The organism is Microlunatus spumicola (genome assembly GCF_039536445.1).
GTDB classification, from domain to species: domain Bacteria; phylum Actinomycetota; class Actinomycetes; order Propionibacteriales; family Propionibacteriaceae; genus Microlunatus; species Microlunatus spumicola.
On the sequence record NZ_BAAAYR010000001.1, the window covers coordinates 528,200 to 585,219 of the forward strand.

General features: G+C 73.8%; 52 protein-coding genes and 1 tRNA gene (1 of these 53 cut by a window edge). 31 read left to right on the forward strand and 22 right to left on the reverse strand.

Going from position 1 to position 57,020, the window contains the following annotated elements; all coding sequences use genetic code 11:
- A protein-coding gene (locus tag ABD665_RS02400; protein ID WP_204912407.1) for an SDR family NAD(P)-dependent oxidoreductase crosses the window boundary here: on the forward strand, positions 1-1,403 show its 3' portion. Its footprint begins 4 nt before the window's first position; the window shows 1,403 of its 1,407 coding nt (coding positions 5-1,407); its start codon lies beyond the left edge, outside the window; it ends in the stop codon at positions 1,401-1,403.
- A 51-nt stretch (positions 1,404-1,454) separates the two neighbouring features.
- Here the strand turns inward: ABD665_RS02400 and ABD665_RS02405 are convergent, their stop codons facing one another.
- Positions 1,455-1,940, reverse strand: a complete 486-nt coding sequence (locus ABD665_RS02405) for a DUF2231 domain-containing protein (RefSeq protein WP_204912406.1) — start codon at positions 1,938-1,940, stop codon at positions 1,455-1,457.
- A gap of 273 nt (positions 1,941-2,213) precedes the next feature.
- Between ABD665_RS02405 and ABD665_RS02410 the strand changes: the two genes are divergently transcribed.
- A complete protein-coding gene (locus tag ABD665_RS02410) occupies positions 2,214-3,560 on the forward strand; it encodes a cation:dicarboxylate symporter family transporter (RefSeq protein ID WP_204912405.1) in 1,347 nt (448 codons plus the stop codon).
- 101 nt (positions 3,561-3,661) lie between these two features.
- Here ABD665_RS02410 and ABD665_RS02415 read toward each other — a convergent pair whose 3' ends face one another.
- Positions 3,662-5,653 (reverse strand): glycoside hydrolase family 15 protein, encoded by a 1,992-nt coding sequence (locus ABD665_RS02415; protein WP_204912404.1) that lies wholly within the window; start codon positions 5,651-5,653, stop codon positions 3,662-3,664.
- 329 nt (positions 5,654-5,982) lie between these two features.
- On the opposite strand from ABD665_RS02415, the gene ABD665_RS02420 reads away from it, so the two are divergent.
- The gene (locus ABD665_RS02420; protein WP_204912403.1) at positions 5,983-6,975 is read left to right on the forward strand and encodes an alcohol dehydrogenase catalytic domain-containing protein; all 993 of its coding nucleotides are present in this window, start codon (positions 5,983-5,985) and stop codon (positions 6,973-6,975) included.
- Here ABD665_RS02420 and ABD665_RS02425 read toward each other — a convergent pair.
- The 5 genes from ABD665_RS02425 to ABD665_RS02445 form a co-directional block, all read right to left on the reverse strand.
- Complete coding sequence (locus ABD665_RS02425; protein ID WP_204912402.1) at positions 6,953-7,381, reverse strand: hypothetical protein; 429 nt, start codon at positions 7,379-7,381, stop codon at positions 6,953-6,955. The two genes, ABD665_RS02420 and ABD665_RS02425, sit on opposite strands and share 23 nt — an antisense overlap.
- Positions 7,382-7,562: 181 nt before the next feature.
- A complete protein-coding gene (locus tag ABD665_RS02430; protein WP_204912401.1) occupies positions 7,563-8,129 on the reverse strand; it encodes an NAD(P)H-dependent oxidoreductase in 567 nt (188 codons plus the stop codon).
- 36 nt (positions 8,130-8,165) lie between these two features.
- Positions 8,166-8,660 (reverse strand): hypothetical protein, encoded by a 495-nt coding sequence (locus tag ABD665_RS02435; protein WP_204912400.1) that lies wholly within the window; start codon positions 8,658-8,660, stop codon positions 8,166-8,168.
- Positions 8,657-9,859 carry a molybdopterin-dependent oxidoreductase gene (locus tag ABD665_RS02440; RefSeq protein ID WP_204912399.1) on the reverse strand — a complete coding sequence of 401 codons (1,203 nt, stop codon included), beginning with the start codon at positions 9,857-9,859 and terminating at the stop codon, positions 8,657-8,659. The genes ABD665_RS02435 and ABD665_RS02440 overlap by 4 nt, the downstream gene beginning before the upstream one ends.
- Before the next feature lie 11 nt (positions 9,860-9,870).
- Positions 9,871-10,293: a BLUF domain-containing protein gene (locus tag ABD665_RS02445; RefSeq protein WP_204912398.1), complete on the reverse strand. Its 423-nt coding sequence runs from the start codon at positions 10,291-10,293 to the stop codon at positions 9,871-9,873.
- Between the two features lie 144 nt (positions 10,294-10,437).
- Here ABD665_RS02445 and ABD665_RS02450 point away from each other — a divergent pair, with 144 nt between their 5' ends.
- The 5 genes from ABD665_RS02450 to ABD665_RS02470 all read left to right on the forward strand — a co-directional run bounded on the left by ABD665_RS02450 (position 10,438) and on the right by ABD665_RS02470 (position 17,656).
- Positions 10,438-12,105 (forward strand): cation:proton antiporter domain-containing protein, encoded by a 1,668-nt coding sequence (locus tag ABD665_RS02450; protein WP_204912397.1) that lies wholly within the window; start codon positions 10,438-10,440, stop codon positions 12,103-12,105.
- A gap of 144 nt (positions 12,106-12,249) precedes the next feature.
- Entirely contained in the window at positions 12,250-13,149 is a 900-nt protein-coding gene (locus ABD665_RS02455) for a DUF5996 family protein (RefSeq protein ID WP_204912396.1), read from the forward strand.
- A gap of 60 nt (positions 13,150-13,209) precedes the next feature.
- Positions 13,210-16,269 (forward strand): FtsX-like permease family protein, encoded by a 3,060-nt coding sequence (locus ABD665_RS02460; RefSeq protein WP_204912395.1) that lies wholly within the window; start codon positions 13,210-13,212, stop codon positions 16,267-16,269.
- Entirely contained in the window at positions 16,266-16,988 is a 723-nt protein-coding gene (locus ABD665_RS02465) for an ATP-binding cassette domain-containing protein (RefSeq protein ID WP_204912393.1), read from the forward strand. Before ABD665_RS02460 ends, ABD665_RS02465 begins: the two co-directional genes overlap by 4 nt.
- Entirely contained in the window at positions 16,985-17,656 is a 672-nt protein-coding gene (locus ABD665_RS02470; protein WP_204912392.1) for an ATP-binding cassette domain-containing protein, read from the forward strand. Before ABD665_RS02465 ends, ABD665_RS02470 begins: the two co-directional genes overlap by 4 nt.
- A gap of 185 nt (positions 17,657-17,841) precedes the next feature.
- Here ABD665_RS02470 and ABD665_RS02475 read toward each other — a convergent pair whose 3' ends face one another.
- The 4 genes from ABD665_RS02475 to ABD665_RS02490 are packed head-to-tail and all read right to left on the reverse strand — an operon-like array spanning position 17,842 to position 22,178.
- Complete coding sequence (locus ABD665_RS02475) at positions 17,842-18,909, reverse strand: family 43 glycosylhydrolase (RefSeq protein WP_204912391.1); 1,068 nt, start codon at positions 18,907-18,909, stop codon at positions 17,842-17,844.
- Positions 18,906-19,826: a carbohydrate ABC transporter permease gene (locus tag ABD665_RS02480; RefSeq protein ID WP_344740927.1), complete on the reverse strand. Its 921-nt coding sequence runs from the start codon at positions 19,824-19,826 to the stop codon at positions 18,906-18,908. Before ABD665_RS02480 ends, ABD665_RS02475 begins: the two co-directional genes overlap by 4 nt.
- Positions 19,823-20,791, reverse strand: a complete 969-nt coding sequence (locus ABD665_RS02485) for an ABC transporter permease subunit (protein ID WP_204912390.1) — start codon at positions 20,789-20,791, stop codon at positions 19,823-19,825. Before ABD665_RS02485 ends, ABD665_RS02480 begins: the two co-directional genes overlap by 4 nt.
- Before the next feature lie 25 nt (positions 20,792-20,816).
- A complete protein-coding gene (locus ABD665_RS02490; RefSeq protein WP_204912389.1) occupies positions 20,817-22,178 on the reverse strand; it encodes an extracellular solute-binding protein in 1,362 nt (453 codons plus the stop codon).
- 133 nt (positions 22,179-22,311) lie between these two features.
- Here ABD665_RS02490 and ABD665_RS02495 point away from each other — a divergent pair, with 133 nt between their 5' ends.
- The 3 genes from ABD665_RS02495 to ABD665_RS02505 all read left to right on the forward strand — a co-directional run bounded on the left by ABD665_RS02495 (position 22,312) and on the right by ABD665_RS02505 (position 26,826).
- Positions 22,312-23,343, forward strand: coding sequence for a substrate-binding domain-containing protein (locus tag ABD665_RS02495; RefSeq protein ID WP_204912388.1), 1,032 nt, complete (start codon positions 22,312-22,314; stop codon positions 23,341-23,343).
- A 137-nt stretch (positions 23,344-23,480) separates the two neighbouring features.
- A complete protein-coding gene (locus tag ABD665_RS02500) occupies positions 23,481-25,766 on the forward strand; it encodes a family 43 glycosylhydrolase (RefSeq protein WP_204912386.1) in 2,286 nt (761 codons plus the stop codon).
- 103 nt (positions 25,767-25,869) lie between these two features.
- The gene (locus ABD665_RS02505; protein WP_204912385.1) at positions 25,870-26,826 is read left to right on the forward strand and encodes a family 43 glycosylhydrolase; all 957 of its coding nucleotides are present in this window, start codon (positions 25,870-25,872) and stop codon (positions 26,824-26,826) included.
- 172 nt (positions 26,827-26,998) lie between these two features.
- Here ABD665_RS02505 and ABD665_RS02510 read toward each other — a convergent pair whose 3' ends face one another.
- Entirely contained in the window at positions 26,999-27,697 is a 699-nt protein-coding gene (locus ABD665_RS02510) for an SDR family oxidoreductase (RefSeq protein WP_204912384.1), read from the reverse strand.
- A gap of 111 nt (positions 27,698-27,808) precedes the next feature.
- Between ABD665_RS02510 and ABD665_RS02515 the strand changes: the two genes are divergently transcribed.
- Complete coding sequence (locus ABD665_RS02515; RefSeq protein WP_204912383.1) at positions 27,809-28,264, forward strand: winged helix-turn-helix transcriptional regulator; 456 nt, start codon at positions 27,809-27,811, stop codon at positions 28,262-28,264.
- 208 nt (positions 28,265-28,472) lie between these two features.
- Here ABD665_RS02515 and ABD665_RS02520 read toward each other — a convergent pair whose 3' ends face one another.
- Positions 28,473-29,156, reverse strand: a complete 684-nt coding sequence (locus ABD665_RS02520; protein ID WP_204912382.1) for an SDR family NAD(P)-dependent oxidoreductase — start codon at positions 29,154-29,156, stop codon at positions 28,473-28,475.
- 101 nt (positions 29,157-29,257) lie between these two features.
- Between ABD665_RS02520 and ABD665_RS02525 the strand changes: the two genes are divergently transcribed.
- Complete coding sequence (locus ABD665_RS02525; protein ID WP_204912381.1) at positions 29,258-30,148, forward strand: MmyB family transcriptional regulator; 891 nt, start codon at positions 29,258-29,260, stop codon at positions 30,146-30,148.
- Here ABD665_RS02525 and ABD665_RS02530 read toward each other — a convergent pair.
- From ABD665_RS02530 to ABD665_RS02540, 3 genes are all read right to left on the reverse strand, one after another.
- Positions 30,124-31,413, reverse strand: coding sequence for an LGFP repeat-containing protein (locus tag ABD665_RS02530; RefSeq protein ID WP_204912379.1), 1,290 nt, complete (start codon positions 31,411-31,413; stop codon positions 30,124-30,126). The two genes, ABD665_RS02525 and ABD665_RS02530, sit on opposite strands and share 25 nt — an antisense overlap.
- Positions 31,414-31,483: 70 nt before the next feature.
- Entirely contained in the window at positions 31,484-32,803 is a 1,320-nt protein-coding gene (locus ABD665_RS02535) for a hypothetical protein (RefSeq protein WP_204912377.1), read from the reverse strand.
- 58 nt (positions 32,804-32,861) lie between these two features.
- The gene (locus ABD665_RS02540) at positions 32,862-34,214 is read right to left on the reverse strand and encodes a hypothetical protein (protein ID WP_204912376.1); all 1,353 of its coding nucleotides are present in this window, start codon (positions 34,212-34,214) and stop codon (positions 32,862-32,864) included.
- A 153-nt stretch (positions 34,215-34,367) separates the two neighbouring features.
- Here ABD665_RS02540 and ABD665_RS02545 point away from each other — a divergent pair, with 153 nt between their 5' ends.
- The 4 genes from ABD665_RS02545 to ABD665_RS02560 all read left to right on the forward strand — a co-directional run bounded on the left by ABD665_RS02545 (position 34,368) and on the right by ABD665_RS02560 (position 36,872).
- Entirely contained in the window at positions 34,368-34,754 is a 387-nt protein-coding gene (locus ABD665_RS02545) for a nuclear transport factor 2 family protein (RefSeq protein WP_204912375.1), read from the forward strand.
- A gap of 126 nt (positions 34,755-34,880) precedes the next feature.
- Entirely contained in the window at positions 34,881-36,176 is a 1,296-nt protein-coding gene (locus tag ABD665_RS02550; protein WP_204912374.1) for a low temperature requirement protein A, read from the forward strand.
- Positions 36,177-36,466: 290 nt separating this feature from the next.
- A tRNA-Pro gene (locus tag ABD665_RS02555) sits at positions 36,467-36,540 on the forward strand.
- A gap of 185 nt (positions 36,541-36,725) precedes the next feature.
- The gene (locus ABD665_RS02560; RefSeq protein ID WP_204912373.1) at positions 36,726-36,872 is read left to right on the forward strand and encodes a hypothetical protein; all 147 of its coding nucleotides are present in this window, start codon (positions 36,726-36,728) and stop codon (positions 36,870-36,872) included.
- A gap of 27 nt (positions 36,873-36,899) precedes the next feature.
- Here the strand turns inward: ABD665_RS02560 and ABD665_RS02565 are convergent, their stop codons facing one another.
- On the reverse strand, positions 36,900-37,829 hold the full coding sequence (locus ABD665_RS02565) for an SDR family NAD(P)-dependent oxidoreductase (RefSeq protein WP_204912372.1): 930 nt from the start codon (positions 37,827-37,829) through the stop codon (positions 36,900-36,902).
- Positions 37,830-38,028: 199 nt separating this feature from the next.
- Here ABD665_RS02565 and ABD665_RS02570 point away from each other — a divergent pair, with 199 nt between their 5' ends.
- Positions 38,029-40,824, forward strand: a complete 2,796-nt coding sequence (locus tag ABD665_RS02570; RefSeq protein ID WP_204912371.1) for an AAA family ATPase — start codon at positions 38,029-38,031, stop codon at positions 40,822-40,824.
- Between the two features lie 4 nt (positions 40,825-40,828).
- Here the strand turns inward: ABD665_RS02570 and ABD665_RS02575 are convergent, their stop codons facing one another.
- Complete coding sequence (locus ABD665_RS02575; protein ID WP_204912370.1) at positions 40,829-41,578, reverse strand: SDR family oxidoreductase; 750 nt, start codon at positions 41,576-41,578, stop codon at positions 40,829-40,831.
- Positions 41,579-41,837: 259 nt separating this feature from the next.
- Here ABD665_RS02575 and ABD665_RS02580 point away from each other — a divergent pair, with 259 nt between their 5' ends.
- The 7 genes from ABD665_RS02580 (at position 41,838) to ABD665_RS02610 (ending at position 49,144) form a co-directional block, all read left to right on the forward strand.
- A complete protein-coding gene (locus tag ABD665_RS02580) occupies positions 41,838-42,224 on the forward strand; it encodes a response regulator (protein ID WP_204912369.1) in 387 nt (128 codons plus the stop codon).
- Complete coding sequence (locus tag ABD665_RS02585; protein WP_425562100.1) at positions 42,217-42,897, forward strand: response regulator transcription factor; 681 nt, start codon at positions 42,217-42,219, stop codon at positions 42,895-42,897. The genes ABD665_RS02580 and ABD665_RS02585 overlap by 8 nt, the downstream gene beginning before the upstream one ends.
- Complete coding sequence (locus ABD665_RS02590; RefSeq protein ID WP_204912368.1) at positions 42,894-43,601, forward strand: histidine kinase; 708 nt, start codon at positions 42,894-42,896, stop codon at positions 43,599-43,601. The genes ABD665_RS02585 and ABD665_RS02590 overlap by 4 nt, the downstream gene beginning before the upstream one ends.
- Positions 43,594-46,245, forward strand: a complete 2,652-nt coding sequence (locus ABD665_RS02595; protein ID WP_204912366.1) for a GAF domain-containing protein — start codon at positions 43,594-43,596, stop codon at positions 46,243-46,245. Before ABD665_RS02590 ends, ABD665_RS02595 begins: the two co-directional genes overlap by 8 nt.
- Positions 46,246-46,468: 223 nt before the next feature.
- Entirely contained in the window at positions 46,469-47,185 is a 717-nt protein-coding gene (locus tag ABD665_RS02600) for an alpha/beta fold hydrolase (protein ID WP_204912365.1), read from the forward strand.
- A 48-nt stretch (positions 47,186-47,233) separates the two neighbouring features.
- The gene (locus ABD665_RS02605) at positions 47,234-48,253 is read left to right on the forward strand and encodes an alpha/beta fold hydrolase (RefSeq protein ID WP_204912363.1); all 1,020 of its coding nucleotides are present in this window, start codon (positions 47,234-47,236) and stop codon (positions 48,251-48,253) included.
- Positions 48,254-48,322: 69 nt separating this feature from the next.
- Positions 48,323-49,144, forward strand: a complete 822-nt coding sequence (locus ABD665_RS02610; protein WP_204912362.1) for an alpha/beta fold hydrolase — start codon at positions 48,323-48,325, stop codon at positions 49,142-49,144.
- Between the two features lie 46 nt (positions 49,145-49,190).
- Here the strand turns inward: ABD665_RS02610 and ABD665_RS02615 are convergent, their stop codons facing one another.
- Entirely contained in the window at positions 49,191-49,886 is a 696-nt protein-coding gene (locus ABD665_RS02615) for a LuxR C-terminal-related transcriptional regulator (protein ID WP_204912361.1), read from the reverse strand.
- A gap of 158 nt (positions 49,887-50,044) precedes the next feature.
- On the opposite strand from ABD665_RS02615, the gene ABD665_RS02620 reads away from it, so the two are divergent.
- From ABD665_RS02620 to ABD665_RS02640, 5 genes are all read left to right on the forward strand, one after another.
- Positions 50,045-50,992: a LysR family transcriptional regulator gene (locus ABD665_RS02620; RefSeq protein ID WP_204912360.1), complete on the forward strand. Its 948-nt coding sequence runs from the start codon at positions 50,045-50,047 to the stop codon at positions 50,990-50,992.
- 135 nt (positions 50,993-51,127) lie between these two features.
- Positions 51,128-51,985, forward strand: coding sequence for an alpha/beta fold hydrolase (locus ABD665_RS02625; protein WP_204912359.1), 858 nt, complete (start codon positions 51,128-51,130; stop codon positions 51,983-51,985).
- On the forward strand, positions 51,982-52,920 hold the full coding sequence (locus ABD665_RS02630; protein ID WP_204912358.1) for an alpha/beta fold hydrolase: 939 nt from the start codon (positions 51,982-51,984) through the stop codon (positions 52,918-52,920). The genes ABD665_RS02625 and ABD665_RS02630 overlap by 4 nt, the downstream gene beginning before the upstream one ends.
- A complete protein-coding gene (locus ABD665_RS02635; protein WP_204912357.1) occupies positions 52,917-53,300 on the forward strand; it encodes a cupin domain-containing protein in 384 nt (127 codons plus the stop codon). The genes ABD665_RS02630 and ABD665_RS02635 overlap by 4 nt, the downstream gene beginning before the upstream one ends.
- Entirely contained in the window at positions 53,300-54,289 is a 990-nt protein-coding gene (locus ABD665_RS02640; protein ID WP_204912355.1) for an SLAC1 family transporter, read from the forward strand. Before ABD665_RS02635 ends, ABD665_RS02640 begins: the two co-directional genes overlap by 1 nt.
- A 16-nt stretch (positions 54,290-54,305) precedes the next feature.
- Here the strand turns inward: ABD665_RS02640 and ABD665_RS02645 are convergent, their stop codons facing one another.
- On the reverse strand, positions 54,306-54,764 hold the full coding sequence (locus ABD665_RS02645; protein ID WP_204912354.1) for a MarR family transcriptional regulator: 459 nt from the start codon (positions 54,762-54,764) through the stop codon (positions 54,306-54,308).
- Positions 54,765-54,826: 62 nt separating this feature from the next.
- Between ABD665_RS02645 and ABD665_RS02650 the strand changes: the two genes are divergently transcribed.
- A complete protein-coding gene (locus tag ABD665_RS02650; protein ID WP_204912353.1) occupies positions 54,827-55,195 on the forward strand; it encodes a VOC family protein in 369 nt (122 codons plus the stop codon).
- An 84-nt stretch (positions 55,196-55,279) separates the two neighbouring features.
- Here the strand turns inward: ABD665_RS02650 and ABD665_RS02655 are convergent, their stop codons facing one another.
- Both ABD665_RS02655 and ABD665_RS02660 read right to left on the reverse strand, forming a co-directional pair.
- Positions 55,280-56,488: an IS30 family transposase gene (locus ABD665_RS02655; protein WP_204912352.1), complete on the reverse strand. Its 1,209-nt coding sequence runs from the start codon at positions 56,486-56,488 to the stop codon at positions 55,280-55,282.
- A gap of 135 nt (positions 56,489-56,623) precedes the next feature.
- Entirely contained in the window at positions 56,624-57,016 is a 393-nt protein-coding gene (locus ABD665_RS02660; protein ID WP_204912351.1) for a hypothetical protein, read from the reverse strand.
- Positions 57,017-57,020 lie beyond the last annotated feature (4 nt).

The following is a 57,020-nucleotide window of genomic DNA, read 5'->3' on the forward strand; positions in this document are numbered from 1 at the left end:
ACAAACTGCGGAACGTGGCCGTCGTGCTCGCCGGCGGGACCGGCACGCGCGTCGGCCTGAACATCCCCAAGCAGCTCATCAAGATCGCCGGCAAGCCGATCATCGAGCACACGATCGCCACCATGCAGGCCTCGCCGCTGGTCGACGAGATCCTCGTGATGATGACGCCGGGCTACCTCGACGAGATCCGCGCGATCGTCCGGTCGGGCGGCTACGACAAGGTCAGCCAGATCCTGGAGGGCGCCGGCACCCGGAACGACACCACGGCCGCCGCGCTCGCCGCGCTGGGCGACACCGAGTGCAACGTCCTCCTGCACGACGCGGTCCGCCCGCTGGTCTCGCAGACGATCATCGCGGCGAACGTCGAGGCGCTGCAGACCCACCTCGCCGTCGACACGGCCATCCCGTCGGCCGACACGGTGATCTCGGTCGACCCCGAGCACGGCAACATCGCCGACGTCCTCCCCCGCCACCTGCTCCGCCGCGGGCAGACCCCGCAGAGCTTCCGGCTCTCGACCATCCGGCAGGCGTACGCGAACGCCGCGCTCGACCCGAACTTCAGCGCGACGGACGACTGCACGGTCGTCCTGCGCTACCTGCCCGAGGTGCCCGTGGCGGTCGTGCCCGGCCACGAGCGGAACATGAAGGTCACCGAGCCGATCGACGTCTACATCGCCGACAAGCTCTTCCAGCTCACCACCGCCGACCAGCCCGCCCCGCTGGACGACGCGTCCTACCGGGCCGCGCTCGCCGGCCGCACCATGGTCGTGTTCGGCGGCTCGTACGGGATCGGCGGCGACATCGCGACGCTGGCCGCCTCGTACGGGGCGACGGTCCACACGTTCTCGCGGTCCACGACGGGCACCCACGTGGAGCGTCGGGCCGACATCGTCGAGGCCGCGCGGAAGGTGCTCGAGGAGACCGGCCGGATCGACTTCGTGGTGAACACGGCGGGCGTGCTGCCACGCGGGGAGCTCACCGAGCTGACCGAGGAGACGATCTACGCCTCCACCGACGTCAACTACCTCGCGCCCGTCTTCGTCGCGCAGGAGTTCTACCCCCACCTGGCCGAGACGCGGGGCTCGCTGCTCCTCTTCACCTCGTCCTCCTACACCCGCGGGCGGTCGGGCTACTCGCTCTACTCCTCGGCCAAGGCGGCGGTGGTCAACCTGACCCAGGCCCTCGCCGACGAGTGGGCGGGCTCGGTGCGGGTGAACTGCATCAACCCGGAGCGCACCGGCACGCCGATGCGCACCAAGGCCTTCGGCGAGGAGCCGGCAGGGACGTTGCTCTCCTCGGAGGAGGTCGCCCGCCAGTCGCTCGACGTCCTGCTGTCGGCCCAGACCGGCCACGTCGTCGACATCCGGCGCGAGGACGGCCCGACCGCGCTCGCCAACGGCTAGCAGCGCCGGGACGGGTCGACCGCGAGGCACACCTCGCGGAGCTCCGGGTCGTCAGTAGGTCTGGGTGCCCGTCGGGTTCCACACGGCGCGCGAGCCCGCGTCGCCCACGCGGAAGCACCAGACCAGCACGAGCACGCCGACCACCACGAGCAGGGCCGGCAGCACCCGGTCGACCACCCGCACGACGCCGGCCCCGCCCCGGCCGACGACGAGCGCGCTGAGCACGGCGAGGACCCCGTACGCGGCGAGCACGACGAGCAGCTGGGTGGCGAGCATGGAGTGCCGGGCGATCAGCGGCCCGATGGTCGGGGTGCCCGGCGTGATGCCGAGACTCCGCTGCAGCCCCTCCCCGCTCTCCTTGGCCACGACCGCCGCGGCGAAGGCGCCGACCGCGACGACGCCGAGCGGCCAGCGCGCCCACGCCCGGAGGCGCGGGACCGCGAAGAGGAAGCCGAGCAGCGCCGCGAGGGGCGCGCCCACCACGACGGCGTGGACGACGAGCGGGTGCAGCGGCATGTCGCCGATCGAGTCGAACATCGCTACCTCCTGCTGCCCGGGGTCCGGGGCCGACGACGGTCGTCACAGTTTCAACGACCAGCGCGGGACAGAAGTTCGGTCGGAGTGCGACCGGCCTCACACAGAATCTGCGCGTACGCACGGGAATGTGAGGTCGCGACGAGCGGTTCGTGCGTAGGTGCTGACCTCGGGATGGGGGCGGCGGGTCATCGACCTGTGCCGCCTGGAGCTGGCGGACCGACGCCTCGCGTCGCCTGACCCCCACCCCCGTCCGAACGTCCTGAGGTCTCTCCCGTGTCTTCTGCTCCGTCCACCACCGCCGCACCCGCGCGGCGCCTCCGCCTGCCCTTCTGGGCGCAGGTCCTCCTCGGTCTGGCCGTCGGCCTCGCGCTGGGCTTCGTCGCCCGCGAGGGCCAGGTCGGCTGGCTCACCACCACCCTGAAGACGGTCGGCAGCACCTTCGTGCAGCTGCTGCAGGTCGTCGTCGTCCCCCTCGTGCTGACGGCGATCATCGTCAGCATCGCCAACCTGCGGCAGGTCGCCAACGCCGCACGGCTCGCGGTGCAGACCCTCGTCTGGTTCGCGATCACCGCGCTCGTCGCCGTGACCATCGGCATCGTCATCGGGCTGGTCACCAACCCGGGCTCCAGCGCCACGATCAGCACCGCCGGCGCCGAGGCGCCGTCCCGCTCCGGCTCGTGGCTCGACTTCCTCACCTCGATCGTCCCCGCGAACATCCTCGGGCTGGGCTCGTCGAGCAGCGGGCTCTCGTTCAACGTCCTCCAGCTGGTCGTGCTCGGCATCGTCATCGGTGCCGCGGCGCTGTCGGTCGGCGAGCCCGCCGAGCCGTTCCTCGGCGTGGTGCGGGGCGCCCTGGCGATCTTCCAGAAGATCACCTGGTGGGTCATCCGGCTCGCGCCGATCGGCACCGCGGGCCTCATCGGCCGCGCCGTCGCGCAGTACGGCTGGGACCTCGTCGCCCCGCTCGCCGTGTTCACCGTCGACGTCTACGTCGGCTGCCTCATCGTGCTGTTCGTCGTCTACCCGCTGCTGGCCCGGGCGCACGGCCTCAAGCCGTCGCGCTTCTTCGCCGGCGCCTGGCCGGCCATCCAGTTCGCGTTCGTCTCCCGCAGCTCGGTCGGCACGCTCCCGCTGACCCAGCGGGTCGTGACCAAGAACCTGGGCGTCTCGGAGGACTACGCGTCCTTCGCCGTCCCGATCGGGGCGACGACCAAGATGGACGGCTGCGCCGCCATCTACCCGGCGCTCGCCGCCATCACCGTCGCCCAGCTGTTCGGGGTGCCGCTGGGCGTGACCGACTACCTGCTGATCGCCTTCGTCTCCGTGGTCGGCTCGGCCGCGACCGCCGGCATCACCGGGGCGGTCGTCATGCTGACCCTGACGCTGTCGACGCTGGGCCTGCCGCTCGAGGGCGTCGGCCTGCTGCTCGCCATCGACCCGATCCTCGACATGATCCGGACCGCGACCAACGTCGCCGGCCAGGCCCTCGTCCCGACGATCGTGGCCAAGCGGAACGGCCTGCTCGACCTCGACGTCTACAACGGCGCCACGGTCTCCTCGATCGACGAGGAGTCCGGACCCCGGCAGGTCCAGGAGCCGGCCCTGGCGCACAGCGCCTGACCGGTCCCCCAGGACCCGGGCAGCACCACCCGCACCACCACCGGCTCCGTCCGGACGAGGCCGCCAGCCTCGTCCCGGCGGAGCCGGTGCCGTACCCGGGCTCAGGGCTGGGGCACGTCCTCGCCCGACGACACGTCGCGCGCGTCGGGCACGTCGACCGAGCCCGCCCACGCGCCGGACGCGATCTGCTGGTGGTCGGCCTCGAGCTTGATCACGTGCAGCACGGCGTTGATCAGCGCCAGGTGCGTGAACGCCTGGGGGAAGTTCCCGAGGTGCTGCCCGGAGTGCGCGTCGATCTCCTCGGCGTAGAGGTCGAGCGGCCCGGCGAACGACAGCAGCCGCGCGCACAGCTTGCGGGCCCGGTCGTACTCGCCGATCTCGCAGAGCGCCGACACCAGCCAGAAGGAGCAGATCGTGAAGCTGCCCTCCTCGCCGCTGAAGCCGTCGTCGGTCTCGGACACCTTGTAGCGCAGGACCAGGCCGTTCACCGTCAGCTCGTCGGCGACGGCCAGGACGGTCTTGCGGATGATCGGGTCGTCCGGCGGCAGGAAGCGCACCAGCGGGGCCAGCAGCGCGGACGCGTCCAGCGCCTTCGTGCCGTAGTGCTGGGTGAGGACCCCGCGCTCGTCGACCCCGTTCGCGAGGATGTCGTCCTTGATCTCCTGCGCGGCGAGCTCCCACTCGGCGGCCTTGCCGTCCTCCCCCGTCATCCGGGCGATCTTGGCCCCGCGGTCCACCGCGACCCAGCACATGATCTTGGACGAGGTGAAGTGCTGCAGCTCGCCGCGCACCTCCCAGATGCCGGCGTCGGGCTCCCGCCAGTACTTGAGGGCCTCGGTGACCTGGGCGTCGAGGATGCCCCAGATGCGGCTGTCCAGGTGGTCGGCCGCCTTGAAGTGCAGGTAGACCGAGTCGAGCAGCGCGCCCCAGACGTCGTGCTGGCGCTGCGCGTACGCGGCGTTGCCGATCCGCACGGGGCGTGAGTTCGCGTAGCCCGGCAGCCAGTCGAGCTCGACCTCGGTCAGCTTCTTCTCGCCGCCGATGCCGTACATGATCTGGATGTCCTGCTCGTCGGTCACGAGGTCGGCGATGAACGAGAAGAAGTCGATGGCCTCCCAGTCGAAGCCGAGCGAGTAGAGCCCCCACAGCGCGAAGGTCGCGTCGCGGATCCAGGTGAAGCGGTAGTCGTAGTTGCGGTTGCCGCCCGGCGTCTCCGGCAGCGACGTCGTGCCGGCCGCGGCGATCGCGCCCGTCGGGGCGTACGTGAGCCCCTTGAGCGTCAGCGCCGAGCGCTGCAGGTAGCCACGCCACGGGTGGTCCGGGAAACGGCCGCGGGCCAGCCAGTGCTGCCAGTGGTGCGCGGTCCAGACCTGCTTGTCGTACGCCTCCTGGTAGGTCCGCACGGGCACCGCACCGCCCCAGGACAGGCAGACGAAGCGGGTGTCGCCCTGCTTGAGCAGCGTGCGGGTGCTGGCCTGCCCGCCCTCGAACCCGATCCGCATGTCGCTGGTCAGGCTGACGGTGACGTCGCCGTCGTCGCAGCTCGCCGTGCCGGCGTGGTAGCCGGGGCCGGTGTACTCCCAGCGCGCGTGGTTCTTGCCGTAGCCGAACACCGGCTCGCAGTCCATCGTCGTCTGCACCTCGCCGGAGACGCAGCGGATGGTGCGCACGAGCATGTGCTCGGCCTCGTAGTCGTTGGGCGTGCGGCGGTAGGTCTTGGAGCGGTCGTCCTCGTGGTGCCAGGGGCCGATGATCAACGCGTCGCGGACGATGATCCAGCCGGTCGGGGTGCCCCAGCTCGTCTCGATGATCATCGTGCCGGGCAGGTAGCGCATCTCGGCCGGGACGAGCACGTCCTCCGGCGCGATCCGGAACGCGCCCGCCTCCCGTCCGAGGATGCGGCCGAACACGCTGGCGGAGTCGAAGCGCGGCACGCACATCCACTCGATCGCCCCGTTGGGCGAGAGCAGGGCGGAGACCTCGCCGTCGCTGAGGAAGCCGTAGTCCCCGATGGGCGTCGAGCGGACCGCGCTGCCCGGGCTGCTCAGCTGCTGGGTCGTGCTCTTGCGCCGGGTCGCGCTCTTCTTCGCCATGGGACGAAGCATCGCCCGTCCATGATCAGGTGACAAGCGTCGCGGCCGCCGGGCGAGGGGGTGAGACCGGCCGGCCCTGCGCGGTGCTGACGGGCAGGGCCGGTCCGGGCGTGGGAAGAGTCAACGGCTGCCCGCTCGGGGGGTCGGGTAGCCGCTGACTCTCGACCCCTCCATCGCCGCACGCGGGCGGGACGTTACCGGTTCCCGGCGGATCTTTCCGGCCCGTCCGCCGGCAGCGCCGCCCGGGTGCGGGCGGGCCGCTCCCGGCCGTGGGGCAGGCTCGCGCACGGACGACGACGAGGGCACGGACGAGGACGAGGAGGGGCGGCGTGCGCGCGGTCTGGTACGAGCGGCAGGGTCCGGCGGACGAGGTGCTGCAGGTCGGTGAGCTGCCCGACCCGGAGCCCGGGCCGGGCGAGGTGCGGGTGCGCCTGAACCTCTCCGGGATCAGCCCCGGGGACACGAAGAAGCGACGCGGCTGGCTAGGGTCGAGCATGCCCTTCCCCCGGGTGGTCCCGCACAGCGACGGGGCCGGGGTCGTCGACGCGGTCGGGGACGGGGTCGACCCGGGTCGGGTCGGGGCCCGGGTGTGGGTCTACAACGCGCAGTCCTACCGCCCGTACGGCACCGCCGCCGGGTTCACGGTGGTGCCGACCGCCACGGCGGTGGCGCTGCCGCCCGCGGTGACCGACGAGGTCGGCGCCTGCCTGGGCATCCCCGGCGTCACGGCGCACCGCGCGGTCTTCGCCGACGGTCCCGTCCGCGGCCGCACGGTGCTGGTGCACGGCGCCCTGGGGGCGGTCAGCTCGCTGGCGGCGCAGCTGGCCGTCCGCGACGGGGCGACGGTCGTGTCGACGGTGCGCCGCGCCGGCGACCTGGCGGCGCTGCCGGCCCGCCTGCGGGACCGTGCGGTCGCCCTGGACGGGCCCGACCCGGTCGCGGCGGTGCGGGCCCTCGCGCCCGACGGTGTGGACCGGGTGGTGGAGGTCGCGTTCTCCGACAACGTCGACCTCGACGCCGCCGTCGTGCGCAACGGCGCCGTGATCGCCGCGTACGCGACCCGCGCGGACCGGCCGTCCTTCGACTTCTGGCCGATGCTCTTCGACAACGTCACGATCCGGCTGCTCGGCAGCGACGACTTCCCCGAGGACGCCAAGCGTCAGGCCGCGGCCGACCTGACCGCCGCGGCCGCCGAGGGGGCGCTCGAGATCCGGGTCGCCGACCCCTTCCCGCTCGCACGGGCCGCCGCGGCGCACGACCAGGTGGACGCCGACAACCGGCGCCGGGTGCTGCTCGACGTCAGCGGGGCTGCGGGACGCTGAGCCGGACCGGCCCCATCGAGACGTTGTCCTCGGAGGTCCAGCTGACGATGACCTGCAGGCCGGCGTCGTAGCGGCTGAACCAGACGCTCATCGTCTCCCCCGGGGCGAGCGTCGGCAGCAGCTCGGACGTCGCGGTCTCGACCTGGCCGGCGACCTTCTGCGGCGGCCACTGCTCGAGGCCGTCCACGAACGGCATCAGGCGGACCAGGGAGCCGGTGCCGTCACCCACGTTGAGGAGCGACCACGTCTGCCCGTCGAGGTGCTCCAGCCGGAACGCCGCCGCCGTCACGATCTCGTCGGGCACGGCCGACCGCTTCCGGCGGTCGTTCAGCAGCGCGAGCTGGCCCCCGGCGAACCCGAGACCGGCCGACAGCACCGCACCCACGAGGTAGATCCCCCACTCCACGCACGCCCCCTTCGCCCCAGCAGCCGAATCTTCTTACCGGGCAGGGATCCGGATGCTGAGAACCACCTACGAACTTGCCGAGAAGCCCCGGCGGGCCGCCGGTGCCCGGGCATGGCAGAGCCGACGCGGCAGACCGACCCCAGGAGGGACGGTCGGCCGCGCCGGCCGGGTGCGGCAGGGGTCAGGCGTTCAGCCGGCGGCTGATGCTGATCGTGCGGGTGACGAGGTGGTCGAGCGCGGTGTTGGTGACGTCGCCGACGGGGATGTCGTTGGCCGCACCGGTGACGTGGCTGACGCCGTACGGGTTGCCGTCGACGAACTTCGAGCCGTCGGTGTAGCCCGGGGTCACGAGGATGCCGCCGAAGTGGATGACGGTGTTGTAGAGCGCGAGGAGCGTCGTCTCCTGGCCGCCGTGCAGGGTCTGGCTGGAGGTGAAGCCGGCGTAGACCTTGTCCGCGAGCTGGCCGGTGGCCCACTGGGCGCCGAGGCCGTCGAGGAAGACCTTGAGGCGGCCGGCGATGTTGCCGTAGCGGGTCGGCGAGCCGAGCAGGACCACGTCGGCCCAGACGATGTCGTCGGCGGTCGGGCGCGCGGGCTCGCCCTCGGCGACCTCGTCGTTGTCGCGACCCACGGAGCGCAGCCGCACCTCGGCGCCCTGCGCCTCGGCGGACTGGGCCAGACGAGCGGCCATCGTGGCGACGGTCCCGGTCTGGGAGTAGTAGACGATGGTGACCTTGGTGGTCGGCACGGGGATCTCCTCGAAGTAGTTGAGGGCTCAACCATATCAGGAGTCGCCGCTCTGCGCTGCCCCCTCGGCACTCTCCGCCGATCGCCGCTCCTCCGACCGCCCGTCCGCGGCCACGCGCACCGCGTACAGGACGAGCGTGACGACCGCGACCAGGCCCAGCAGGACGGTGAGGTTGAGCCCGTAGCGCTGCAGCAGGATCGCCTTCTCCGGCGGCTGGCTGCCCTCGAGGTAGATCATCGGCAGCGCCACCACGGTGATCATCGAGCCGGCCACCAGCGCGAGCTGGACGAACCCCCGCCCGCGCGCCGGGACGAACCGCCGCAGCCCGGCGCCGACGGCCAGGACGAGCGGCGACAGCAGCCCGTCGTGGACCACGAGCGCCCCGACCATCCACAGCCCGAGCAGGACGAGGTCGGGCCAGGCCACGACCACGAACAGCTGCGCCACCCCGTACGCCAGCAGCGCCAGACCCGCGACGGCGAAGGCGCGCCGGGCCAGCAGCACCCGGTCGAGCGGCTGCCCGGCGCTCACGAGACGACCACTCGGGAGAGCCACTTCGTGTTGAGCACGCCGGCCCGGTTCGGGGCGATCAGCCGCAGCGGGTAGCCGTGGTCGAGGTCGAGGCGCTCGCCGTTCAGGTGCGTCGCCAGCAGCGCGGCGCCGAGCTGGGGGCCCGTGATCACCGACTGGTTGTAGGCGCCGAGCGGCTCGAAGGAGAAGACCTGGACCGACGAGCCCTCGTCTCCCCCGGCCCGGCGGACGAGGTCGAGCAGGCTGAGCCCGCGCCAGGCCGCGCCGACGCTCCAGCCCTCGACGCAGCTGATCGGGAACCGCGCCTCCTGCGTCGCCGCGGGCTCGAGGTCGTCCAGCGTGAGCCGGAACGACGTGGCCCCCTCGACCTGCAGGACCCAGCCCGGCGCCGTCGCGAGGGCGGTCACCTCGGCCTGCTCCGCGGTGCGGTTCACGGGGACCAGCTGGGGGCCCCGCCGCCACTGGCGGATCGCCAGCAGCCCGACGGGCTCCAGCGGCGTCACCGTCTGGCCGGCCGCGGCGAGGACGACCACGCCGACCCCGGCTCCGGTGGCGGCGAGCACGCCGCGCCGCGAGATCGCCGGCGTCGCGGGGGCCGGCACGTCGCCCGCGTTGCTGTGCGAGGCGGGGTTGTCCTCCCACGGGACCTCCGTCAGCACGTCCGCCTCCGCCACGTCGGCGCGCAGGCCGTAGAGGATGTCGGGCAGCTTGACCGCCACGTGCAGCAGGACGGAGCCCATGACCACGTACGCGAGGTAGTGGTGGGTGTCGACGAAGTACCAGCGGAAGGGGTACCAGTCGAGGGCGTTGGCGTAGCCCGTCGCGAGCTGCACGAGCGTGGCGGCGACGAGCACGGCGACCGACGCGCGCTCGAGCAGGTGCAGCACGGACCGGACGGGCGGGAAGCGCCACAGGTTCGGGTAGACCGACCACAGCTTGACCAGCACGAGCGGCAGGCAGGCGGTCCCGGTGAGGACGTGCACGCCCTGGGTCACGCGGTAGATCCACACCGGTGCCGCGGGCCAGGGCAGCCAGGAGAGCGGGTGGTACTGCAGCTCGCTGACCAGGCCGGTCGCGAAGCAGACCGCGATCGCGATGCCGAGCACCCGGCCCAGCCGAGCGGTGACCGCGGTCGACCGGAGCGGGCTGGAGAAGTGCGGCCACCAGGGGGGCCGCGCGGCGGTCGTCCTCGCGGGCACGGCGCCCTCCGTCAGCTCGGGCGGAACATCGACAGGAAGTCGTTCAGCGCGGCGGCGTGCTCGTGGTGGCTCTCGTCGTCGTCGGGCTCCAGCGCCTCGCCGAGGAGGCGGTTGTAGCCGCTCTCGGCGACGGGGTGCTCGGCCAGCTCCCGGAACCCCATCGTCCACTCGGCGAACCGCCGGTGCTGGGCGTGGTGGCCCCACATCAGGTCGATGTCCTGGTGCCGGCGGTCCCGGACGATGCTGGCGAAGAGGGAGCGCACGACGGGCTCGTCGCCCTCGAGGAACTGCATGAACGCGCAGTCGCGGTAGAGCAGCAGACCGGTCACGCCGTGCTCCGCGTTCCAGGTCCGGCTCCAGTCCAGGACCGCCACGAGCTCGTCCTGGGTCCAGTCGTGGTCGGTCGTGCTCGAGTAGACCAGCGAGAAGACCACACCGAAGGGTAGGCGGCGTCCCGCAACCGCGGGGCCGATCCACCCGCACCCCTCCGGGCGGGCCCCGCACACCTGCCGGGCACTTCACCGGACACGTGGCCGGGGACGCCCCGGGCGACGTACGCGGCTGCGAGGCTGGGCCCCGTGACCGAGCTGCTCGTCGTGCTGGTGGCCGCGCTGGTGGTGATCGCGGCCGCGACGGTGGCCGGGCCGCGGCTCGGGATCGCCGCGCCGCTGGTGCTGGTCGCCGTCGGGGTCGGCGCGAGCCTCCTGCCGGTCTTCGCGTCGGTGCGGATCGATCCCGAGTGGATCCTCGAGGGCGTCCTGCCGCCGTTGCTCTACTCCTCCGCCGTCTCCATGCCGGCGATGAACTTCCGGCGCGAGTTCGGGGCGATCAGCGGGCTCTCGGTGGTCCTGGTCGTCGGCAGCGCCCTGCTGCTCGGGCTCTTCTTCTCCCTCGTGATCCCCGGCCTGGGGTTCGCCTGGGGCGTCGCCCTCGGCGCGATCGTCAGCCCGACCGACGCGGTCGCGACGTCCATCGTCAAGCAGACGTCGGTGTCGCGGCGGGTGGTGGCCATGCTCGACGGCGAGAGCCTGCTCAACGACGCGACCGCGCTGGTCCTGCTGCGCACCGCGACCGCCGCGACCGCGATGGCCTTCTCGTTCTGGGGCGCGCTCGGCAGCTTCGCGTACGCGGTCGCCGTCGCGGCGGTCGTGGGCTGGGCGGCCGGCGCGCTGAACCTGTTCGTCCGCCGCCGGATCACCGACCCGACCGTCAACACGGTCATCTCCTTCGTGGTGCCGTTCGCCGCCTCGGTTCCCGCCGAGCTGCTCGGCGCCTCCGGCCTCGTCGCCGCCGTCGTGGCCGGCCTGGTCACCGGGGTCCTCGCGCCGCGGATGCTCTCCCCGCAGAACCGGCTCTCCGACACCCAGAACTGGCGCACGGTCGAGCTCGTCCTCGAGGGAGCCGTCTTCCTCACGATGGGGCTGCAGATCAAGGGCATCGTCGGCGACGTGGAGCGCGACCACGCGGGCGTCCTGCCGGCCCTGCTCGTGGCCGTCGGTGCGCTGGTGCTGACCGTCCTCGTACGGACGGCGTACGTGGCCCCGCTGCTCGCCGTCCTGCACGCGCGCGGGCGCCGGATCGGCCCGATGCGCACCCGCATGCAGCAGATGCAGGAGCGGCTGGCCACGCCCGAAGGCCGGCAGGAGACGTTCCGGGAGGCGAACCCGCGCTCGCGGCGGACGGCGTCGGAACGCACGCTCGACCGCTTCGCCTTCCGCGTCACCCAGGCCGTGGCCGACCTCGAGTACTTCCGGAAGGCACCGCTCGGCTGGCGCGAGGGCACCGCCGTCGTCTGGGCGGGCATGCGGGGCGCGGTCACCGTCGCGGCCGCGCAGACCCTGTCGGAGGAGACGCCGCAGCGCTCGGTCCTGGTCCTCGTCGCCTTCGCCGTCGCGGCCCTGTCCCTGGTCGTGCAGGGCGGCACCATCGGTCCCCTGCTCCGCCGCATCGCGCCGCGGGTCGACGAGGCGGCGGCCGCCGAGCAGACCGCGGCCGAGCAGGGCCGGATCGTCGACCTCCTCCGCACCGCGACCGAGACCGTCGACGCCCCTCCGGAGCCTGCGCGGACGCAGGACGGCTTCATCGTCGCGAAGGCCCACCGCCTCGCGGTGATCACGGCCCAGCGCTCGGCCCTGCTCGACGCCCGCGACCACGGGACCTTCGACGCCGACCTCCTGGCCCGAGCGCTGGAGAACCTCGACGCCTCCCAGATCGCCATCGAGATGCGCGGGAGCCTCGCAGTCTGACCTCTCTCCTCCCCCCGGACCGCGCGAGTGGCGCCAACGGGCACGCGTTCCCCGCGTGTCGCGCGCCCGGTGGCGCCACTCGCGCAGGGGCAGGGGTCGGCGGGCTCGAGGGGAGGCAGGCGGCCCGTCTGACAGGGTGGTCGCATGGCCGCCGAGCGAGGAACGAGGTGGCCGGCGCTCCCGGTCGCCGACTGGCAGGACACCCGGGACACGCTGCAGCTGTGGTCGCAGGTCGTGGGCAAGACCAAGCTCGCCCTCGCGCCCCCGCTGAACCACTGGTGGGGCGTCACGTTCCACCTGAGCGCCACGGGCCTGACGACCGGGCTGATGCCGACGGCGGCCGGCGGCCTGGAGGTCGCGTTCGACTTCTGCGCGCACCGCCTCCGGCTGACGACGACCGACGGGCAGCAGCGCGAGCTGCGCCTCGAGCCCCGCACCGTCGCCGACTTCTACGCCGAGTACCGCGCGCACCTCGCCGACCTCGGCGTGACCGTCCCCATCGACCCGCTCCCGGTGGAGCTGCCCGAGGTGGTCGCGTTCGACCAGGACACGGTGCACGCGTCGTACGACGCCGGGGCCGTCAACGCCTTCTGGCGCTCGACCGTCTCCGCGGCGGCCGTGATGGCGCGGTTCCGCGGGGAGTTCCGCGGCAAGGCCAGCAACGTGCACTTCTTCTGGGGCGCCTTCGACCTCGCCGTCACGCGCTTCTCCGGACGGGGCGCCCCGGCGCACCCCGGCGGCATCCCGAACTGCCCCGACTGGGTCATGCGTGACGCGTACGACGCGGAGCTCTCGAGCTGCGGCTACTGGCCCGGCGGGCGCGACGAGGGCCTCTTCTACGCGTACGCCTACCCCGAGCCGGACGGGTTCCGGGAGCGGGCCCTCACCACCCCCGGCGCGGCGTTCGACCCCGACCTCGGCGAGTTCGTGCTCCCCTACCGGACGGTGCGCGAGGCGGCGGACCCCGAGGAGACGCTGCTCGGCTTCCTCCGCGAGACCGCCGCGGCCGCCGCGGAGCTCGCGGACTGGCCGCCGACCGCCTGACCCCTGCGCGTGTCGGCCACGTTGCCCGGCGGACCTGGAGGACGTCCTTAGGATCGCCGGGTGCGGCGCGACCTGGCTCTGGTGCTCCAGGGGCTGTGGTTCCGGCGGTGGGTGTCGCTCGCCGTCCTGGTCGTGGCCTCGCTCGTCGTCGGCGCCGCGGCGACCGGGCCGCTGTTCCTGCGCGCGGCCTCGGAGTCGGTCCTGCGCGACACCCTCGGGCAGTCGACGACGTCGGGCCGCGGGGTCTCGGACAGCTACCAGGGTCCGCGGACCGACGGGCCCGTGCAGCGGGTCACGACGCAGGAGGAGACCAAGCTCGCGGAACGCCCGGTCCTCGCCCGGCTCCTCGGGTCACCGGTCGCCGCGCTCGAGACCACGGTCAGCATCGGACCACCCGGACCGCTGGCCGAGAGGGTCCTGCTGGCCTGGCGCGACGGGGCCTGCGACCACGTCCGGATGGTCACCGGGACCTGCGCCCGGCAGCCCGGCGAGGTCATGGTCAGCGCCTCGACCTCCGCGCTCGAGCAGTGGCCGGCGGGGCTGCGGCTCCGGCTCGGCAGCCAGCAGGTCACCGTCGCCGGCACCTACGTGCCGCTCGACGTCTCCGGCGACTTCTGGGCCGGCCACCCCTACTTCATCGCCTACGCCGGCCCCGACGGACCCGCGTACGCCGGTCCGGACGCGTCGGGCCTGGACGCGGTCCTCGGGCCGCGGGAGACCGTCGAGGCGCAGGGTCCGGACGCGAGCTACGTCGCGTCGGTCGACCGCCAGCTCGACCTGGACCGGATCCGCGTGACCGACGTGCCGGCGCTCGAGCAGGAGCTGGCGACCTGGTCCACGCTCGACGCGAGCGGGGTGGAGGGCCAGACCGCGGGGGCCGTGGTGCTGCAGCAGGCCGCCGCGGTCATCGCGGCGCTGCGCCTGCCCGTCACGGTCGTCGAGGCGCAGCTCCTGGTGCTGTGCTGGCTCGTGCTGTTCCTCGTGGTCGCGAACGCCGCCGAGGCCCGCGGGCCCGAGGTCGCGCTGGCCAAGCTGCGCGGGGTCGGCCCGGGCGCGACCGTCGCCTTCGGCCTGCTCGACACGCTGCTGCTGGTGGTGCTGGCCGTCCCGCTGGGGGTCCTGCTCGCGTGGGCCTGGACGACCGGCCTGGCCCGGACGCAGCTCGCGCCGGGCGTCCCCGTCGTGCTGACCGCGGCGACCGGCTGGGCCGCGCTCGGGGCCGGGGCGGGCGCAGCCGCGGCGGCGGTGCTGGCGACGGCGCGGACGCTGCGCCGACCGGTCGTGGAGCAGTGGCGGCGCGCCACCCGACGGGTCGCCGCACGCTCCTGGCTGGTCGACGCCGCGGTCGCGGTCGTCGCGGTCGTCGGCCTCGTCGCGCTGCTCCGCCCGGGCGGTGCCGGCACCCAGGGTCCGCTGGCGCTCGTCGCCCCGAGCCTCGTCATCCTGCTGGTCGCCCTCGTCGGGTCGCGCGTCCTGCCGGGGCTGTGCCGGGCGGCGTACGGGCCGACCCGCCGGCAGGGCCGGGTCGCGGCGCTGCTCGCGGTGCGGCAGCTGGGCCGTCGCCCCGGGACGCTGCGGCTCGCGCTGCTGCTGACCGTCGCGTTCGGGCTCGTCGTCTTCGGCGTCGACGCCTGGTCCGTCGCCCGCTCGAACGCGCACGACCGCGCCTGGACCGAGGTCGGAGCCGCCGAGGTCCTGTCGGTCAGCGTGCCGCCCGGGGAGGACCTCGGCGACGTGGTCGACCGGCTCGACCCCACGGGCGACCAGCTGGCGGCCGTCAGCACCGCGACCGACTTCACCCGCCTCCCCTCGATCCTGCTGATGGGCGTGCAGCCCGACCGCTTCACCCGCATCGCCTTCTGGCGACCCGACCTCGGACCGGCCCCGCTCGCCGAGCTGGCCGGACGCCTCGAGGTCCCCTCCGCTCCGCCCGTGCTGCTGACCGGCGACCGCGTCCGGGTGGCGGTCGACGTCCCCGCGATGGCGGCGCGCGAGGTCCCGCTCCTCGTGGCCGACGTCGTCCAGCCCAGCGCGCTGGGCGGCACCAGCCCGGTCGTGCTCGGGCCGGTGGGTCCCGGCCGGCGGACGCTCGAGGCGGAGCTGCCGTGCCAGGACAAGACCTGCCGCCTCGCCGGGCTGGAGCTGCGGCGTTCCGGGGTCTCCCTCACGACGTTCCGGGGACGGGTCGACCTGACCGGGATGCAGGTCCACGGCGCCGACGGCTGGCGGGAGCAGGACGCGTTCACCCACCCGGACGGCTGGCGGGGCGTCAGCGCCGGGGCCGGCACGGCCACCTCCGGACCGGACGGCACGGTGCTCGAGGTCGACTCCGGGCTCACCGACGGCCCGACCTGGGAGGTCGCGGACCACCCGGTCGCGCTGCCCGCCCTGGTGAGCGACGGCGTGCCCGAGGAGGGACGTGTCCGCAGCGCCGGCTTCGGCCCCCGCGCGCTCGCGCTCGAGCCCGTCGGCGTGACCGCCGCGCTCCCGGCCGGCGGCAGCCGCGGCATCGTCGTGGACCGCACCACCGCCCTGCGGGCCGCGCAGGGTTCCGTCTCGCGCCGCGTCGAGACCGTCTGGGTCAGCGCCGACGCGGCGGCGGACGCGCCCCGCCGCATCGAGGCCGCGGGGCTGACGGTCCTGTCGACCACATCGGCCGACGAGCTCGCGGCGGTCTACGGCCGGCAGGGCCCGGCGCTCGCGCTGCTGCTGTTCCTGGCGGGGTCCGGCCTGGCCGCGCTGCTCGCCGGCGGCGGGGCCGCGCTCACGCTGCACCTCAACGGCCGACGCCGCACGTACGAGCTCGCCGCCATGGTCGCGCTGGGTCTGCGGCGCCGCACGCTGCTCGCCTCGCTCTGGCTCGAGCAGGGGCTGCTGGTGCTCTTCGGGGTCGTCGTGGGCACCGCCGCGGGGATCGGCGCGGCGCGGCTGGCCCTGCCCGCGATCCCCGAGTTCTCGGACAGCCCGACCGCCCCGCCGCTGCTCTACGACCTGCACCTCGGCCCGGTGCTGCTCAGCGTCGGGGTCGCCACCCTCGTGCTCGTCCTGACGATCGCCGTCAGCTCGGCCGGCCTGGTGCGCTCGGCCTACGTCGACCAGCTGCGGGAGGCACCGGCGTGAGCACCTCCGAGCCGCTCGTGCGCTGCGAGGCCGTCACGCACGTCTACCGCGACGACACCGGGGCCGAGGTCACCGCCCTCGACGGGGTCGACCTCACCGTCCACGCCGGCGAGGCCGTCGCGCTCGTCGGTCCGTCGGGCGCCGGGAAGTCGACGCTGCTGACCCTGCTGGCCGGCCTGGTCCGCCCGACGTCCGGCCACGTGGTCGTCGCCGGCCACGACCTGGGCACCCTGTCGGAGCGGGCGCTGCTGCGCGTCCGCGCGACCTCGCTCGGGGTCGTCCTGCAGTCGCCCGGGCGCAACCTCCTCCCGTACGCCAGCGCCCGGCGCAACGTCGCCTTCGCCCAGCGACCCGCCCGCGGGTCGGCCTCGGGAGGCACGGACGAGGTGGACGAGCTGCTGGACGCGGTCGGTCTGCTGCCCCGCGCCGGCACCGCCGCCCGCCACCTGTCCGGGGGGCAGCAGCAGCGGCTCGCCCTCGCCGTCGCCCTCGCCGGGAACCCGCCGCTGCTCCTGGCCGACGAACCCACCAGCCAGCTCGACCGCACGACCGGCGAGACCGTCCTGGCGCTGATGCTCCAGGTGCGCGAGCGGCGCGGCACCGCCCTGGTCGTCGTCACGCACGACGCGGAGGTCAGCCGGCGCCTCGACGTGGAGCACACGATCCTCGACGGTCGCCTGACCACGTCCGCCCGGGCAGGGTCCGGGGGTGCCGCGTGACCGAGGACGGCCGGACGGTCCTCGAGGCCCGCGGGATCCGGGTGTCCCGGGGCGGCACCGAGGTGCTGCGGGGCGTGGATCTCGCCCTGCACGCCGGCGAACGGCTCGCGCTCACCGGTCCCTCCGGCTCGGGCAAGACGGTGCTGCTCAGCATCCTGGCGGGCCTCGCGGCCCCCTCCTCGGGCGCGGTCCTGCTGGACGGGCGCCCGCTCGACGCCCACGGACCCGACCTGCGCGCCCGGATGGGCCTGGTCTTCCAGGGCTACGGGCTCGTCGCGCTGCTCACCGCCGCGGAGAACGTGGAGCTCCCGCTGCTCGCCGCCCGCGTACGCCCGTCCGAGGCCCGCGACCGCGCGCAGGAGGCGCTGGCGACCGTGGGCCTGGCCGACCGCGCCGAGCACCTGGTCGAGGAGCTGTCGGGCGGGCAGCAGCAGCGCGCCGCCGTCGCCCGCGCGCTCGTCGTCCGGCCCGACGTGCTCCTGGCCGATGAACCGACGGCCGAGCAGGACGCCGGCCACCGGGCGTCGACCCTCCACGCCATCCTGGACGCCGCCTCGACCGGCAGCGCCGTCCTGCTGGCTACCCACGATCCCGTCGTCGCCGCCCGCTGCGACCGCGTCGTCCACCTCGAGGCCGGGCTCCTGCGCGAGAGCACGCACGGGTGCTGACACCCCAGGGCCAGAACGCCCCCCGCGCTTGGCAAAAGGGCCAGAACGCCCCCTGAGCCTGCTGACGAGCCAGAACGCCCCCTGAGCCTGTCGAAGGGCCTCGCAGAGGTCGGCTTCCCTGGCGTTCAGAGGGGAGATTGCCAACCCCTTCGGGGCCCTTCACAGGCTCAGGGGGCGTTGCGGGCTCAGGACCCCGGGTCGCCCGAGGGCAGGGGGACGTCCGCGGTGGACGGGGTGCCGAGCTGCGGCGTGCCGTCCGGGGCGAAGGTGATCGGCTGCGCGTAGACCTCACGGTCGGCGCCGCAGCTGCCGGCCGGGTCCGTCACCGCGTGGTAGACGATCCAGGTCTGGGTGCCGTCGGGCGAGGTGAAGAAGTTGTTGTGCCCGGTCCCGTAGAGGCCGCTGCCCTCGGCCGGGGCGAAGACCGGTTCCGGGGACTTGGTCCAGGACGCCGGGTCGAGCAGGTCGGCCGACGCGTCGGCCGTGAGCATCCCGAGCGCGTACTCCGGCGTCCAGCACCCGGAACCCGAGTAGGTGAGGTAGACCCTGCCGTCGCGCACGAGCGCGGCGGGACCCTCGTTCACCAGCACGCCCACCGTGCCGGCGTGCGTCTCCCAGGCCAGCTCCGGCCGCGAGATCCGGACGGCCTTGCCCGCGACCGTCGTCGGGGTCGCGAGGCGGGCGATATAGAGGTCCTGCTCGCCGTTCTCGTCGCCGGGCCAGCCCGACCAGACCGTGTACGTGGCGTCGCCGACCGCGAACACGGTGGCGTCGATCGCCCAGCGGTCGCCGGGCAGCTTCAGCTGGCCCTCGAAGGCGTACGGCCCGGTGATCGTGTCGGCCGACAGCACGTACGTGCGGTGGTTGGCGTTGTCGCCGTCGTCGGCCGCGACGTAGACGTACCAGCGCCCGTCGATCTGGTGGACCTCCGGCGCCCACCACTCGCAGCACGGGGCGCCGTCGTTCCCGCCGGTGAAGATCTTCTGCTCCGGCGCCGTGGAGAGGCTGGCCAGCGACGTCGCGCTGCGCATCACCAGGGTGCTGCCGTCGCCGGCGGCGGCCGACATGATCTGGTGGTACTGCCCGTCGGCGAAGACCACGAACGGGTCCGCGCCCTGGCCGAGCACGGGGTTGGCGAGCATCGTCTCTCCTGACGTCTCGGTGGTGGGGGCGGCCGGCCCGCCGCCGCCTGCGCAGGCGGCGACGAGCAGCAGCACGCCGAGGAGGGTGGCCGTCCAGCCTGGACGGGTCACCCCTTGAGGCCGCTGCGCGCGACGCCCTCGACGATGTTCCGCTGGGCCAGGATGAAGAGCACGATCGCCGGCACGCTGGCGATCGCCGCGCCCGCCATGACCACGGGGTAGTTGATCGTGAACGCGCCCTGCAGGATCGACAGGCCCGCCGGGAGGGTGAGCGTCCCCGGGCTGAACAGCACGAACACCGGCCAGAGGAAGTCGTTGTAGTTGGTGAGGAACGACAGCACCAGCAGCGTCGAGATCCCCGGCTTCGACAGCGGCAGCACGATCCGGAAGAACGTCTGCCAGCGGTTCGCGCCGTCGATCTCGGCCGCCTCCTCGAGCTCCATCGGCAGGCTCGAGAAGAACTGCCGCAGGAAGAACACCCCGAACGCGCCGCCCGCGCTGGGCAGGATGACCGCCCAGAGCGTGTCCAGCCACCCGAGCGAGTTGACGATCAGGTAGTTCGGGATGAGGAAGACGAAGCCCGGCACGAAAAGCGTCGCGATGGTCAGACCGAAGATCAGCCGCTTGCCCGGGAAGTCGAGCCGCGCCAGCGCGTACGCGGCGAGCGCGGCGGTCGCCGTGACGATCACCGAGTTCGCGACCCCGGCCAGCAGGCTGTTGACGAACCACCGGATCACCGGGGTCTGGCTGCTCGTGTCCAGCAGCGGCCGGTACCCGTCGGCCGTGGCCGGGTTCGGGAACAGCTGCGGCGGGATCGCCGTCGCCCCGTCGGGGGTCTTGAACGAGGTCAGGAACATCCACAGCAGCGGGCCGACGAACACGGCGGTGAGCAGCACCAGCAGGACCACGAACGTGACCCGGCTCAGCGGCGAGCTGCGCGGACCGTGGCCCGGGTGCGTCGGCTCGAGGCTGTCGGTGGAGGTGGAGCCGGCCGTCAGCGGTGCGGCGGCGCGGGCTGCGGTGCTCACGATGCGTCCTGTCGTTCGCGGAAGACACGGAAGACGACCAGGCTGATGATCAGCAGGAAGATCGCCAGGATGTAGCTCATGGCGGCGGCCGCGCCCATCCGGAAGCTGCTGAGCCCCTCGGTCGCGATGTAGCCGATGATCGTCCGGGTCGACGTCCCCGGCGCGCCCTTGGTCAGCAGCAGCTGCTGGCCGAACATGTTGGCCGACGCGAGGATCGTCGTGGTGATCACGAAGACCAGCACGGGTCGCAGCCCGGGCAGGGTCACGTTCCAGAACTGCTGGCCCCGGCTGGCGCCGTCCATCTCGGCCGCCTCGTAGAGCTCGCGGGGGATGTCCGTGAGCCCGGCGAGGTAGATCGTCGCGTTGAAGCCGAGCGTCCACCACACCGTCATCCCGACCAGGCTGACCCACACCCACGGCAGGTCCGTGGTCCAGGGGATGCTGCGGCCCAGGAAGTAGTTCACGACGCCGACGTTCGGGTCGAGGATGTAGCGGAACAGCAGCCCGATGACGGCCACGCCGAGCACGTACGGCAGGAAGAACACGGCACGGAAGAAGGTCCGTCCCGGGAACTTGCGGTTCAGCAGGACCGCGATGCCGAGCGGCAGGACGACCAGGCACGGGACGCTCAGACCGGTGAAGATGCCGGTCGCGCCCATGCTCTGCCAGAAGTCGCCGAAGTCGCGCGAGCCCGGGGTGAAGAGGGAGACGTAGTTGTCGAGCCCCACCCACGGCTTGTAGGGCAGCACGAAGTCGTAGTCGTGCAGGCTGATCCAGATCCCGTACACCGCCGGCGCGATGATGAACCCGAGGAACAGGACCAGGTACGGCGCCAGGAACAGGTACGCCGTCAACGGGCGCGAGCGCCGACCCGCGCCGGCCGGGGCGCTACGGCGCGACCGCCGGCGGGCGGCGACGGGGGAAACCGCCGCCGGCCCGACCTGGGTCTCGGCTGTGACCGCCATCAGTGCCCCCCGTCAGCGGTGGGCACTACGCGCCGTACTTCTTGAGGTTGTCCTGCAGGATCGACGTCGCCTTCTTGGCGCTGTCGCTCAGCGCCTGCTGCGGCGTCGCCTTGCCCAGGACCGCGTTGTTGACCGCGTTGTAGAGCTCGGTCAGCGCGTCGCCGATGCCCGCGACCGCCGGCGGGAAGTGCACGTACTGCGCCTCGGGGGCGAGCGAGTACTCCTCCTTGAGCGCCTTGAACTCGGGGCTCTCCGCCACGCTGAGCTTGGCCGGGATCTTGCCGCTGGTCGCCCACTCGGCCGACTTCTGACTGACCCAGTTGATGAAGTAGCGGGTGGCGTCGACCTTGTTCTGGTCGGGCTTGGTCTGGCGCAGCTGCACGAACTGGTGGCTGTTGCCCCACACGCCCGGCTGCGAACCGATCTGCGGGACCGGCCCGACGCCCCACTCGATCTTGTCCTGGGCCTTGAGGTCGTTGATCTGCCAGATGCCGTTCCAGTTGAACGCGTTCTTGCTGTTCTTGAAGGCGATGTAGTCGGCGTCCTGCCCGACGTTCTTGGGGCTGTAACCCTTGTCGATCATGGACGTCAGCCACGTCAGCGCGTCGACGGCCTCGGGCGAGTCGAACGTCGCCCTGGTGACGCCCTGGTCGAAGGCGTCGCCGCCGAACTGCCACAGCAGCGACATATACGTGAAGGCCCCGGTGAACTGGAAGGGCGAGACCCAGAAGCCCTGCGTGCCCTTGCCCTTGAGCTCGCCCAGCACGCCCTCGTACTCGTCGCGGGTGGTCGGCGCCTTCTCGGCGTCCAGCCCCGCCTTGCTGAGCACGTCCTTGTTCCAGTAGAGCGCCAGCGGGTGGATGTCCAGCGGGATGCCGAAGCGCTGGCCCTTGTACGTGCCGCCCTGCCAGACGGCGCTCGAGAAGTCCGACTCCTGCAGGTTCAGCGCCGCCGCGACCTGATCGATCGGCGTGATGATGTTGCGCGCCGCGTTCGTCGGGATGTCGTCGATGTGCATGCAGGCGACGTCCGGGCCCTTGCCGGTGCTGACCGCGGCCGGCAGCTTCGTGAAGAAGTCCGCCCACTGGTAGATGTTCATCTCGACCTTGACGTTGGTCGCCTGCGCGTTGAACTCGCTCACGATCTTCTTGATCACGTCACCGTCGCCGCCGGTGAAGCCGTTCCAGAACGCGAGGGTCACGGCGGGCCCGGCGTAGCTGGCGCCGCCGGAACCGGTGTCGGGCGCCGCGGGCTGCCCCGGCGCGTTGCCCCCTCCCCCGCAGGCGGCCAGCGCGAGGCCGGCACCGCCGAGGACGAGGAAGCGGCGGCGGCTGAAGCCGGCCGCGATGGCCGAGAGGGCGGGGTCGACCCGGGTGGTTGTCGTCATCGAGAACCTGTCTTTCTGGAGGCGTGCCTTCGGACTATCCGGTTTCCAGCGCTGTAAACGCTGCGTCGACTGTAGCCGGATCAACTTCGTCTGACGAGGGGGCGGCGCTGCGACGCGCTGCTAGCGTTCGATCGTGCCCACCACGAGACCCGCAGCCAGGCTCGAGGACGTGGCCCGGCTCGCCGGGGTGTCGGCCAAGACGGTCTCCAACGTGGTCAACGACTACGTGCACGTCCGTCCTGCTACCCGCCTGAAGGTCCAGGACGCGATCGAGCTCCTCGGCTACCGACCGAACGTGGTCGCCCGCAACCTCAAGAACGGCCGCTCCGGGGTGATCGCGCTCGCGGTGCCCGAGCTGGACGCGCCCTACTTCGCCGAGCTCGCCCACCACGTCGTGCAGGCCGCGATGGAGCGCGGCTGGACCGTGCTGGTCGACGAGACCGGACAGATCCAGGACGGTGCCGTCCGCGCCCGCGAGCGCAGCGTCGTCGCCGGGATCCGGGAGCACCTCATCGACGGCGTGATCCTCAACCCGCTGGCCCTGGACGACGCGGACGTCGAGCGCTACGGCTCCGTGCCGCTGGTGCTGCTCGGAGAGCGCCTGGGCTCCCGGCTCGCCGACCACGTGGCGATCGACAACGAGGCCGCAGCCGCGGCCGCGACGCGGCACCTGGTCGGCACCGGGCGCCGTCGGATCGCCGTGGTGGGCGCCCAGCCGCCGCCCTTCGGCCACAGCGCCCGGCTACGGCTGCGCGGCTACCGCGACGCGCTCGTCGAGGCCGGCATCCGCTACGACCCGGCCCTCGTGGTCCCGGTGCTCGACTGGCGCCGCCAGCCGGGCCACGACGCCGTCGCGACGCTGCTCGCCCTGCCCGAGCCGCCCGACGCCGTCTTCTGCTTCAACGACCTGCTCGCGCTGGGCGTGCTCCGGGGCCTGGCCGACGCCAGCCTCCGGGTGCCCGAGGACGTGGCCGTCGTCGGCTTCGACGACATCGAGGAGAGCCGGTTCTCGGTGCCGTCGCTCACCACCGTCTCCCCGGACAAGCGCGCGATCGCCCGGCACGCCGTCGAGCACCTCGCCCGCCGGCTCGAGCCCGGCACCTGGACCCCCGAGGAGGTCCGGGTCGGCTGGACCCTCGAGGTCCGCGGCTCCACCGGCGGCTGACCCCGCCACGACCCGTGTCGCAGGGGCCTTGGGGTGGGGGCGCCGTTTACAGCGCTGTAAGTCCGGGTTATAACGGTGCAGGACCGCGACGAGGCACTCCCGCCGTGACGGCGGTCCTCCCCTGGACGGAGACCGCGATGAAGCGTCTGACCCGAGCCACGGCCGTGCCGGCCGCGGCCCTCACCCTCCTGGTCGCCGGAGGCGCCTCCCCGGCGTTCGCCGCACCGCCGCGCGTGGAGCGCGCCACGTACGCGAACCCGGTGTCGAAGGCCTTCGCCGACACCTTCGCCGACCCCTCGGTGATCCGGGGCAAGGACGGCTGGTGGTACGCCTTCGGCACCTCGGACCCGCTGCGCGAGGGCGACGACGTGACCAGGCCTGCGCAGGTCCCGATCGCCCGCTCCCACGACCTGGCGACCTGGAGCTACGTCGGCGACGCGTTCAGCAGCAGCAACCGCCCGACCTGGGCCGCCGACGGCGCGGCCCTGTGGGCGCCCGACATCCGCTACGTCGACGGGCAGTACCGGCTCTACTACGTGGTCACCCAGACGACCGTCACGGCCGGGCCGAACGACAACGCCGTCGGCATGGCGACCGCGCCGACCCCGGCCGGCCCGTGGACCGACTCGGGCTCGCCCGTCGTCGCACCGCGACCGGGCACGAGCGGCAAGGCCGACGACTTCCTGTGGACCTACGACCCGAGCGTCGTGACCGAAGGCGGCCGCCAGCAGCTCTTCTACGGCTCCTACTACGGCGGCATCTTCGTCCAGGAGCTCGCGGCCGACGGCCGGACGACGGTCGGCAGGCCGACCCAGGTCGCGATCGACAACAAGTTCGAGGGCGCGTACGCCGTGAAGCACGACGGCTGGTGGTACCTCTTCGCCTCCACGGCGAACTGCTGCGCCGGACCCACCACGGGCTACTCGGTGCAGGTCGGGCGCTCGAAGAAGATCACCGGTCCGTACGTCGACGCCCAGGGCGTGCCGCTGACCGCGTCGCGCGCGGGTGGGACGCCGGTGCTCAACCAGAACGGCAACCGCTGGGTCGGCGCGGGCCACAACGCGGTCACGACCGACCTCGCCGGCCGCGACTGGATCGTCTACCACGCCATCGACCGCGGAGACCCCTACCTGAACGGCACCGAGGGCATCAACGAGCGCCCGATGCTGGTCGACCGGCTCGACTGGGTGAAGGGCTGGCCGGTGGTGCGCGCCGGCAAGGGTCCGAGCACCGGCGAGCAGCAGGGCCCGGCGACCGGCGGTCGGTTCGCGACGACCTTCGACTCCGGCGTGCCCGCACGCTGGCGCGAGGACGGCGCGTGGACCGAGCGGTCCGAGCAGCAGGCCGGCGGGTTCGTCTCGTCGGCGGGCGCGGGATCGCTGCTCAGCTCCAAGGTCGGCACGTCGGCGCGGGTCGAGGCCGACCTGCGCTCGGGCGGGGCGGCGTACGGGCTGAGCCTGCGGGCCGGTTCGTCGACGGTCCGCGCCCAGGTCGACCCCACGGCCGGCACGTTGCGGCTGACCCAGCAGCGTCCCGGGCACAAGGACCCGACGACGGACGTGGACCTGCCCGACGGGTTCAGCGCGGACGCGTGGCACTCGGTGGTGCTGCAGGTCCGGGACGGCGAGGCCACTGCCAGCCTCACGAACGCGCGCCTCGGTGACCCCGTCGCGAACCTGGACCTGGACCTGCGCGGCAGCACCAGGACCGTCGAGCAGGCGGGCGCCGTGGCGCAGGGTGCCGGGGTGGACGTCGACAACCTGAGCGCGCTGCCGGTGGCGAAGCCGGTCTCGAGGCTCGCGCCGACGCCGGTCCCCGACCGGCTCGACAAGAAGGCCAGCGACACGTTCTCCGGCTCGAGCCTGGGCTCGGGCTGGTCGTGGGTCCGCAAGGACGCGGCCGCGACGGTGGACGACGGCGTTCTGCGCTGGCCGACCGAGGCCGCCGACCTCACCGGCACCAGCAACAGCGCCGGCGTGCTGCTGCGCTCGCCGGGTTCCGGGGACTGGACGGCCGAGACGAAGCTGACCATCGACCTGGGCACCGACGACGTGCGCAACTACCAGCAGGCGGGCCTCGTCGCGTACGTCGACGACGACCAGTTCGTCCGGCTGAGCCACGTGGCGATCTTCGACACGCGTCAGACCGAGTTCGGCCACGAGACCCCGTACGCGGGTGGGCTCTCCTACGGCGGCACGATCGTCGGCCCGCCGGCGGCGACCACGTGGTTGCGGATCACGCACCGCCTGGACCCGGAGAACGGCGAGCACGAGCTGCGCGCCTGGACCAGCCGGGACGGCAGGACGTGGGTCAAGGGCGGGGTCTGGACGCTGCCCGCCGGTGCCGACGTCAAGGTGGGCCTGGTGTCGCACGGCGGCGCGGGGGCGACCGCGAAGTTCTCGTACTTCCGGGTCTACCGCTGACCGGTGCGGGAGGCCGGGCGCACCGCCCGGCCTCCTGCCCCACGGCACGCCGGACGTGTTCCCATCGTTCGGCTATCGACATCATCGACACCAAGGAGGGCCCGTGACCTCGCTCCGCACGGCGCGACGCACCTACCGCAACCCGGTCCACGACGGGTACTTCGCCGACCCGTTCGCGCTCCGGCTCGACGACCGCTACGTCGCGTACGGGACGGGCGCCTCGGTCGGCGGCCGCCTCTTCGAGGTGCTCGAGTCCGACGACCTCGCGAGCTGGACCTCGGTCGGGGGCGCCCTGGAACCCCTCGACCCGGCGCTCGGCGGGGACTACTGGGCCCCCGAGGTCGCGCAGGCCGAGGGCCGCTTCTGGATGTACTACTCGGTCGGGCACGGTGACGCCGGCCACCACCTGCGGGTGGCGGTGGCGGACGAGGCGGCAGGTCCGTTCGTGGACCTCGGGCTCGACCTGACGCCGGACGAGCGGTTCGCGATCGACCCGCACCCGTTCCGCGACGTCGACGGCCGCTGGTACCTCTACTTCGCCCGCGACGTCCTCGACGGACCGCGCGTCGGCACCCAGCTCGCCGTGGCCCCACTGACCGGGATGACGTCGCTGGGCGACGTGACGACCGTGCTCGAGCCGAGCGCGGACTGGCAGATCTACGAGCGCGACCGCCTCATGTACGGCGCTCGGCACGACTGGCACACCCTCGAGGGGCCGTCGGTCCGTCTGCACGAGGGCCGCTACTACTGCTTCTACTCCGGCGGCTCCTGGCAGACCGCCGGCTACGCCGTCGCCTGGGCGAGCGCGCCCTCGCCGCTCGGCCCCTGGACCGAACCCGCGGACGGCGCGGGCCGCCTCCTGGGCGCGGTCCCCGACCACGTCCGCGGCCCCGGCCACAACAGCGTCGTGACCACGTTCGGCGGGACGGACATGATCGTCTACCACGCCTGGGACGAGACCCTCAGCGCCCGCCAGCTCTGCATCGACCCGATCCGCTGGACCCCCGACGGCCCCACCACCCCCGGCCCCACCTGGCAGGACCAGCCCCTGCCCGCCTGACCGGTTCCGCGGCTGCCGCGTCCTCGGTGCCGTCCCAGGGGTCACAGGACTTTCACGTAAACGTGAAACTCCCGTACTGACCACGGCAGATCTGCCGTGGTCAGTACCGGTCTTTCACGTTTACGTGAAAGTCCCACCACTGATCAGGTGGGTGATCAGGTGAGCGTCGGGGTCAGGCGAGCGACGGGTAGAGGGCCTCGACGGGGCTGCTCAGCGCGGCGCGGACGTCGCGGCTGACCTGGTCGGCGAGCACCTCGTGGTGCCCCGCCTCGACGGCGTCCCAAATCAGCCCGACGATGTCGGCCGGGTCGGACTTCTCGACGTCGAGCTCGGCGATCATCGGGGTGTCGGTGTAGCCGAGGTGCGCGCCGACGACCTGGGTGCCCTGGGGCGCGAGCTCGACGCGGAGGGAGTTGGTGATCGACCAGAAGGCCGCCTTGGACGCGGAGTAGCCGCCCGCGAGGGCGAGCCAGCTGAGGGCCGAGTGCACGTCGACGAGCGCGCCGCCGCCGTTGCGCGCGAGGACCGGGGCGAACGCCTTGGCGACGCGCAGCGGACCGAAGACGTTCGTCGCGAACACCCGCTCGACGTCGGCGACGTCGGACTCGAGCAGCTGGTTGGTCCCGCTGACCCCGGCGTTGTTGACCACGACGCTGACGTCGCCGGCCGCCTCGGCCGCCGCCGCCACGCTGGCCGGGTCGGTGACGTCGAGCGCCAGCGGCACGATGCGGGGGTCGTCCCACGTACGCGGCGAACGCGCCGTCGCGTAGACCTTGGCGGCGCCGCGTACGAGCGCCTGGTGGACGAACTCGGCACCGAGGCCGCCGTTCGCGCCGGTGACGAGGACGGTGGCGCCCTGGATGCTGGTCATGTCGTGCTCCTGTCGTCGGCGGGCGCGTCTGCCGCGGTGCCGCCGTAGTTGAGTTCAGGAATCGAACCTAGCACGCAGGGTTCAACTCCCGAACTCAGGTACGCTGAACCCATGCTCGGCATCCTCGGCGGCGACGAACGCTGCCCCATCGCGCGCGGCCTCGACGTGCTCGGCGAGAAGTGGACGCTCATGGTCGTCCGCGACGCGCTGCTGGGGTCCACGCGCTTCAGCCAGTTCCAGCAGTCGCTCGGCATCCCCCGCGAGGTCCTCACCGCGCGGCTCGCCTCCCTCGTCGAGGGCGGCGTCCTCGAACGCTCCTCCTACAAGCCCGAGGGCGGTCGCGCCCGCGACGAGTACCGGCTCACCGAGGCCGGACGGGACCTCGCCGTCGTCCTGCTCGCCCTCGGCGGCTGGGCCGACCGGCACCGCCCGTCCGAGCTCCGCTCCGACCTGGCGTTCGTCGATGACCACGGCGACCCGGTCGAGGTCGCCGTGGTCGCGTCCGGCTCCGACCGCGTCGTCCCCCTCGACCGGGTCACCGCACGCCTCGACCGCCCCGCCGCCTGACGGCTCCCCCGGGGTACGCGCTCTCTTCGCCGCTTGCGCAAAGCCCCAGGCGCCTCAGGTCTTTCACGTTTACGTGAAAGACCCGTACTCACCACGGCAGATCTGCCGTGGTCAGTACCGGGGTTTCACGTTTACGTGAAACTCCCGTGACGCACGAGACGCGCACGCAGGTCCCCGCCACGGAGTCCGCCACGGGTCCCCGGAACCCTCACCACCCCAGCACGCCGGCGGCCTCCTGGAACGTCCCCGTCGGGCCGTCGGCGCCGATGGCGGCCCAGCGGGCGATGACGGCCGCGCCGACCTCGACGGGCTGGCCCGTGCTGTGGTCGACGTCGCCGAGCTCGGTGGCGGTGTAGCCGGGCTCGACGGCGTTGATCTTGACTTCGGGGATGGCCCGCGCGTACTGGACGGTGAGCATCGAGACGGCGGCCTTGCTGGCGCCGTAGACGATCGCAGCCACGGACGAGGCGGGTCGGGCCGGGTCGTGGTTGGCGGTGAACGAGCCGAGCGCGCTCGAGACGTTGACGATCACGGGGTTCGCGGAACGTCGCAGCAGCGGCAGCGCGGCCTCGGTGACGCGGACGATGCCGACGGCGTTGGTGTCGAAGACGGCGAGCGCGTCGGGACCGTTCAGCGCGTACATCGCGATGCCGGCGTTGTTGACGAGCACGTCGAGGCCGCCCTCGGCCTCGAGCCGCGCGAACGCCCGGGCGACGGAGGCGTCGTCGGTCACGTCGAGCTGGACGGTACGGGCACCGAGCTCCTCGGCGACCCGGCGGCCCCGGACCTCGTCCCGGGCGCCGACGTAGACGGTGTGCCCGGCGGCGACGAGCTGGCGGGCGGTCTCGAGGCCGAGGCCACGGGTGGCGCCGGTGATCAGTGTGGTGGTCATGGAGCCAGGCTGCGACGCTCGCCGGCCGTCGACCAGGCGTCTGGTTGTCGTAGGACTCGCAGGGCCAGGACAGCACCCGCGCGCGGGTGCACCCTGGTGGCGTGGGGTCCTCGGAGTTCGGTCGCCTGGTGCGGCGCTGGCGCGACCGGACGACGCCCGAGACCGTCGGGGTCCCGGCCGGCCGGCGCCGTCGGGCCACCGGCCTGCGCCGGGAGGAGCTCGCCGGCCTGGCCGGCGTCTCGGCCGACTACCTGACGCGGCTGGAGCAGGGCCGTGCGACCTCGCCGTCGGCGCAGGTGGTGGAGGCCCTGGCCCGCGCGCTGCGGCTGGACGACGCCGAGCGTGACCTGCTGTTCCGCGTGGCCGGGCACGCGTCCCCCGGCACCGGGGTCGTCCGGACCCGCCTCACGCCGAGCGTGCAGCGCCTCCTCGACCGCCTCGCCGGGACCCCGGTCTGCGTGTACGACGCGAGCTGGACGCTGGTCGTGGCCAACGCGCCGTACGACGCGCTGATGGGCGACACGACCACGTGGCACGGCATCGAGCGCAACGCCGTCTGGCGTCACCTCGTCGGCCCCGGGAGCCGTGCGGTCACGACCCCCGAGGAGCAGGACCGCTTCGAGGCGATGCTCGTCGCCGACCTCCGGCTCACCAGGGCGCGCTACCCCGACGACCCCGCCCTCGGGCGTCTCGTCCGGGAGCTGTCCGCGCTCAGCCCGCGCTTCGTCACGCTCTGGCACGGCAGCGAGCCCGACCCCGGCCACGAGACGGCGCGGCACAAGATCATCGAGCACCCGACGGTCGGGCGCATCGCGCTGGACTGCGACACCCTCGTCGTCGCCGTCGACGACCTGCGACTGATGGTCTACACGGCCGAGCCGGGCACCGAGGACGCCGAACGGCTCGCCCTCGCGATCGTCCTCGGGACCCAGGCCTTCGCCGGCTCGTCCAGCGACGGAACCCCTGGTCAGCAGGCCAGCACGGCGCCGTAGTAGTTCGCCTCGAAGGCGTCGGTCGGCACGACCACGGTGCGGTAGGGCGCGGTCCGGCCGTAGCACCAGTACGTCAGCCGCACCCCGCCCGGCACGTCCACGACGGGCGCCTCCAGCGCGACCCAGTGGTCGGGGAACTGGCGCAGCACGACGTTCTCCACGGAACCGTCCTCGTTGGGCAGCATGGTCGTGTTCAGCAGCACCAGCACGACCTGTTCCGGCGACGGCGCCAGGGAGCGGGCGTGGTCGAGGCCCCTGGTGAAGAAGAGGTTCGCCTCGTCGCGCACGTCTCCGAACCGGCCGCACGCCTCCAGCCACTCGACGACCTCCCCCGACGTCGTCGCCGCCGACACGTCCTCGTCGGGGGTCCCCTCGTAGTCGAAGAAGGCGTTCTCGGCGTCGCGCAGCGCGGACATGATCATCCACTCGGCCGGGGGCGTGATCGCGCTGCCGTAGCGGCGCTGCAGGTCCTTGTAGTCCGTCGCCAGGCAGGCGTCGTCGTCGGGCGCGACCTCGTAGCCACCGATCGTCGACCGGCCCGTGTCGTAGAGCTCCACGGCGAAGTTCGCGACGCCCACCGGGTCGCGCCGGAGCCAGCTCCGCAGGAACGAGGCCGGCCCGCACAGGTTGAGGTTGCTCTGGCTGACGAGGTCCGGGTCGGTCAGCAGCTCTCCGAGCCGGGTGGCCACCTCCCGGCGGTCGAGACCGTGCCAGGGCGAGGGCTGGAGGCTCGCGCCGAAGGCGGCCAGCAGGTCGGCGAGCGAGCCTCCCCCGCCCGGTGCCCCGAGCACGACGGCTCCCGTGGCCTCCGACCAGTAGAGCTGCCCGCCGCCGAACCACTGCGTACGCCCGACCCCGTCGGCGTGCGCCTGCTCGCCGGTCGCCGGGTAGCCGAGCGGTCCTCCCTCGCCGCCCTGGCTCTGCCACAGCGCCCCGATCGCGCCGTAGACCTCCCACGCACCCGTCGCGGGCGACCAGGCGATCGTGCCGCCCTCGAAGCCGCTGGTCCGGCCCACGCCGTCGCGGCCCAGCGTCTCGTCGGTCACCGGGTAGCCGAGGAACGCGGGGCCGCCGAGCTCCAGGTAGCGGACCAGGATCAGGCCGTGCACCTCGTGGGTGCCGGTGGTGGGCGTGGACCAGAAGGTGGCACCCGCGAAGGGGCGGGTGGTGCCTCGCCCGTCGGGGGTCGGCACCTCCTCGCCGACGGGCGGGCCGAAGGCGGCCTCGCCGCCGAGGGCGTCGTACGTGTCGGTGATGGCGGACATGGTGGTCTCCTTGCGTCTCTTCGGTCGGGGTTCGGGCCGGGTCCGCAGCGCGTCCCGGTGTCTTCCGCGGTCAGACCGCGGGGGGGAACAACGGGGTGAGCGCGGCGACCCAGGCCACGGCCTGGGTACCGGGACGGGTGAGCGAGGTGTGGTCCCACCCGACGTCGCCGGTCAGCGAGAAGGGACCGAGCCCGAGCGTCCCGAACTGCTCCTGCGCGGCCTCGGCGGCGCTGGCGTCGGCGCCGCTCCAGCTGCCCCGGACGGTGAGGTCGCGGATCAGGAGCATCCGGGTCGTCACCGCGCCGAGCAGCCCGGGGTTCTGCGTCGGCGTACCGGTCGACACCGCGCCCGGCGCGAAGCCCGGCATCGTCCAGCCCGGCTGCACGAACAGCTCCGGATGCCACCAGGGCCGGGTGATCGACACGACCCGGTAGGAGAACGACAGCTCGAAGCCGCCGGCCGGCTGGACCGGCGCGGTCGGCGCCGCGTCCACCAGCAGCTGGTGGGCCACCAGCAGGTCGCGGTAGTGCGGGCGTCGTACGCCGACGTCGAGGCCCGCGTCGGCGGGCGGGTCGTCGACCACGAGGGCCCCCGGGCGCCCTCGTACGGCAACCGGCCGGACCCGGTCGGCCCGGAGCGCGGCGCCCAGCCCCCGCCCGGTCAGACCCGTGCGCGCCGAGAGGAGCGGGGCCAGGCGAGCCGCGGAGAGCCCCGGCGCCGGCCGCGCGAGGTCAGGGACGACCGTCGCCCGCGCGAGGTGACCGCTGAGCGCGTCGCGCAGGTCGGGCTTCGAGCGCAGCCGGGCCAGAGACAGCCGTCCCGTGGCGGCCACCCGGACGGGCTCGGCCAGGACGCCGACGGCGGGGCACGTCGTCCAGACCAGCGGCGGCGCCTGCACCGGGACGACGTCGGGCGGTGGTGCCGCCGGCGGCGCGCTGCCACCGATGGTGAAGGAGACGCTCGGCCAGGGCTCGGCCGTGTCCCACCAGCGGGCCGGGTCGGGCCTGGCCGGGTGGTAGACGTCGCCGGGCGTGACGCTCCCCCGGGCCATCAGCTCCAGGTCCGCCCGGGCCTGCTCCACCAGGATCGCCGCCGCCGGCGACGTGGCCGCGTCCGTCGCCGCGTTCAGCAGCACCATCCGGGTCACGTCGTCGAGCCGGCGCGAGGAGTCGACGAAGGTCGCCCCCGGCGCCGGGACGACGTTGACCAGCTCGGCGAACGCCTCCGCCCCGGCCACGTCCGGGTCGGTCGCGAAGTCGTCCAGGTCGAGGTCCCGCCCGCAGGGCTCGACGAGCACCAGGTTCTGCGTGCCCTCGAGCGATCCCGGCGGGGCGACCAGCTCCGCGAGCCTCGCGTAGAGCTGGCTGCCCAGCGTTCCGGCGTCGGTCATCGTCGTGCTCCTCGCGCTCGTCGTACGTGTGGTGGCGGATGTCGGTGCGCGGTGCCGGTCAGGGCATCGGCGGGCAGAAGGGCACCTTGGTGCACACGAACCCGAGGACCTGGATGTCGGGGATGAAGAACCCCTGGTCGGTCTTCTGCGCGTGGAAGGTGTCCTTGCTGCTGCTGTGCGCGTACTCCCCCGAGACCGAGAACGGGCCCCAGCCGACCGAGACGGAGCCGGAGGTCGCGCTCTCGATGTGGTCGCTGTCCTGCTTGGACCACGAGCCGGTGATCGTCACGTCGCGCACGATCAGCAGGGCGGCCGGGACGAGCGGCATCAGGCCCTCCCCGTTCGCCGAGATCCCGCCCTTGCCCGTCATGGTGCCGAGGTCCCAGTTCGGCAGGTCGAAGACCGTCGCGTCCATCCACGGGCGCTGCACCGGGCAGATCCGCCACTTGAAGCTGATGCCGATGTTCGTGGTCTCGGCGCCGAGGTGCTCCTGGGAGTCGGAGTGGTTCACCCCGCCGCCGAAGCTCCACAGCCCGAGGTTCACGCCGGCCTTGCCGCCCCAGCTCGTGGCCTCGGCGGTGTGCTCGGTCTGCACGTCACCGGAGGAGAAGGAGTAGGTCGGCCAGGACGACGCGTCCGAGCTGGCCCAGTCCGAGGGCTGGATGCGGCTGCGCAGGATCGGCTGCAGCTCGGTCTCGACGGTGAACCGGTAGGCGTTGATCAGCCACTGGGCCTCCTCGAAGACGCGCGAGACCTGGCCCTCGTTGAGCGTCGCGAGCTGCGCCTTCGCAGCCTGCACCTGGTCCCGGCCCGCCGCCCCCCAGTCCGACCACGCCCGGCGCACCTTGGCGACGGCGGTCGGACCCGTCATCGGCCAGACGCGGCGCAGGTTCTCGTCGGCCATCGCGGCCGCCCAGGTCGCGACGTAGGCCGTGTACGCGTCCTGGTAGGCGGCGAACGCCTTGGCCTCCTGGTCGGCGAGGGCCGTGTTCTTCATGATCGTGCGGCCCTCGTCGTCCGTGCTCTCCTCCTTGAGCACGGCGTTCGCCCGGTCGCGCGCGGCCTGGATCTCGGGGCTCGGCGGCGGCTCCGTGACGTGCACGAGGTTGACCAGGTCGCTGTAGACCTGCGAGACCTTGCGCTGGGTCGGCGACCAGGTGGCCTCGTTGCCGGGGATGTCGTCGACGAGCGACGCGATCAGCGCCGTCGCCTCCTGGTTCCCCGAGGTGTTCCCCGGGCTCCACGGGTTGCGGTAGTCGGCACCGTTCAGCACCATGCCCCGCTGGGCCATGATCAGCTGTGTGGTGTCGTTGTCGAACGCGCTGGGCAGACCCGCCTTCGGGTCGGCACCGGTGACGACCTGCAGCATGCGGTCGTAGAGGGACAGGGCGATCTGCTCGTCGAGCGGCATGACGTGCCTCCGGGCTCAGGGCCTCCCGTCGGTGGGAGACGTTGCCAGGAGGAGGCCCGTACGGGGTCGCCTGATACGGGTCGGTGGGCCGGTCGGGTGAGGTTTCCGGGGCCAGGTGCCTCGCCGGACCACCGGTCGCCCGAAGGATGTTTCATGGCCACCAACCGCACCGAACAGTTCGCCGACGCCCTGCACGCCCTCGAGGACGGTGGCGACCTCGACGCCTTCGTCGACGTCTTCGCCGAGGACGTCGAGCTCTACCGCCCGGAGACCCAGCAGCGCCTCGACGGCACCTCGGGGGCGCGGGCCTTCTGGGAGCAGTACCTCGCCACCTTCGACACGATCCGCTCCGACTTCAGCCGCGTCGTGGACGGCGAGGTCGGGGTGCTCGAGTGGACCAGCACCGGACAGCTCGCCGGCGGCGCCGACATCAGCTACACCGGCGTCAGCCTCCTCGACTTCGACGAGGCCGGGAAGGTCACGCGCTTCGCCACCTACTTCGACACCCAGGCCTTCGGACCGGCGCCCGCCACGACGTAGGCGTCGCCGGACCATCGACTTCCCACCGGCCGGGCCGCAAGAATGCTTGCGGCCCGGCCGACCCACGTCCGGGCCGCCCGGCACCAGCGTGAGGCGGTCGCGTCGATGGCACGAGGAGCGGCGACGGTGGACGACGGCCTCCGGGCCCGGCTGAGGGACGAGCTCCGCCACCGCCTCCGGCCCATGCCGGGGCGCGACCCCCGCGAGCGCGGTCGGACCACCACGCCGCTCGAGCTCCTCTACGACCTCACGTACGTCATCGCCTTCGGCGCCGCGGCGGAACAGCTCGCCCACCAGGTGGGCGAGGGCCACGTCGTCCCCGCCGTCGGGGCCTATCTCTTCGCGGTCTTCGCCGTGACGTGGGCGTGGCTGAGCTTCACCTGGTTCTCCTCGGCCTACGGCAACGACGACGCGCTGGTCCGGGTGCTGACGATCGTGCAGATGGTCGGCGTCGTCGTCCTGATCTTCGGGCTCCCCGTCGGGTTCACCAGCGCGGCGGAGGGCGGCAGCCCGAACAACGCGCTGCTCGTCGTCGGCTACGTCGTCATGCGCGTTCCGCTCGTCGTGCTGTGGCTGCGCGCCGCCCGGCAGGACCCCGGGCACCGGCGCGTGACCACGGCGTACGCGGTGATCATCGTCCTCGCGCAGCTCGGCTGGCTCCTCACGGCCGTCCTGCCGCTCCCGCTCGGCGCCACCGTCGTCGCGCTGGTCGTGCTCGCCCTGGCCGAGATGGTGGCGCCCGTCGTCGTCGAACTTCGCTGGGGCCTGCTGCCCTGGAACCCCGGGCACCTGGCGGAGCGGTTCAGCCTGCTGACCCTGATCACCCTCGGCGAGGTGATCGCCGCGACGGTCGCCGCCGTCACGGCGCTGACCGACGAGCAGGGCTGGTCGGTCGCCGCCGTCGTGATCGTCTCGTCGGGGCTCGTCCTCGCCGCCGCGCTCTGGTGGGCGTACTTCCTCGTCCCCTCGCGCGTCGTCCTCGAGCAACGGCCCGGGCGCATCTTCGCCTGGCGCTACGCGCACCTGCCGATGTTCGGTGCGCTCGCCGCCGTCGGGGCCGGGCTCCGGGTCGCGAGCGAGGCCGTCGAGCAGGGCGAGATCAGCCTGCTGCAGATCGCCCTCGCGCTCGCCGTCCCGGTCGCCGCGGTCGTCGTGATGATCTTCCTGATGTGGAGCATCCTGATGCGCTCCTACGACCTGACGCACGTGCCGCTGCTCGCCCTCTGCCTCCTGCCCCTCGTCGCCGCCGTCGTCGTCGCCGCGATCGCGGGAGCCGACGGCCCCCTCGACCTGGAGCACCACGGCGACCTCCTCGCGCTCGTCGGCGTCATCGCGCTCGTCGCCCTGGCCTCCGTGGTCGAGGTCGTCGGCCACGAGCGGGTGGGCTACCTACACACCCTGCGGGCGCTGGAGCAGGACTGAGGCCGGCCGACGCCATGTCCGGGGCCTCGGCTGCCCCTCCGCGTGGCGGTTCCGGGGTGCGGCGCGCCGGAGGTCTGCTGCGGCTCCTCGTGAGCCTCTCGCGTCCAGGTCCAGCACGCCGCTCCCCTGTCCTCGTCCAGAGGGTCGGCCTGCCCCGCCTGATACGCGGGAGGTGAAGGCCGAGGGTCGGCGGGAGGCCGACACCCGTTCGCGCCGCCTCGGACGGTTCGGGGTCGGGGCCCGTCATCTAGTAGAGTCCTCGACTGCGGCTCCGACCTGTCGGAGCTTTGCGGGCTGTGGCGCAGCTTGGTAGCGCACTTGACTGGGGGTCAAGGGGTCGCAGGTTCAAATCCTGTCAGCCCGACCGTGTTTGCCCTGACGGGAAGCACTTTCGGAACATCGGCGGCACGACGGTGCCGCGCACGACGAGGTGTCCCACCCCTCGGCGGGCGGGTCCATGTCTCGACCTCCGGGGATCGGCAGTACGTTGCCGACCATGACGACCGATCCCTGCGCCGAACCGCTTGGGCGTGCGGCTAGGGACGAACGGTGAGCAGGACCGCGGTCCTCCTGTCGCTCGGCGCACTGATGCTCACTCTGCTCGTCGCCTGGCTGACGTGGAACTACGTCTTCACCAGCGTCGACCGCGTCTTCTGGTTGATGCTCTTCGGCGTCGGCAGCCTCGGCGGGCAGTAGGCCGAGGCACCAGCGTCGGCCGACCCGTCAGACCAGCGCGGCCGTGCCGATGCGCCAGAGGCGCTCGGCGTTGTCGGGGTCGAGGGCGTACGCGGCGACCGAGCGGACCAGCTCCTCGACGTCGCTCGGACGTTCGTCGACGCGTACGGCTTCCTGGTTGTCGTTGAAGTAGCGGCCACCGACGCCCTCGAGCAGCGGGCTGGTCGCCAGGAGCACCGTCGTCGCCGCTCCCTGGGCGGGCGTCTTCTGCAGCTCGACGGGGGTCGCGAGCCGGCCGCCGACGTGGCGCTGCAGCGAGGTCGCGATCGCGCCGGGGTTGAGCGTGTTGACCGTGATGCCGTCGTCGGCCCAGCGGGAGGAGGCGGCTACGCCGAACAGGATCACGGCGGTCTTGGACTGCCCGTAGGCCTGCACGGGGTCGTACGGGCGGAACCGGAAGCCGAGGTCGTCGAAGACGACCGGGGAGAAGAGGTGCCCCGACGACGACACCGACACGACCCGGGCGCCGCCCGCGCGGGCCAGGGCCCGGTGCAGGCCGACGGTCAGGGCGAGGTGGCCGAGGAAGTTCGTCGCGAGCTGCGCCTCCCACCCGGCGTCGGTGAGGGTCCGGTCCGGCACGGCCATCACGCCGGCGTTGTTGACCAGCAGGTCGAGCGGCCGGTCCCACCCCTCGGCGAAGGCCCGTACGGACGCCAGGTCGGTCAGCTCCAGCGGCCTGACCTCGACCGTCGCGCCGGTCGTGGCGGAGAGGTCGGCCGCGACCTTCCGTCCGGACCGCACGTCGCGGACCCCGAGCGTCACGGCCGCGCCCCGGCGCGCCAGGGTGGCGGCGGTCTCCACGCCGATGCCCGAGGCGCCGCCCGTCACGACGGCGTGCTTGCCCGTGAGGTCGACGCCCTCGCTGACCTCGTCGGCGGTGGAGCGGGACGTGAACGGGGTGGTGATCCGGTCGCTCATGGTCGTCTTCCTCCGGCCCGGGCTCGGCGGGCACGCTCGTGCACCGGGGTCCTGCCCTGGTCCTGGACCTCGATGCTGCGTCCCCGGACCGGGACGGACCATCCGGGCAGCCGTCGCCCGTCTCCGGACAACCGGACGGTTGCCTCCCGGACGGCCGCAGGGGGTGCCAGGGCCGACATCGCGCGCCAGAATGCAGGACGTGACCGGCACCGGGGAGGCGCGGGCAGCGGCCGGTCTCCCGGTGGGTGCCGCCGGGCCGGTGCTCGGCCGCGGAGACGAGCTGGACCGGCTCGGGCGGGCGGTCGAGGACGTCGACCTCGGCGGCAGCGCGCTCCTCCTCACGGGTGAACCGGGGATCGGCAAGTCGACGCTGGTGCGTGCGGCCTCGCGCCTGGCTCTGGACCGGGGGCACCACCTGCTGGAGGCGACCGGGGTGGAGTCGGAGGAGGGTCTGGCCTTCGCCGGGCTCCAGGTGCTGCTCGGTCCGGTCCTGCCCAGCGCCCGCACCCTGCCCGCCGCGCAGCGCCGGGCGTTGGCGACCGCGTTCGGCCTCGAGGAGGGGCCGGCTCCGCAGACGTTCCTCGTGGGCCTCGCCGCCCTGAACCTGCTGAGCGAGGTGGCGTCGGGACGACCGGTGAGCGTCGTGGTCGACGACGCGCAGTGGCTCGACGGGCCCACGCAGGAGGTGCTCGCCTTCGTCGCCCGCCGGGTGGCCGGGGACCCGGTGCTCCTGGTCGTCGCCCTGCGGTCCGGTCACGAGAGCCCGCTGCTGCGGGCGGGCCTGGAGACGGTGAGCCTCGAGGGCCTCGACGAGGACGCCGCCCGCGCGGTCCTCGCGGTGGCGGCGCGCGACCTCGACGAGGCCGACCGGAGGACCGTCCTGGAGCAGGCCCTCGGCAACCCGCTGGCGCTCGTCGAGCTGCCGGCCAGCCTGAGGGCGACCCGTACGGGTGCGGGCGGTCGGGCGCCTCGTCCCGTCGCGCTGAGCGCGAGGCTGGAGCGGGCCTTCGCCGCCCGCCTGCCCGAGCTCCCGCCGCGCACCCGGGACGCGCTGCTCGTCGCGGCGCTCGACGCCGAGGACGCGCTGCCGGAGATCCTGGCCGGGGCCTCCGTGCTGGGCGGGGCGCCTGTCGACGCCACGGTCCTCGAACCCGCGGTCCGGGTCGGCCTGCTGTCCTTCGACGAGCTCCACGTCCGCTTCCGGCACCCGCTGGTGCGGGCCGGCGTGCTGCAGTCGGAGCCCACGACCCGCCGGCAGGCGGCGAGCGCCGCGCTGGCCGACGTGCTGGCCGACCAGCCGCTGCGCCGGACCTGGTACCGGGCCCAGGCGACCTCCGGCCCGGACGAGGAGGTGGCGAGGGAGCTCGAGGACGCCCACACCGAGAACCTCCGCCGCGGTTCCGTCACCGCCGCCATCGCGGCGCTGGAGCGTGCGGCCCAGCTGACCGCCGGCTCGGCGCGCCGCGGGCACCGGCTGCTGCTCGCCGCGGAGCTGGCGTTCGGGCTCGGCCAGGCGGACCTGGTGGCCCGCCTGCTCGGCGACGCCGAGGGCCAGACGCTCGACGAGCTCGACCGGGCTCGCCTGGAGTGGCTCCGCGAGCTGCCCGACGACACCGACCTCCGGAACCCCCGCCGGATCCTGGAGCTGTCGGAGATCGCCGTCCGCGCGGCGCGGGCCTGCGACAGCGACCTCGCCCTGAACCTGCTCGTGGCCGCCGCCGTGCGCTGCCACTGGAGCTGGCCCGCCCCGCAGGTCCGGGACCGGGTGGTCGCGGCGGTGGAGAGCCTGGTGGGTCACGAGGCGGACCCGCGCTACGTGGCGGCGCTCGCCGTCGCGCAGCCGCTGGACCAGGGCCGGCGGGTCGCCGGGCTGCTGTCGGCGGCGGTGGTCGGTGGTGCCACCGACCCCGAGTCCCTGTCGCTGTACGGCATGGCCGCCTTCGCCGTCGGCGACCAGCTGCGGGCCGCCGACTTCCTCGACCGGGCGGAGGCGGGGTGCCGGCTCGAGGCCCGGCTGGGCCTGCTCACCCAGGTCCTAGCCCTGCGCAGCGCGGTGGGGGTGGACCTGGGCGACTGGGGCAGCGCCGCCGCCGCCGTCGACGAGGCCCGGCGGCTGGCCTCGGAGACCCGGCAGGCCACCTGGCGCGCCGGGACCCTCTCGACCACCGCACGCGGGTGCGCCCTGCGGGGCGACACCGCGCACGCGCTCGGCCTGGCCGCCGAGCTCGAGAGCACGGCCGGCGCGCGCGGCAACGTCTGCTCACGGGCCAGCGCGCTGCTCGCCCGCGGGTTCGCGCTGCTCACCGAGGGGCGCCAGCGCGAGGCGTACGACGTCCTCCGCCGGCTGTTCGACCCCGAGGACCCCGCCTGCCACGAGCGCGAGCGGCTGCCGGGCGTGATGTTCCTCGTCGAGGCCGCGGTGCAGTCGGGCCGGCGCGAGGAGGCGCGGCTCGTGGTCGAGCGGTTGGAGGACGCCGCCCGGCGGTGCGCCGCTCCCCTGCTCGACGTCCACCTGCTCTACGCCCGTGCGGTGCTGGCCGACGACGGGGACGCCGAGCGGCTCTACGTCGTCGCGCTGCACCAGGACCTGTCGCGCTGGCCGCTCGTCCGGGCCCGGCTCCAGCTCGCGTACGGGGCCTGGCTCCGGCGGCAGCGACGCCCGAGCGACGCGCGCGTCCCCCTCCGCGCGGCCCGGGACACGCTGGCCTGGGTGGGGGCGCGCACCTGGCTCGAGCAGGCCCGCGCCGAGCTGCGCGCCACCGGGGACCGGAGCGCCATATCCGACGACCAGCCGGACGCCGCGCCCTGGCAGGACCGGCTCACCGCCCAGGAGCTCCACATCGCCCGGCTGGCGGCCGAGGGCCTGTCCAACCGCGAGATCGGCGAGCGCCTGTTCATGTCCCACCGCACGGTCGGTGCGCACCTGCGTCACGTCTTCCCCAAGCTCGGCATCACGTCCCGGGTGCAGCTGGCCGGCCTGCTCGCGCCCGGCTGACGTCTCAGACGTGCACCTCGCCGCCGTCCGCGAACAGCTCGCTGGCCGTCACGAACGAGGACTGGTCGGACGCGAGGAACAGCACGGCGTTGGCGATCTCGTCCGTGACCGCCACCCGCCCGAGCGGGACCCCGGCGGCCATCTGGCCGAGCAGCTCCGAGACGTGCTCCGGACCCGGCGCCAGCCCGCGGAGCCCGGGGGTGTCCGTGGGTCCGGGGACGATGGCGTTGACCCGGATGCCGCGGCCGCTCAGCTCGCCGGCCCACGTCCGGGTGAAGGAGCTCAGCGCGGCCTTGGTGGCGGCGTAGACGCCGAAGGCCGGTATCCCCTTGGAGGCCGAGGTGGACCCGGTGACGATCACCGAGGCACCCTCGTTGAGCACGGCCAGCGCCTTCTGCACGGTGAACACGGTGCCGCGCACGTTGATCGTGAAGGTGCGGTCGAAGTCCTCCGGCGTCAGGTCCGCCAGGGTCGCGAAGGCGCCGCCGCCGGCGTTGGCGAAGAGCACGTCGAGCCCTCGGCCGCGCTCGACGACGGCCGCGAAGACGCGGTCCAGGTCGTCCAGGTCGGCCACGTCGCCCCGGATCGCGGTGACCCGGTCGCCCAGCGCCGCGCTCACCTTGTCCAGCTCGGTCTGGCGGCGGCCCGTCAGGAAGACGTGCGCCCCCTCCGCGACGAAGCGCTCCACCGCCGCCAGGCCGATGCCCGACGCTCCTCCGGTGACCAGTGCCGTCCTGCCCTCGAGCTGTCCCACGATGTCGTCCCTCCGTCGGTGGCCTGCTGCCACCGCCACCCTGCGGGCCGGCACGGCGGTCCCGCATCGGTCAGGTGACCGATGCGCGAGGAACCGACGCCTGGTTGTCTGGCGGTCACGGCACGGGTCGTGCACGACGCGACGGCCCGGAGGGAGGGGTGATGAGCGCGTACGGGACCGGGCAGGCTCCCGGGTCGGGCTGCCAGGCCTTCGGGCTAGCCCTATCGACCGGCCCCGGACGGCCTGCGAGCATCGGGGTGTGGTGCTCTCGATCCTCGTCGTCGACGACGACACCGCGGTCCGCGGCCTCATCGTGCGCATCCTGCGGGCGCAGGGCCACGCCGTGGTCGGCGAGGCCGGTTCGGTCGCCGAGGCCCTCGTGCTGACGGCCCGGCTCCGGCCGGACGCCGCGCTGGTCGACATCGGGCTGCCGGACGGCGACGGGTTCGAGCTGACGCGCGCGCTGCGCGACCGGGGCGACAAGGTGCGCGTCGTGCTGTTCAGCTCCGACGCCGACCGGACGAACGTGACCGCCGCCGAGCGCGCGGGGGCCGTGGGCTTCCTGCCCAAGGACGAGCTGTCGGGCACCGCCCTGCAGCTGCTGCTGGAACCCGCCGAGGGGGCGCAGGTGGCCGGAGGTGGCTGACGCCGGACGGCCCCTGCGGGTCGTCGTCGGGGAGGACGACGTCCTGCTGCGGGAGGGCATTGCTCGCATCCTGATCGAGGCCGGGTTCGACGTGGTCGCCCGCTGCGGGGACGCCGACGACCTGCTGCGGCGCTCCCTCGCGCACCGGCCCGACGTCGTGGTCACGGACGTGCAGATGCCGCCGCAGCGGCAGGACGACGGCGTGCGCGCCGCCCTCGAGCTGCGCCGCCGCGAGCCCGGGATCGGGGTGCTGATCCTGTCCCAGTTCTGCGAGCCGGCGTACGTCCTCGACCTCGTCGGGCAGCGACCCGAGGGGGTCGGCTACCTGCTCAAGGAACGGGTCGGCGACCTGAAGGTGTTCGTGGACGCGGTACACCGGGTCGCGGCCGGCGGCAGCGCGCTCGACCCCGAGGTCGTGAGCCGGATGCTGGGTCGGAGCCGGCGCGACGACCCGCTCCAGGTCCTGAGCCCCCGCGAGCAGCTGGTGCTGGCCGCGATGGCCGAGGGGAGGTCGAACCTGGGGATCGCCAAGACGCTCTACACCAGCCAGGCCTCGGTGGAGAAGCACGTGACGGCGATCTTCCGCAAGCTGTCCCTCGCCCCCGCGGACACGGAGCACCGGCGGGTGCAGGCCGTCCTGACCTATCTGCACGCCGGCGCCCGGGCTCGATGAGCGGGGGCGGCGGCGAGACCCACGGCGAGCTCGCCGCCTCCCGGGCCCGCGTGCTCGCCCGGGCGGACGCGGAGCGGTCCGCGCTGCAGCGCGAGCTCCACGACGGCGCCCAGCAACGTCTCGTGCATGCGCTCATCGCGCTCCGGCTCGCGCGGTCGGCCCTCGGGCCCGGCTCCCCCGGCGCGGCCCTCGTCGACGAGGCCCTGACGAACGTCGAGCAGGCGAACCGCGACCTCCGCGCCCTCGTCCACCGCGTCCTCCCCGCCTCGCTGGTCCACGGCGGCCTGGCCAGCGCGCTGCGGTCCCTCGTCGACGACCTCGCGGTGCCCGTCGCCCTGCACGTCGACGTGCCCCGGCTCCGGCCGGAGGACGAGACCACGGCGTACGTCGTCGCCGCCGAGGTGCTGCGGACCGTCACCGCCCGTTCCGACGCGCGCGAGGTCGACGCGGACGTCCGGCTGGACGGCGACCGGTTGACGATCGACGTCTGGCTCACGCGCACGCCGCTGGACGCGGACCGCACCGAGCCGTCGGACCCGCCGAGGGACGGCGTGGACCTGGCCGAGGCCCGCGACCGGACGCGCACGACGGGGGGTTCGCTGACGGTCACCGACCTGGGCCCGGGGCGGGCCGTCGTCCGCGCGGTGCTGCTCGTCCGGGCACGGAGGGAGCCGGACCCGAACGACGGGGTCGGGCGTGCCTGACGAGGTCGGCGAGGTCCGCGGCGGTGCACCGGACGTGGCCGGGGAGCTCCGGGACCTCGTCGAGGAGCAGGCGGCGTTCGCCCGGGTGGTCGCCGTGGCGGCCGCGGCGGGTCCGCCCGACCCGACCTTCCGGGCGGTCACCGACGAGGCCGCCCGCCTGCTCGGCGGTGCGCTGACCGCGCTCGCGCGCTACGGGAGGAACGGCCGGGAGCAGGTCGTCCTGGCGCACACCGGCGACCACGTGACCGACGGCGAGTGGATCTCCGGCTACCGCGCGAACACGCTCTCCGCCCGCCTGTGGCGGTCCTGGCGGCCCGAGCGGGTGGACGACCTCGCCGCGCTCGACGGTCCGTACCCGCGGTTCGACCGCCGCGGCGTCACGGCGTGCGTCGGCGTGCCGGTGCTCGTCGACGGCGTCCTGTGGGGCTGCCTGAGCGCGGCCTCGCGCACCGGCCCGCTGCCGCCCGGCACGGAGGGACGGCTGAGCCGCTTCGCCGAGGTCGTGGCGCAGGTGGTCGTGACCGGCGCCGCCCGGCTGGGCCGGCAGGCCCTGGCCGACGAGCAGGCGGCCCTGCTCCGGGTCGCCGCGCTGGTGGCGCGCGGCGCACCCCAGGGCGCGGTGTTCGACGCGGTGGCGCTCGAGGCCTCGCACCTCGTCGACGACGAACCGACGACGCTCGTGCGGTACGAGGGCAGGCGCACGTTCACCGTGCTCGCCAGCCGGCGCGGGCCAGCCCCGCCCGGGACGCGCTACACCGTGCCCGTGGACGACGCGGGCACCTCGGCGGAGATGCTCCGGACGGGCAGGCCGGCCCGGCGAGACCGCTACGACGACATCGCCGAGCACTCCTTCGGCCGCCGCAGCTTCGGCCTCGGCTCGAGCGTGTCGGTCCCGATCACGGTCCGCGGCCGGCTCTGGGGTGCGCTCGGCTGCCTGAACGAGGGCCGGACCCTGCCCCTGGAGACCGAGGGACGCCTGGTCAAGTTCTCCGAGCTCGTGGCCTCCGCGCTGGCCGCCGCCGAGACGCGGGCGGAGCTCGAACGGTTCGGCGCCGAGCAGGCCGCCCTCCGCCGGGTGGCCGAGCTCGCCGCCGGCGGTGCCCCCCACCCCGAGGTCCTCCGCGCCGTCGTCGCCGAGGCGTCCGCCCTGTTCGACGAGGCCGTCGTGACCGTCGGGCGGTACACGCCTCCGGGAGGCTGGCAGCGGGTCGACAGCGCGGGCGGCCGGGGCGGGACCCTTCCCGGCACCCCGCCCCCGGACCTCGAGGAGACGGTTGCCCGGGAAGTCCTGGCGGGCGGTCGCCCGTACGGGATCGAGGACACCGGACCGGTGACGGAGGCTCCCGCCGAGGACGGCGCGACGCTGCTGCGGGCCTGCGGGGTGCCGGTCGGGGTCGACGGGGAGACCTGGGGCTGCCTGCTGGTGACGGCGGGCGGGCCACCACTGCCGGGCGGAACCGTCGACCGGCTGGCGCCCTTCGCGCACGCGGCCGGAGCCGCGGTCGCCGGGGACCGCTCGCGCGACACCCTCGGCCGCCTCGCGCGCGAGCAGGCAGCGCTGCGGAAGGTCGCCGAGCTGATCGCCCGGGGCACCGCGCTGACCGAGGTCTTCGACGCCATCGCGACCGAGGCGTCGAACTTCCTCGGCGACGCCCCCGTCGGGGTCTTCCGTCACGACCCCGACGGCCGGGCCACGCTGATGGCGAGGTGCGGCGGTTCCGTCCCGGTCGGCACGCGAGTGACGCTCGACGCGACGACCCTGCGACGACCGGGCGAGGTCGTCCGGTTCAGCACCCTGGAGGGCACCCCGTACGCGAGGCTCGGCCGCGAGCACGGCGTGCGCGGGATGGTCACGGTGCCGGTCGTCGTCGAGGGCCGGGCCTGGGGGCGGCTCGCGACGAGGACGTCGGACGGCGCGGAACCGTCGGCCGAGGCCGAGGAGCGGCTCTTCGAGCTCGCCGAGCTCGTCGCGGCGGCCGTCGCCCACGCGGAGAGCAAGGCCCAGCTGCAGGCGTCGCGCGCCCGGCTCGTGGCCACGGCCGACGAGACCCGACGGCGCCTGCAGCGCGACGTGCACGACGGCGCCCAGCAGCGGCTCGTGCAGACCGTGCTGACGCTCAAGCTCGGCCTCGACGTGGCGGCCCGTGGCGGCGACCCGGTGCCGCTGATGCGGGAGGCCCTCGACCACGCCGAGCGGGCCACGGCGGAGCTCCGCGACCTGGTGCACGGGATCCTCCCCGCGGCCCTGAGCCGCGGGGGCCTGCGGTCCGGGCTCGACTCCCTGATCGCCGGCCTCAGCGTCCCCGTGGACCTGGACGTCGACGCCCTGCCCGGGGACCGGCTGCCGGCCGAGCTCGAGGTGCCGGCGTACTTCGTCGTGGCGGAGGCGCTGACCAACGTCGTCAAGCACGCGGACGCCACCCGGGCGCGGGTACGCGTGGCGCTCGAGGCCGACGGCGCCGGCGACGTGCTGGTCCTCGAGGTCACCGACGACGGCCGCGGCGGTGCCGACCACCGCGGCACCGGTCTGACCGGGCTGGCGGACCGGGTCGACGCCCTCGACGGGACCCTTCGGCTGAGCAGCCCGGCCGGCGCCGGCACGGCGCTGCGGGTCGTGCTGCCGGTGCCGCCGCCCGCCCGCTGAACGACCGCCCCCGGGTCGCCCGGCGACCGGTCGGGTTCACCGGAATCCGGCGGGGGCTGCCCCCGGGCCGGGCACGTCCCGCAGGAGGCCCGGGTCGGGTTGCCCCCGCGCGGAGGTGGGGTCCGCCGGGTGGTTGACGCGACCGCCCGCTGCGAGGGTCGAGAACGCCAGCGTCCCGGTGACAAGCCCTGTCCCGGCTGGCCGACCCCGAAGGAGAGCAGCCATGACGACGCTGGTCCTGGTCCACGGCGCGTACGCCGGTTCGTCGAGCTGGGACGGGGTGGTGGGTCCGCTGCTGGCGCGGGGCCACAGCATCGTCTCCTTCGCCAACCCCCTCCGCGGGGTGCAGAGCGACGCCGCGTTGCTGAGCGACCTCGTGAGGAGCATCGAGGGGCCGGTCGTGCTGGTCGGCCACTCCTACGGCGGTGCGGTGATGACCGCGGTGGAGACCCGGGCCGGCCACGTGACGGCCCTCGTCTACGTCGCCGGCTTCGCGCTGGAGACCGGCGAGAGCGCCGCCGACGCCTCGGCGCTGGCCCCGGGTTCGACGCTCGGCGACACCCTGACCACCGTCCCGCTGTCCGACGGGACGACCGACACCTGGATCGCCCACGAGAAGTACCACCACCAGTTCTGCGCCGACCTCTCCGACGAGCAGGCCGCACTGATGGCCGTGAACCAGCGGCCGGTCACGGCGGAGGCGTTGAACGAACCGCTGGCCGGCGAACCCCTGTGGCGCTCCGCGCCCAGCTGGTTCCTCTTCGGCGAGCTCGACCGCAACATCCCCGCCGGCGCGCACCACCGGATGGCCGCCCGGGCCGACGCGCGCCGGACCGTCGAGGTCCCCGGCGCCTCGCACGTCGTCGGCATCTCCCACCCCGCCGAGACCGTCGAGATCATCCAGGCCGCCGTCGACGCCCACGCGCTCGCCGACGCGTGACCGCCCGGCAACCCGCGCACCCACCGAGCACGAGACGAGGAGCAGACCATGGACGAGAAGGACAGCCTGCGGGGCGGCGACGACACCGCGCCGGACGACGTGGTGGCACGGGGACGGGCGCGGCTGACCACCTCGCGCCGGTCCCTGCTGGTCGGCGGCACCGGTGCGGCGCTCGGGGTGGCGGCCGCGGCCGTCGTCCCGGGTTCCGCCGAGGCGGCCGACGGCTCCTCCGCCGACCGCGGCCGCCACCGCTTCACCACCCGCGTGCCGGTGGCCCCCGGCGTGCAGGTCGCGGTGACCGACCTCGACGGCGGCCGGAAGGGCACGGTCGTGCTCGTCCCCGGCTGGCCGCTGTCGTCGGTCATGCTCGAGAACACCACCCTGTTCCTGGCCGACCGGGGCTACCGCGCCGTCGCGCTGGACCTGCGCGGCTTCGGGGAGTCCGACGCCCCGTACGGGCCGTACGGCTACGACGTCTGGTGCTCCGACATCCGCACGGTGCTGCGCACGATGAACCTGCGCGACGTGACCCTCGTCGGGCACTCGATGGGTGGCGCCGTGGCGCTGCGCTACGCGGCGCGGTTCCGCAGCCGGGTCTCGAGGCTCGTGGTGGCCGAACCGGCCGCACCCCGCTTCGTCTACGGCCCGAAGTCAGCCGACCTCACGGCGGGGCTGGCCGGGCTGATCGAGGGCTACGCGAACGACCGGTCGCAGGTCGTCCGGGCCCTGACGAAGACGTTCTTCTCCACCCACACCGACGTCACGACCGACCCGTTCCTGCAGTTCTTCGAGCGGCAGGGCCTCGACGGCGCCTCCCTCGTGGCCAGCCGCGCCGGCCTGTACGCGCTGCGCGACACCGACCTCACGGCCGACCTGCGCCGGATCTCGATCCCGACGCGGGTCTTCCACGCGCTGAACGACCAGATCGTGCCGTACGACCACGGTCAGGCGGTCGCCGCCGCCGTCAGGGGCGCGACGCTCGTCACCTTCACCACCGCAGGCCACGGCGTCTACATCGACGAGCGCGACAAGTTCAACGCCGAGCTGCTCGCCTTCGCCGCGGGCTGAGCCCGCGCGCACCACCCTCACCCTCTCCCCACCAGCGAACCCCGCACCAGCGAACCCCAGGAGCACCGCATGCCCTTCGTCACCGCCACCGACGGCGCCCAGATCTTCTACAAGGACTGGGGGTCGGGGCCGCCCGTCGTGTTCAGCCACGGCTGGCCCCTCACCTCCGACGTCTGGGACAACCAGCTCAAGCTCGTCGCCGACCACGGCTTCCGGGGCATCGCCCACGACCGCCGCGGCGGCGGCCGCTCGAGCCAGACGTGGGACGGCAACGACCTCGACACCTACGCCGACGACCTCGCGGCGCTGATGGACACCCTCGACCTGCACGACGCGGTCCTGGTCGGGCACTCGACCGGAGGGGGCGAGGTCACGCGCTACCTGGGCCGGCACGGTACGAGCCGTGTGTCGAAGGCGGTGCTGCTGAGCGCCATCCCGCCGCTGATGCTGCTCACCGACGCCAACCCGGAGGGGACGCCGCTCGAGGTCTTCGACGCGATCCGGGAGGGCGTCGCCGGGGACCGCTCGCAGTACTACCAGGACCTCGCCGAACCCTTCTACGGCGCGAACCGCCCCGGCTCGACCGTGACCCAGGGAGCCAGGGACGCGTTCTGGCTGATGTCGATGACCGTCGGCGTCAAGGGGGCGTACGACTGCGTGCGGGCCTTCTCCGAGAGCGACACCAGCGAGGACCTGAAGAAGATCGACGTGCCCGTCCTCGTCCTGCACGGCGACGACGACCAGATCGTGCCGATCCAGGCCGCCGGGCTCAAGTCGGTGAAGCTCCTGCCCGACGCCACGCTCAAGGTCTACCCCGGTGCTCCCCACGGGCTCACGGGCCCGCACGAGCTGGAGTTCGACGACGACCTCCTGAACTTCCTCAAGAGCTGACCGGCGCGCGGTGCCGAGGACCGTGGGGGACCCCGGCACCGCAGGCTCAGTGCCGCCCGACGGCCCGCAGGTAGACGAGCACCGCCCGTACGCGCCGGTGCTGCGTGGCGGAGCGCTCGAGGCCGAGGGACCGGAACAGGGCCGTCACGTGCTTCTCCACCGCGGCCTCGCTGACGTGCATCGACTCGGCGATCCCCCGGTTCGACGCACCCTCGGCCATGCCGGCGAGGACGCGCAGCTGGGCCGGCGACAGACCGCTGAGCGGGTCGTCGTGCACCCGGTGGCCCAGCAGCCGGGCGACCACCTCCGGGTCGAGGACGCTGCCCCCGGCCGCCACCTGCGCCACCGCCTCCAGGACGTGGTCGACCGTCCCGATCCGGTGCTGGAGCAGGTAGCCGACGCCGTCCGGGCGGTCCCCGATCAGCTGCGGCGCGAGCGCCGCGTCGTAGTGGTGGGACAGGACGAGCACGGCGGTCCCGGGCGACCGCCGGCGGACCTCGACGGCAGCGGCGAGGCTGTCCCGGCCGGTGCTCCGCGGGGTGCGGACGTCGACGACCACCACGTCGGGGCGGTCGGCGAGGACCCTGCCGACGAGGTCCCCGGCGTCACCGTGGTGCGCGACGACGTCCAGCCCCGCGTCACCCAGCAGGCGTGCGACACCACCCGAGAACACCCGGTCGTCGTGGCTGAGCAGGACCCGCAGGGCGGGGGCGACCGGCGGGGCGGCAGCGAGAGCGGTCACGTTCGGCCTTCCTGAGTGGCACCGACCGGTGCCTCCTCCAGCATCGAGGCGGACCGCCGCCGGAAAAAGGGGCAGTCGGGGCGCGGACTCATCGCGCAGGGCGATCAGTGGGCGTCCGACCCTGGTCAGTGCCTCCGCGTCCCCGTAGCGTTCGCGGCGTGGAGCTGCGCCAGCTGGAGGCGTTCGTCGCGGTGGCGCACGAGCTCCACTTCGGCCGGGCGGCCGGGCGCCTGCACCTCGGCCAGCCGACCCTGAGCGACCTCGTCCGACGCCTCGAGCGCGAGCTGGGCACCCCCCTCTTCCACCGCACGACCCGCCGGGTGGTCCTGACCGAGGCCGGCGCGGTGCTCCTCGTACGCGCCGAGGCCGTGCTGGCCGACGTGGCGGAGGCGGCCGCGGCGGTCCGGGCCGTGGGCGAGGGGACGGGGGGCACCGTGCGGCTCGGCTTCACGCCCCCCGCAGCCCCGGTGCTGGTCCCGCACCTGTGCCGGGCGTTCGCGGCGGTCGCCCCCGGCGTCCGGGTGGAGCAGAGCCGACTCTGGCTGCCGGGGCTGCAGCAGGCGCTGCTGGACGGGACGGTCGACGTGGCCGTCACCTGCGGCGTACGAGAGGGCGACGCCCCCGACGGCGTGGAGACGTCCGTGTTCGCCTCCGAGCCCCTGCTCGTCGGCCTGCGCCCCGGGCACCGGCTCGCCGCCCAGGCCGCCGTGGACCTGCGGGACCTGGCCGGCGAGCGCCTCGGTGCGACGGAACCCTCCCTGTTCCCCGCCTGGGCGGCCAGCCAGCGCGACGCCCTCGCGCGCGCCGCGGTCGCGCCGCCCGTGACGGCGCTCCGCCGGACCGACCTGAACGCGGCCGGCTGGCTCGAGCAGGCCGACGTCGACTGGGTGCTGCTGATCGGCTCCCTCGCCGGCGGGCACGCGGGCACGGTGATCAGGCCCGTCGTGCCGGCGCAGGACGTCACGTTCGTCCTGCAGCGGCTCCCCGACCGGGTCCGTTCGCCCGCCGTCGACCGCTTCGTCGCGCACGCGCTCTCCGCTCCCCTGCCCGAGGGCTGGGACACCCAGCCCGCCCACCGGCACCACGCGGGGCCGTCGGACACCTGACCGGCTGACCGGACGACCTCGGGTTCACCGGAACGCCGGCTCCGGGACCTCGACCGCGTCGTCCGGCCTGCACCCCTGTCCGCCGGACGGCCCGAGCGGAAGGCTCGCCCCGAGCCCACCCTCGGAGGAGAACCCATGGCAACCGTCACCGTCGGCCACGAGAACGGCGTCCCGATCGAGGTCGCGTACGACGATCTCGGCAGCGGCCCCGCCGTCGTGCTGCTGCACGGCTGGCCCTTCGACAGCCGTTCGTGGGAGGCGCAGGTGCACGCGCTGCTCGCCGCGGGGCTGCGCGTCGTCACGTACGACCGGCGGGGGTTCGGGCGGTCGAGCCGGCCGAGCGTCGGCTACGACTTCGACACCCTGGCCGCCGACCTGGACGTCGTCCTGACCGAGCTGGACCTGACCGACGTCACGGTCGTCGGGCTCTCCCTCGGCACCGGCGAGCTGGCCCGCTACATCGGCACCTATGGCACCGGACGGCTCCGCTCGTGCGTCTTCTGGGAGACCCTCGCGCCGAGCTTCGTGCGGTCGGTCGACAACCCCACCGGCGTCGACCCGGCCGGGGTCGCCGGCGTCCAGGCGGCCATCCTCGCCGACCGGGCGGCCTGGCTGACGGGCATGGACCAGAACTTCCTCAACCTCGACGAGAACCTCGGCACCCGCGTCAGCGCGGACACCGAGCGCTACCTCTGGCAGACCGGCATGGAGGCGTCCGCCGAGGCCACCTGGGCCTGCCCGCGGGGCTGGCTCGAGGACTTCAGCGCCGACATCGCCAAGATCGACATCCCGACCTTGATCATCCACGGGACGGCGGACCGGATCCTGCCGATCGACGGCCAGGGGCGCCGGCTGCACGCCGCCCTGCCCGACGCGCAGTACGTCGAGATCGAGGGCGGCCCGCACCTCAACTGCCTGACCCACGCGGCGGAGGCGAACGCGGCGCTGCTCGCCTTCCTGCCCCAGCCGGCGGTCGCCGGCGCCCAGGCGTGAGCGAGGAGCTCTTCGTCGGCTTCGACGACCGTCGGGTGGCCACGGAGCGGGGCACGGTGTTCGCCCGCGTCGCCGGCTCCGGGCCGGCGGTCCTGCTGCTGCACGGCTACCCGCAGACCCACCTGATGTGGCACGGGGTCGCGCCGGCCCTCGCCGAGCGGTGCACCGTCGTCGCCGCCGACCTGCCCGGCTACGGCGACTCGTTCCGGCCCGTGCCGGCGCCGGACCACCGACCGCACGGCAAGCGGGCGCTCGCGCAGGACCTCGTGCAGGCGATGCGGGCGCTGGGCCACGAGCGGTTCGTCGTGGCCGGGCACGACCGGGGCGGCCGGGTCGCCTACCGGATGGCGCTGGACCACCCCGACGTGGTGCTCGCCGCCGCGGCCTTCGACGTCGTCCCCACCGGCGAGGTGTGGGGACGGGCCGACGCCGCGATGGCCGTGGCCTACTGGCACTGGGGCTTCCTGGCCCAGCCGGCCCCGCTGCCGGAGCGGATGATCGCCGCGGACCCCGGCGCGTTCTTCGACCTGCACGTCCGCCGGCTCGGCCTCGGCCGCGAGCCCGGCCGCTACCCGGACGCCCTGATGGCGGCGTACCGGCACCTCCTGGACTCCGCGGACGTGGTCGAGGCGATCTGCGAGGACTACCGGGCGGGCGCGGGTGTCGACCGCGAGGACGACGACGCCGACCGCGGGCGGCGCCGGATCACCTGCCCGCTGCTCGTCCTGTGGAGCGCGACCGGGGCGCTGCCCCGCTTCTACGGCGACGTCCTCGACGTCTGGCGCCCGTGGGCCACCGACCTGCGGGGCCACGCGATCGAGGCCAGCCACTTCCTCGTCGAGGACCAGCCCGAGCAGGTCGCCCGGGCCCTGCTCGCGCTCCTCGACGACCTGCCGTCCGCCGTCCCACCCGTCCGCACCGAGGAGCACGCATGAGCACCACCCCCACCAGCACCGACGCGCTGTCGTCCGGCCTGCGGAGGACCGAGGTCCAGCACCGCACCTCGTCGATCCCCGGGCGCGACATCGTGCAGGTCCGGACGGAGATCCCCGACGGGGTCGCGTCGGGCTGGCACACGCACCCCGGCGAGGAGGTGGGCTACATCGTCGAGGGCACGGTCCGGATGGAGGTCGCCGGCCAGGAGGCGCTGCTCCTGCACGCCGGGAGCGGCTTCCTCATCCCGCCGCAGACCGCGCACAACGCTTACGACCTCGGTCCGGGCACCGGCGTGATGCTCTCGACCTACCTCGTCGACCCCACGCAGCCGCTGTCGAGCTTCGTCGACGCGCCCACAGACCCGGGCGACCGGGGGTGATGCCGCGCCTGCGGCCGAACCTGTTCGGCGTCCCCTTCGGGCTCGCCGGGCTGGCCGCGTGCTGGTCGGCGGCCGGCGCCGTCGTGCCCGTGCCGTCGGCGGTGGCTAGCGTTCTCTGGGCTGTGACCGCGCTGGTCTGGCTGGTGGTCCTCGTCCCGTACGCCGGGCAGGTCCTCCGCGAGCGTCGCCTCGGCGCCGAGCTCACGGACCCGACGTTCGGGCCCTTCACCGCGGTGCCGGTGATGCTCGTCATGCTCCTCAGCGGCGCCCTCGCCGCCTGGTCCCGCCCGGCCGGCGTCGCCGTCTTCGCCGTCGGGCTCGTGCTGACCGTCCTCGTCGGGGGCTACCTGACGGGCCAGTGGATCATCAGCGACCTGCAGCTGGCCCAGTGGCACCCGGGCTACTTCCTGCCCACGGTCGGTGGCGGGCTCATCGCGGCCAACGTCGCCGCCCGGCTCGGGCTCGACCGGCTGGCGCCCGTCATGCTCGGCTACGGCGTCGTCTGCTGGCTGGTGCTCGGGTCGATCATCCTGGCCCGGCTGTTCACGCAGCCGACGCTGCCGCTGAAGCTCCGGCCGACCCTGGCGATCGAGCTCGCCCCACCGGCCGTCGCGGGCAACGCCTGGTTCGCGATGCACGGCGACCTCGCGGACCAGGTCGGCGCGATGATCGCCGGGTACGGGCTGCTGATGCTCCTCGTCCAGCTCCGGCTGGTGCCGGTCTTCCGGCAGGTCCCCTTCGGCCCGGGGAGCTGGGCGTACGCCTTCTCCTACCTGCAGGCCGTGACGCTCACGCTGCACTGGCTGGCGGCCGAGCGCGTGCCCGGCCGCGTCCCCCTGACCTGGCTCGCGGTCGTCGTGGCGACCGGTGGCGTGGTGCTGCTCGTGGCCTTCACGGCCCGGGGGCTGGTGCGCGGGACGTTCCCGCCCCGGGAGCCCGTCGAGGAACCGGCCTCGACCGCGCGGGTCGAGGTGGTGGCCCGGGCCTGATCACGTGGTCCGTGGCCTAGGCGTGGGTGTCGGGCTGCCGCAGCGACGCGACCATGCTCCGCAGGCTCCTCGCCACAGCTGCCTGCTCGGCCTCGCCGAGGCCGGAGAGCATCCGGACCTCGATGGAGCGGACCGCGGCCGTCGCCTGCTCCAGGCACCGTCGCCCGAGCGGGGTCAGCTGCGTCGGGAGCACCTTGCCCACGGGTGCCTCCACCGAGCGCGTCACGTGGCCCTCGCGCTCGAGGGCCTGGAGCAGCACGTTCATGGACTGCCGGGTGACGAAGGCCCCGCGTGCGAGCTCGGAACCCGACAGGCCCGGTCGCTGGCCCAGCAGCTCGAGGCAGGAGTACTGCGTGATGGTCAGCCCGAGCGGCCGCAGGACCTCCTCCATGGCGGTGCGCAGCGCGCTCGACGCCTCCTTGAGCAGGTAGCCGAGCGACGTCTCCAGGTCGATGCCGTCCGCGCCTTGACTCATGTCAGCATCCTGACATACGGTCTTTTGTGTCAGAAGACTGACACACTTCGAAGGAGCACCTCATGCCCGTCACCGGCCCCGACTTCATCTCCCTGCAGGCGCGCGACCTCGCGGCGTCCCAGGCGTTCTACGAGCGCTACCTCGGGCTCGTGCGCTCGCCCGCCGGACCGCCGCACGCGGTGGTGTTCGACACGGCGCCGATCGCCTTCGCGCTGCGCGACGTCGTCCCCGGCACGGACCTCGCGTCCGTCCCCCAGCCCGGCATCGGCGCCGCGATCTGGCTGCACGCGACCGACGTGCAGGAGATCCACGACGCCCTCGCCGCCGACGGGCACCCGATCGTCGCCGCGCCGGTCGACGGCCCCTTCGGCCGGACGTTCACCTTCGCCGACCCCGACGGCTACCACGTGACCCTGCACGACCGCGCCTGAGCGCGCGCCCGCCCGGCTGCGGCGGCCTGCCGTACGGGTGCCAGACCCGCCTGCCTCAGGTTTTTCACGTTTACGTGCCCAGATTCAGTCTGTGGTTGCAACGCCTGCGGTTTGTTGGTCCTGGTCGAGTATCGCGGTGAGGACTTCGTTGGGGTTGAGGAAGTCGTGTCGTTGGCGGGGTCGGTTGTTGAGCTGGTCGACGGCGGCCTGGAGCTCGGCGTCGGTGGCGGTGGCGAGGTCGCGTCCTCGGGGGAAGTACTCGCGGAGCAGGCCGTTGGTGTTCTCGTTGCTGCCACGCTGCCAGGGTGCGTGGGGATCGGCGAAGTAGACCTGGATGCCGGTCGCGATGCTGAACTGGGCGTGGCGTGCCATCTCGTGGCCGCGGTCCCAGGTCAGGGTCCGCATCGGCCAGCCCGTCCGGGTGACGGCGTCGAGGAGGCCGGCGAGGGTGGCGTCTGCGGTGTGGCGTTCGGGGAGCAGGAACGCGGTCAGGTGGCCGCTGGTCCGCTCGACCAGGGTCCCGATCGCGGCGGTGGTCCCGGTCGGGCCGAGCATCAGGTCGCCTTCGTAGTCGCCGGGGACCAGGCGGGTCTCGACGTCGTCGGGTCGTTCGCTGATGGAGACCGCGTCGACGATCCGGCCCCTTGTCTGCTGGGTCTGGCGCGTCGCGCGGCGTCGTCGTAGCTCGCGTCCGGTGCGCAGGTGCGCGCGGAGCTCGCGTTTCAGTTCCCCGCGTGGGCGGATGTAGATCGCCCGGTAGATCGTCTCGTGGCTGATCCGCATCTGTTCATCATCGGGGTGCTCGACGCGTAGCCGGCCGGCGATCTGGGCTGGTGAGTACCGCTCGTCGAGGCGCGCCTGGACCCACGCCTGCAACGCTGGCTGCCGGGACAGCTTCGACGTCCGCGCCCGGGTGCGGGCCGCGGCCGCTGCCTGGTGGCATGCCTCGGGGGCGTATCCGACGCCTCGACCAGCCGGGCGGCCTCGCGCTCCGCTCGGTCGGCGGGGACGAGCGAGCTCACGGCTGATCGTCGATGCCGACCGTCCGAGCCGGCGCCCGATCTCGCGCACGCCGTGCCCGGCGTCGTGCAACCGGGCGAGCTCGTAGCGCTCGGCCCGGCTCAGATACCGCGCAGACAGTGCTGGACGTTCACGGATCACCCCGCCAACCTGACGCCGCCACAACGACACCCCCACCCGCGACACACCGAGCTCGAGCCCGACCTGTCGTGGGCTCCAACCCTGCCCCAACAACGTGAACGCCCGCTGCCGCACCTCGACCGAGTACGTCACCTGCCACCCCTCCTCGGCAGGCGTTGCAACGATCACGAGATCTGACCGTGAAAGACCCGTACTCAGCACGGCAGATCTGCCGTGGTCAGTACCCGGGTCCCACGTAAACGTGAAAGTCCTGGGACACGTGAGCACTCAGGCCCCGGCGCCGCCATCGACCGAGCCGGGCGAGGTCCGGCGGGCGTAGGTGCCGAGGGTCCCGCCGACGACGACGATGAGCCCGGCGGCGAAGAGCACGGTGAACGCCCGGTCGTCGCGTGCCCCCGTCACGAAGTCGAGCGCGCACAGCGCCAGGCCCAGGACGGCGAGGGCGACGAGCAGGACGAGCTCCCCCGTACGCAGGCGTCCGCCGCGGGCGCGGGCGCGGACGGCGGCCCACTGGCTCAGGGCCGCGGCCATCAGCACCCAGGCGCTCGAGGCGAGGACCCAGTCCCCGGAACCCACGGCGCGCACCACGCCGACCACGACGACCACCGCCAGCAGCGCGGCCACGACCAGGGCGACGGTCCCGACCACGCGCGGCTGCATGCGG

Bases quoted from the DNA above. Each gene is read 5' to 3' on its own strand.
- ABD665_RS02405 (WP_204912406.1), bottom strand. From the start codon at position 1,940: ATGTTCGACTCGATCGGCGACATGCCGCTGCACCCGCTCGTCGTCCAC.
- ABD665_RS02415 (WP_204912404.1), bottom strand. From the start codon at position 5,653: ATGGCGAAGAAGAGCGCGACCCGGCGCAAGAGCACGACCCAGCAGCTG.
- ABD665_RS02455 (WP_204912396.1), top strand. From the start codon at position 12,250: ATGGCCGCCGAGCGAGGAACGAGGTGGCCGGCGCTCCCGGTCGCCGAC.
- ABD665_RS02485 (WP_204912390.1), bottom strand. From the start codon at position 20,791: ATGGCGGTCACAGCCGAGACCCAGGTCGGGCCGGCGGCGGTTTCCCCC.
- ABD665_RS02490 (WP_204912389.1), bottom strand. From the start codon at position 22,178: ATGACGACAACCACCCGGGTCGACCCCGCCCTCTCGGCCATCGCGGCC.
- ABD665_RS02500 (WP_204912386.1), top strand. From the start codon at position 23,481: ATGAAGCGTCTGACCCGAGCCACGGCCGTGCCGGCCGCGGCCCTCACC.
- ABD665_RS02510 (WP_204912384.1), bottom strand. From the start codon at position 27,697: ATGACCAGCATCCAGGGCGCCACCGTCCTCGTCACCGGCGCGAACGGC.
- ABD665_RS02515 (WP_204912383.1), top strand. From the start codon at position 27,809: ATGCTCGGCATCCTCGGCGGCGACGAACGCTGCCCCATCGCGCGCGGC.
- ABD665_RS02520 (WP_204912382.1), bottom strand. From the start codon at position 29,156: ATGACCACCACACTGATCACCGGCGCCACCCGTGGCCTCGGCCTCGAG.
- ABD665_RS02530 (WP_204912379.1), bottom strand. From the start codon at position 31,413: ATGTCCGCCATCACCGACACGTACGACGCCCTCGGCGGCGAGGCCGCC.
- ABD665_RS02535 (WP_204912377.1), bottom strand. From the start codon at position 32,803: ATGACCGACGCCGGAACGCTGGGCAGCCAGCTCTACGCGAGGCTCGCG.
- ABD665_RS02540 (WP_204912376.1), bottom strand. From the start codon at position 34,214: ATGCCGCTCGACGAGCAGATCGCCCTGTCCCTCTACGACCGCATGCTG.
- ABD665_RS02545 (WP_204912375.1), top strand. From the start codon at position 34,368: ATGGCCACCAACCGCACCGAACAGTTCGCCGACGCCCTGCACGCCCTC.
- ABD665_RS02565 (WP_204912372.1), bottom strand. From the start codon at position 37,829: ATGAGCGACCGGATCACCACCCCGTTCACGTCCCGCTCCACCGCCGAC.
- ABD665_RS02590 (WP_204912368.1), top strand. From the start codon at position 42,894: ATGAGCGGGGGCGGCGGCGAGACCCACGGCGAGCTCGCCGCCTCCCGG.
- ABD665_RS02600 (WP_204912365.1), top strand. From the start codon at position 46,469: ATGACGACGCTGGTCCTGGTCCACGGCGCGTACGCCGGTTCGTCGAGC.
- ABD665_RS02605 (WP_204912363.1), top strand. From the start codon at position 47,234: ATGGACGAGAAGGACAGCCTGCGGGGCGGCGACGACACCGCGCCGGAC.
- ABD665_RS02610 (WP_204912362.1), top strand. From the start codon at position 48,323: ATGCCCTTCGTCACCGCCACCGACGGCGCCCAGATCTTCTACAAGGAC.
- ABD665_RS02625 (WP_204912359.1), top strand. From the start codon at position 51,128: ATGGCAACCGTCACCGTCGGCCACGAGAACGGCGTCCCGATCGAGGTC.
- ABD665_RS02635 (WP_204912357.1), top strand. From the start codon at position 52,917: ATGAGCACCACCCCCACCAGCACCGACGCGCTGTCGTCCGGCCTGCGG.
- ABD665_RS02640 (WP_204912355.1), top strand. From the start codon at position 53,300: ATGCCGCGCCTGCGGCCGAACCTGTTCGGCGTCCCCTTCGGGCTCGCC.
- ABD665_RS02645 (WP_204912354.1), bottom strand. From the start codon at position 54,764: ATGAGTCAAGGCGCGGACGGCATCGACCTGGAGACGTCGCTCGGCTAC.
- ABD665_RS02650 (WP_204912353.1), top strand. From the start codon at position 54,827: ATGCCCGTCACCGGCCCCGACTTCATCTCCCTGCAGGCGCGCGACCTC.
- ABD665_RS02660 (WP_204912351.1), bottom strand. From the start codon at position 57,016: ATGCAGCCGCGCGTGGTCGGGACCGTCGCCCTGGTCGTGGCCGCGCTG.